This window comes from Sphingobacterium sp. UBA7038 (genome assembly GCF_002494055.1).
Lineage (GTDB): Bacteria > Bacteroidota > Bacteroidia > Sphingobacteriales > Sphingobacteriaceae > Sphingobacterium > Sphingobacterium multivorum.
In genome coordinates, this window is record NZ_DLAV01000011.1 from 1 (window position 1) to 57,671 (window position 57,671).

The following is a 57,671-nucleotide window of genomic DNA, read 5'->3' on the forward strand; positions in this document are numbered from 1 at the left end:
GATGATCCAGATCTGGACTTCCCTGATCGGTATATTACTGCTAAAATATCTGCAAAAGAAGGCCAGATATGATTGGAACCTCTCCAATCTGGTGGCATTTATCAGAATGAATATCTTCGTAAAAATTAATATCTGGCAATGGATAGATGATCCCTTTGTAAGGCCTCCGGTCAAAGGGAAAAATGGACAGCTGCACATCTTCCAGGAATGAAAAGTAGGGTCAAAATTCAAATGAGGAAAAAATCTATGTTGGGAACACAGAAACAGCTCCCTAAAATTTATTTAGGACACATGTGTGTTTTAATATACCAAAGACAAATTATTTGCTTTAAAAGTGGCTTTAAATGTTCTTAAGACTGATTTTATCGACAAATAATCGTACCTTTATATCAAAGGTACCAAATTAGATTTTGGTAACAAACGGGTAACTTACCCGTATTTTACGGACTTATTTTAATCAGGTAAATTATGAGTGTTGTATTTCAAGATGAAAGAAAAATTAAACAAGGTGAAGTCATAGCAAAGCTTCGTAGGATGCAAGGAATTAAGCAAGAGGCATTAGGTAAAATGTGTCCAAGCAATTTTTCTCAACAGAAAATATCAGAGATTGAAAGTCAAATCGTTATTGAAGAACCCACTCTTGAAGAATTAGCTATAGCTTTAGGTGTTACTGTCGAATTCATCAAAAATTTTAATGATGATAATGCAATATATAATATCCAACATAATCATGATTTTAAAGATCATGCTGTCGCACATCAAAATCACCAACCAATATTCAATGAAACTTCCAAATTAACTTCGCTCCTAGAAAAACTTGTCAAAGACGATACTGTTAAAACTCAAGCAATTTTGGATTTGACAAAAGTGGTTGCGGATTTAGCGGAGGAGGTGAAAAAACTGCGAGATAATTAGGAATGGCTGATTTAACCTTTGCTGAAAGAAATATTTTCGAGACCTTCATTACAGGTGAAAATGGTGCCGGTTATGTACTTGATTTTAATGATAGAACTTTTAAAGAGTTTGTTGGCGAAACGACGGGAATAGAAATTGATGAGGACAGATATCGAGTAAACGGTACGTCAAAAGCTAATAGATTAAGGACATTTTATAAAATCGAAAGCGACTATAATGTAGGCACGTTGTTTATAAAGCTACATGAGTATAAGCTGGCATATATCGCTAGAAAAGATAAGCCATATAATCAGTTGGAATTTGACCAATTCATTAAAATTTCCAATCGTCTTTTAAAAGGAAGAATTATTGAAAATATCGACGCTATAAAAGCTAATAACACTGATAAAGATTTTAATCAATTAGCTAGACTAATCAAAGAAAGTATTGAAAAAAATGAACCAGAGGCAGCATTAGATAGACTACATACATTTGTTATTAAATTTCTTAAGGAGCTCTGTAAAAGCCATGCGATAGATTTATCAAAAGATGATACCGTAAATGCCTTATTTGGAAAATATATAAAAGCAATTAAAACCAAAAATTTAATTCAATCCTCTATGGCTGAAAAGATTGTACAATTTAGCTTTCAGATAATGGATGCTTTTAATGATATTAGAAACAATAGAAGTTTTGCTCACGACAACCCTATTTTAGATTACGATGAAAGTGTTCTCATCTTTAGTAACGTGACTTCTATGGTTAAGTTCATCCAGTCTATGGAATCTAGACATAATAATAAAGTCATTGAGCAAGCTAAACCATCATGGAACGATTTTAAGTAATTATTTTAAAGTTTGCCGATAACTCATTATTTTTGCAAAAAACAATAACTTACAGATGTTATTATATAGCTAATGTGTTACCTATTATTGCATGATTAAATTTGCTCATCTCGAACACCTAGATGGTATTATAAAACTTTGGGAAAAAAACAGAAGTACCCTAGGGTTAATGCCGAAGGATGCCTTTCGAGATAACATCCAAAAAAAGTGGATTCTAGTAAGTTGTAATAAAGGCAACGAAGTAGAAGCTTATCTTCAATTCAGACATACAAATCGCACACAAACAATATCCATCGTACACTTATGTGTATCAGCTGATTATAGAGGTAAAAATTTAGCAAAAAAACTCTTGGATGAATTAGTAAGTTTATATCAAAATAAAGTTGTTGGTATAAAATTGAGCTGTAGGAGCGATTATAAAGATGCCATCAAATTTTGGCAGAAATATAATTTTCAACCAAAAGCTGAACGTCCTAGTAGAGGAAAGGATCCAAATGTTAAATTAGTTACTTGGTGGTTTAGTTTTGGCAAATCAGATTTATTTTCAGCAATTCCTAGTGATAAAGTATCCGCCATATTAGATTTTAATATCATATCGAAACTTCGAGACATCCACATAAACTCCCAAACATTCCCAGAGGTGGAAATATTAACATCAGATTGGATTGCAGATGAAATAGAGTTTGAAATCACTTCAGAAACTGTGGGCGAGATATTTAGGGATTCTAACAAGGTTAGAAGTTTACAAAGCAAACAATACATAAAGCACTTTAAAGAACTTAATCTCAATAAAAATGATATAAATAACATTGTTAATGAACTAATGGAAATATTCTCTGGAAAAACTGAAAATGATATTTCAGATCGGAGGCAACTTGCCGAAGCAATTCTTTCAAACACATCTTATTTCTTAACTCTAGACGATGAAATCCTTAAAAAAGGTAAATTATTAAATGACAAATACGGTTTAAAAGTTTCACTTCCAATCAACTTTATTTTAGAGCTAGATGAATTGAAAAACGCAAGTAATTATTATCCTGCACAATTATCAGCAGAGAATTTTTCTGTAAATAATCTATCCTCAAGAGATCACGAAAAACTAAACTGCTTTATCCTTACAAATGAAGAGAATAGAAAAGATTTAGATCGAAAAATTAATAAAATACAGAATAAAAATGGAGAAATATTAGTTGTTAAGAATAGTGAATTTTACATTTCCTTAATAGGACATTATATTGATAATCAATCGCTTATTGTCGAATTGTTACGTTTAACAAAACACCGTCTTTCTCAGACAGTTCTGTTTCAGAATATTTTTGATATCATAACCTATGCCTCTTTAAAAAATTTGTCCTTTATATCGATTAAGGATCTAGCAATTCACTCATTTGACCATAGAATGTTCGAACAGTTTGGTTTCTTTTTAAGAGAGGGAAATTTAATCAAGGCTCTTAGCAACAAAGTAGTAAAAGTTAATGAATTACCTTCTTTATTAACTCCAATTTATCATTCGATACCAGAATTAGAAAAAGTAATCCAAAATGATTCAAATAGTTCTATTGTTTTAGGCGATATATGGAGATATTATTTTCTTGAGAAAAAACTATGGCCATTAAAGATAGATTCTAATGATATTATGACGTTTATCATTCCTATTAAGCCGAGATATGCTCGTGAACTTTTTGACACCAAATCAGCAAAACAAACATTATTTGGGGCTTCACCAAAACTGATTTGGAACAATGAAAATGTCTACTATCGAAGCGTGAAACCGAATATCGAAACCCTACCAGCGAGAATATTATGGTACGCAAGTTCTGACAACCAATCTAATAGACAAAAATGTATTGTTGGCACATCTTATCTAGATGAAATTATAGTGGGACCAGCAAAAGAGCTTTTTAACAAATACAAAAAATATGGCATCTATGATTGGAACAAACATATAAAACCGGTGACCAATGGTGACGAAAACAAAGAGATTAAGATATTGAAATTTAGTCATTCAGAAGTATTTCAAAATACTATACCATATAAACAATTGTTGGAAATCTTAAAGGCGGCAAATCAAGCACATAACAATTTTGTTTCACCGGTAAAAATTAAATCACAAATTTTTGCGGATATTTACAGAATAGCTAAAGGGATAGAATGATGTCAAAATTATTACTAATTTCAATAAAGGAGAAGTTCGTAAACAAAATAATATGCGGCGAGAAAACAATTGAACTAAGAAAATCGAAACCAAAAGCGCAAATCGGAGACACTGTTGTTATATATACCACACAGCCTAAAAAGGCCGTTACTGCGCTTGCAATAATTAAAAATATAATTAGTCACACACCGAATGATATGTGGGAAAAATATGGTGATAGATTAGGCGTTTCAAAAGAAGAATTCGACAATTATTATAGCTTAAGTACTAAAGCTATAGGTATTGAACTTGAAAATGTTCATAAATTAAACGATGAAATTGTTCTGAGTGCAATAAAAGCTATCTACCCTAAATTTTCTCCTCCGCAGACATTTAAATATTTGAACAAATTTGAAAGTCTTAAAAAGTTTCACAAGAGACGTAATTAAGGGCGTGTAACTCAAATTATGGCTTTTGATTAATCCTCGAGCCTACCTGTTCCTAAAGTATTTTACTAATGATATTCGGCGTACACAATAATGAAAATTATACAGATCATCTAGGTTCTCCAATATTTATTATTAACTTTAAACAAAGCCTAAAATCGGCACCTATTTTGATTATATAACCTTATATTTGCAAAAATTTTGAGTACAGCATAATGGCAGCATTGGAACAAATAAAGAGCTTGATTCGTTCGTTTGGCGAAGGAGACGACAGTCGTTTCTATGCTACTGCTATGCAAATAGCTGCCGCTGAAGCGCGCCAAGGCCATACTGCCTTAGCCGAAGAGCTCAAAAAAATGATCGACAAAGCTAAACTCTCTAAAAGTAAAGAGTCTGTTCTGATCAAAAAGCTTCCTGTCAATAGTGCTCAAAAAGAATTAGAAGATTTACTGGAATTAGTTCGCCCTGAGGTAAAACTTATGGATATGGTACTTTCAAAAAATGTACGAAACTCTCTCCAGCGTGTACTCGATGAGCAACGTAAAATAGACATTCTCGAAAGTCATGGTCTGACTGCTCGTAGAAAGTTGCTTTTTACTGGCGCCCCAGGCTGTGGTAAAACCATGAGTGCTCACGTACTAGCAAGTGAACTGGGCATGCCCCTATTCATCATCAGGCTCGATGGATTGATTAGTCGATATATGGGTGAATCCATTGCCAAACTTCGTCTAGTATTTGACGCCATGCGAGATTTTAGAGCTGTATATCTTTTTGATGAGTTTGATAGTATTGGTACTTCACGCTCCGCTGGAAATGAAGTGGGCGAAATAAAACGCGTACTCAATAGCTTCTTGCTACAGATTGAAAAAGATGATTCGAGAAGTTTGATCATTGCAGCAACTAATCTACCTGAATCTCTAGATGTAGCGCTATTCAGACGCTTTGATGATATTATCCAATTTCCTCTCCCTACTGAGGAAGATATATACCAATTATTTGATTTAGAATTCACTGGGTTTGACCTCCCCTCTACTATAGATCTAAGAAAAGTTACTCATAAAGCCATCGGATTAAGCTTTGCAGACATTCACCGTATTGTAAGTGATGTATGGAAAGATTATCTCGTCTATGGCGATAAAAATGTGAGTGAAGAAAAAATACTACATTATGTAGAAGGAAGGAAAAGACCTTTTTAAGGGACTTATTCTTTTTTCCAATATGCCAGAAAATAACCTACCCCATCTAGTAATAGATGGAAATTTTTATGATGCCCAAAATTACACCTCTAATATTCAAGGTGGTCCTACTATATTAGCTCGTAGCGGTATTAATCGCCAGCAACAAGGAGATTTCGTCAAAGTCAGATTCGATGAAGCTTTAAATGACTTTTGGAATGGTAAACAGATTCAAGACTTTGTTTATATAGTTTTTAAATCCGCGCCGGATTTCCCACTTGATATTGATAAATTTGATGATAAATCTAGTTTCCGTATTGCGTATACAAGGATATGCCAAGACGTAGATGAAGAAGGCAGGACATTCAAGTATCAAGAAGCAGGCATATACTTAGACAAAACAGCAATCACTAACTTTCTAAATAAAGTAGATGAATTTCTTACTAAGAATACACCTCAAAGTGAAAAGGCAGGAAATCCTAAACCTAGAAATTATTCTTTAATAGCAAATATAGAGGATATTCGTGCTGCCACTCTAGCAGCATTTTGGCAGGAGCCTGAAAATGAATTTCCTAATGCGGACGAAAGTATTTGGTGGGAAGTATGGTTAGATTACGATAATAACAATGACTACATTAAACAGTGCAAAGATTTTCTACAGCAACAAGGAATCCAAATTGGCCAACAGTGGATCTGCTTTCCTGAGCATACCGTAGGATACATTAAAGGTACTCCGCGGCAAATGGAAAACTTACTCTATTTAGAATGTCTAAGTGAGTTACGTAAACCTCGTGATTTGACAGATTTTTTCACATACGCTACGCGTATCGAACAAGATAATTGGATTAATAATTTGTTACAACGAGTATCCAATAGCTCTGACCAAAATAAAATATCTGTATGTTTATTGGACACCGGAGTTAATCGTGGTAATCCATTATTAACTCCTCATATTGAGGAACACTATCTCTCTACAGTCTTTGCAGATGGCCATGTTGCCGACAAAACTGATATGCGTAGTGGCCATGGAACTCCCATGGCGGGATTAATTCTGTACGGAGATTTATCTGAAGTATTTGGCAACAACCACCCTGTAAACATTCCCTTTAAATTCGAGAGTGTAAGAGTTATAGATCACAACAAACCACATGACCTCCTGAATTATGGTTTCGTAACGATCGATGCTGTCTCTAATGCCGAAATCATGAATCCAGATCATAAACGCGCAATTTGTATCGCTGTAACATCTAATGATAATCAGCATTTGGGGAAACCGTCACTTTGGTCCGCTACTATTGATATGCTTTCTTTTGGAACAGAAGATATTAATGAAAGAAACTTGTTTATCATTTCTTCTGGAAATTTAGCAGACGAAATTCGTAATGAATATCCACTAATAAATGATGACCATAGTATTAATGATCCCGCACAAGCATTTAACGCTATAACGGTAGGAGCATATACATTGAAAGATCAGCTAGATTTTAATCTATTTCCCGAAGCTGAAATTCTAGCAAATAGAGGAGCTATGTCACCGTGTAATACGACATCTTCTATTTGGGCAAATGAATGGCCTAGAAAACCGGACATTGTAATGGAAGGTGGTAATCAAGCGATACAACAGGGCGCTGTATTGAGCCCGGATTCACTCCAATTATTAAGTACCTCCTGTGGAAAAACGTTAAACATGCTTACAGCATTTGGAGACACCAGTGCAGCCACGGCTCTCGCCAGCCGATTCGCCGCACAACTTTACATCCAATATCCACATTTTAGGCCAGAAACCATAAGAGCTTTGATGGTTCATTCCGCTAATTGGACCCCGGCAATGTTGGGCAACCGGAACTTAGGGGATTTATCTTTTGGACAAAAAGTCAAACTCATACAAACCGTAGGATATGGTGTTCCAAATCTTCAACGGGCCGTACATAGTGCATCAAATTCACTTACTTTAATATGTGAAGCTGAATTAAAACCATATAAATATGAAGAGTCGCGGGTTAAAACGGACCAATTTCATTTATACAACTTACCTTGGCCAGTGGAAGCTCTAGCAGAATTATATAATACACCGGTACAATTAACAGTTACCCTATCCTATTTTGTCGAACCGAATCCTGGAAATAAAAGATATGCAAAGGCAAACAACTATATGTCGCATGCATTAAGATTTAAAATGAACGATACAAATGAATCACCAGATGCATTTGCAGGAAGAATTAGTGCTGAAATGCGGGAAGATGATTATCAAAATGAGGGCCGCGAGCGAAACTGGAAATTGGGTGAAGACCTACGAAATAAAGGGTCTATCCATAAGGATATATGGGAAGGAAATGCAGCAGATCTGGCAACTCGTAACATTCTGGCAATATATCCGACAACAGGATGGTGGAAAACTCGGAGAAAATTAGAACGCTATAATAAGACTATCCGTTATAGTCTTATCATTAGTATTAGTTCACCTAATAGTGATATTGATATTTACACACCTGTCAAAAATTTGATTGAGACTAAAGTAGCTATCCCTGTTGAAATTAGAGTTTAAACGTATAGAATGTAAGTGAATGGTTAAAAACATCAGGATCTGAAACCCCATATACATAAATCAGGAGATTCGAAGTAAAAGAATCAAGAGCTCAATTATCAACATATAGATAAAGTATAATTAGATGATTTATATTAGCCAAATCCGAAATAAAAAACCTACAGAGGGCCGCGACCATTATCCGTATAATATCCCATCATTGTCAGCACTGGATGAACTAAAATTTCGGAGTCCTGTGACCTTCATCGTAGGAGAAAATGGTATAGGAAAATCAACACTAGTAGAAGCGATAGCCATCAATGCCGGCTTTAATCCTGAAGGTGGAAGCCGCAATTTTAATTTTAGCACCATGGATTCCCATTCCGCTTTATTTGAAGATATCCAAGTAATACGAACGGCATATCGCAACAGAGATGGTTATTTTCTCAGGGCTGAAAGTTTTTATAATGTTGCCACAGCAGTAGATCAATATGAAGCTCAGAAATCCTATGGTGGATCGTTACACGAACGCTCTCATGGTGAAAGCTTTCTCTCGTTATTACATCACCGCCTCAATGGAAACGGACTCTATATTTTTGATGAGCCAGAATCAGCACTGTCTATCATAAGCCAGTTAAATATGCTGAGCCGAATAAGAGAGCTTGTAGAACTTAGATCGCAATTTATTATTGCAACACACTCCCCCATCCTAATGGCCTATCCCGAAGCTGATATCTATCAGGTATCTGAAAATGGAATAAAGCTGATTGCATATCAGGATACCGAACAATATAAATTGATGAAGTATTTTATGAATAACCACGAACGGATGCTATCCGAATTGGGCTTCGATTTCTAAATTAAAAAAATGGAAGATATAAATAAATGCAAAGAACTCATTGGGAAAATAGTTGTGTTATATAATCGTTAATTTCATAATTGATACATAAAATATGGGGTATTTATTATAGTTTTATGGCTAGCTAGTTAATCTAAATTAAAGTCGGCAAGAAATATTTTTCAGCCAATATCAGCTTTAGAAATGAAACGTATAATAACAGTATTCTTAGTTTTTTTATCAATGCAGATTAATGCACAAGATCTTAAACACCTTAATGATGTCGCAAGTAACGACGGCATACCTCGTGGAAAAGCAATTATCTATGGTAATTTCATCCAACGATTAGGATTCAGCAGTGGAGGTTTTCCGCAGGACATACGTTTGATCAATACAGAAACAAAGGAGGTTTTTTCATTTAGAGTGAAGCCGACATTCAAATCATCAAAGGAAAATATCTTCATATATACCATTGAGCCGGGTAACTACGCTATTCTAAATTATTGGTGGACCAATAGTAAGTGGTATGGTGGCAAAATGTATACAGAGTATATTTTTAAGAATACGGATACAACAGATGGCTTTGAAGATAAAGTAAATGCTGGCCTGATAAATATAGATGAATTAGAACGCTTTACTTTTAAGATTACAGAAAACTCATTAAACTATCTGGGAACCTGGCATTTTAAAACGCCTCCTGTTTCATTCACGGATGACAAGGTCATACTCGACAAGAAAATGAAAGATAGGTACAAAGCCATTGACTTTTCACAAGCTAATCTAGTTATACCAAACTAATAAACTCAAATCAGGAATTGACAAAACATGTCATGTAAGAATCTCAAGCATTATAAAATATAACAACAAGACTCTTAGCGCATTGCAATATGAGAATCGAAAATAAAAGAGTTATTAATAGAAGACAAATTAATAAGGCTATTATAGAGGATGATAAAAAAGGTTTAATCTTGACAGATTCAAACCTAAATATTCTAAATAATCTTGGTTTTGAAGAATTCCGCCTCTTAGATTTTGCCCCTAATGGCCATATTATACTTTTGAATTCCAAAAATTGGCTAACAATACGAAATGCAAATAAAACGACAATTACAGCTTTTGACATTGAGACTAAACAACAACTCTTTTCTACAGAAAAGTTCCTGGGATATAGAAGCATAATAGATAAATCATCTAACTATTTTTTACTTGAATATTATCGTGGACTATGTTGTGTAAATATTAAAAACGGTGAGGTAGTTTTCAAAAAAGATAAAGTCGACAAAAGTCTGTACAATGCAGATTTACACCTTAAAAGCAATATTATTTATATTCCAACAGAGAAAAAATCTATTTTAAGGTATCACTTTGACAATCACTGTTTCGATGAAATAAAACTTGATAATGTAGGCGGTACGAGTTGGATCAAATTTGATAATACCCAAGCCTATTTATTGATAAGTGACAAAAAAAATTCATTGCACTGCTTTACACACGACAACATGGTGAAACCGATATGGTCAATAAATTTTTCCAAATTTAAAAAAGATAATAGAATTTGGTGTTACAATATCATAACAACTAAGAGCAATTTAGGTTGTATTCATGGATTTATGCCAGAAAGTGGCCAAAATGCGTACGCAGGAGGTACATTATATATTTTCGATATCCTCTCAGGCGAAATAATTGACTCCTTAGATTATGCAAACATTCAGGAAAAAATAATCACCGATTTTCAAATAGATGAAATCATTATTGATGACTTGACGTCACTATCATTGAAAACTAAAACATTTCGACAGACACTGATGGCGTCATATCTACAATAGCGCTGAATAAATATGGATCATTTAGAACCTATACCATTATGGACATTGGTAGCTAACATCAAACAGGAAATTAGCTATGGTCAAGGGAAAATAGAAACCCGCTATGGCACGAAACAGTTTAGCCCGGGCACCAAAGTGTATATTATTGATTGGTATGCTGGGATGTGCCAAGATATTACCGTAATCGGATTGTCCAGAGATACGAAAAAATTAATTACCATTGTTATACGGGCAGAATGGATCGAAAACTTCCGCGTCAAGTTATGCTACAACCCTAAAGTATGCTCAAAAATAAAGACCTACTTTGATAAGGAGGAAACTGGAATGCAGCGGTATACAGAAAAATTTGTAAATGATATGTTTATCGGTATACCTCAATGGAATGAACCGCTCAGTTAGTTGACGGTGGATCATTGAATAAAATATAACAGCATCAATTCCTGTCGCTCTATAATCCATAATTTAAGATTGTCTTCTCTATATGTTAGAAGTGTTAGTTACTTCATTGAGATCTTACTATCCTAACCTCAATCCCAAAAGATACAATTCTGAATTTCTCCTCCAACAGTATCATAAATAAAAACGTGATGTATGAATTTAGTAAATTGCATTATGGAAAAGAAAACATTTTGACATCATCTGTTAAATTATTCGCGCTATTTTATGAAAGTATACTTCTTAATACCCGTTTTATTTCTTGCTTTCGCTTGTCAAAGCACAACTAAAAAAACACCTAAAGCAAAAGCTCCAGAAGAAACTTTCAATTATTCCGCTTTTGAAAAAGACTATGCGGAAATACTGGAAGCGATATTTAACCATGACACTTACATCAATCGATTGATCATAACTGAAAAACCTGAGACTTATATTGAAAACAAATTTAAAAAAGATCTGATACATACGTCCTATAAGAGGGTTATCCTCTGGGGGATGCTATTGGAATCCGGGAATTGTTTGACCATCTTGGTTATAACATGCAGGATTCAATCGGTTTCCTAAATCAGACAAGAGCCAGGGATACAGTCTTCATTCCCCAATCGATCACTCACAAGTATATGGTTAAAGACAGCAATAGATTGACTGAGGAAGAACGTTTCTTAACGAAACTGGTCTTCCACTTACCTATCCTGACACGTGACGGTCAAAAAGCCTTTGTATCCGTGGATCATATCTGCGGTGGATTATGTGGCCAGGGGTGGTATTTTATTCTTGAAAAAATAAAAGGCAAATGGAAGGTTGTTAAATATGAGGATACTTGGATAGCTTAAGACCAATAGCAACATTGGATGATCACGAACGCGGCTTGAATAGATTATTGGATTATGAAACGAACAGTATTTTCAATGGCGTATTAAAAAATACTATATGCTATTTTTACAGCAAATTTGTATTTTGTAACCAATTGGTAAGAGCAATATGATGGCAGACGACGAACTAGAAAATGTAGATCCAGACGATATCAGCGATTTACTCGTTAAAGTTGAAAAGTCATTTGACATGAAGTTTGAGAGCACCGAACTGATGCACATTTTCACTTTTGGTGAACTATGTGATCACATTGCCAATAAAATTCAACTAGCACATTCGAAAGACTGCACAAGCCAACAGGCTTTTTATAAACTGCGTGATGCAATGGCATCAACATTTCAAATAGACCGGAAAACAATCGCAACCGGCACTACTCTCCTTGGTCTTCTGCCAAAACAAAGCAGACGTTCTATGGTAAAAAAATTGGAAGTGCACTTGGGATTTAAACTTCATATCCTACGACCGCCCTACTGGGCATCCGTTACACTTGCGATTTTACTGGTGACATCTTGCGCTGCACTATTCTTTAATTGGCAGATCGGACTTGCAGGACTTGTATTTTCAAATGCTGGACTTTGGTTTGCAAAAAAATTCGGCAACATACTTAAACTGCAAACAGTTGGGCAATTAGCAAAAAAAATGACACGTGAAAGTTATTTCAAATCTAGACGTAACCCGAACACTTTTAATAAAAGCGAAATTGAAAAAATACTAGTTGATTTATTCAGTAATGATTTAGGGATAGACAAAAGTAAACTAACAAGAGAGGCAAAACTCAGCTAAATCCCAAGGAGGGTACTATATTTGCCACGCAATTACTGAACAACAGACAAATTTAAATAAGGCTATTCTACATGCAAGACCACTAGTTGCATAAAATTTCTTTAAATTAGGTTTGTGGACAGAACAACAGATATAATTATTATTAAGTCAATTGACCAACTTCCATCAATAGATGAAATCAAATCCATTTCAAGAGAAAGAGCCCTAAAACTTGTTTTTAAAGGAAATATAAACAAGCAGCGCGAACAAATTGGCCAAAATCTCGAATATGAACTTTCTGGATTCCAGGTTTTGATCCATACAATAGACCCTGAACTTAACATTGTAAAACTAATTACAGATAAAGAAATTGAAGACCACCAATAATTTTTTGAGCAATGTGCAAAAGATTACAGGCAACTAGGCCAACAATTAGTGTTTATGCTGGTTGACAAACTTGATTTAAATTTAAACAAGGATTTTCCAATGGATACTTTTAATGAGTTAAAGTGGGATGAACGACAGATCGGGAAAGTTGCAGAATGGAAATATTTTGTCCATGGTTTTCATTGTGGTTTTCAAAATATAATAACCCGGCAGTATATTGAGGTTTCGCTTGTTTTCGGGCTTGAGTTTGGGGATTTAGATCCGTATTTTTTTGTGAAGTTTATCCTATCTTCACAAAACTATCACCCACTGCCAATTCCCCTCTTTGAAGAATATGCTGACGGGTCAAGAATAATAAAAAAAATGACCTCATTAGGAAAATTTGAAGAGATTCCTTCTAATGTCCCTGGGCACACTGGCATTGCCGTCACAGATAGAGAGAAAGTTGAGATTAAATCCGACTTGGATTTAGAAAAAATATTCGTAAAACATATTGAGGAAATTAAAAAGAAACCTAAATTCAACCTTTGGAAATTTCTTAGCCTAAAAAGATGAGCCTAGCGATAATGGTGTTTCATATGCGTGATTTACAAAAATTAGGACAGAATTGCTCCCGTTGGAATAAGGAACATCCCTATACTAGTAATAATTAAACAAATTATTACTAGTATACTTAGCAACACGTAGCTAATCCCTCCATTTTTATAAGTAAATGCCAAAGTCTGAAAAGCAGCAATAGCTAAACTTAAAAGCATAAACCAATTCCATATGATTGTAATAGTATCTGCTAAACCAACATTATCAACAGCACTATAGATTATGCTCGTTCTAACCGTAACTGTTATAAGAAACGAAGATATCCCGATAATTAAGTTACACTTGTAAAATGTATTTGGCTCTTCAATCATGTTTGGCGTTGCATTAAGCACTGAATTTATTATTATACATCAGGGTATGATTGTAAATAATGAATCGTAATCACTAATATTTAATTTCAAATTTTAAATCCTAATAATCTTACCACCGTTTATCCATACGGAATTATAGAAGCAATTGATTAGTAAAAACTATATATTGCCTTTAAAGTACGATCTTCAAAATAATGAGCTTTTGCAGCATCCGACTTTCGCTGTATGGAGATCAAAAAACCTTTTTCATCGTAACGCATTTCCAGCTCGCTTACTTTTCGTCCATTCCAGATATCTTCCATCAGTTTCAGGTTTCGGTTTTGATCATAGACATACTTTTCGGTTTTGGAATCAAGGGAAGAAGGTACATCGGTAAGTTGTAGTAAAAGCCCATCCTTGAATTGGTACAATTCTGATGGTGTTTTCTCAACAGCACAGCCATTATGTAAAAACAACACTGCCGGATATCCTTTTACATAGTAATATGTCTTTTTTTGATAACAAGTATCTAGATTACCACTATTCTTGCTAAAATTGAAATATTCGGTACGTTCTTCTGCCTCGAATTCGTTTTCAGTATAGTAACGATATTGCAAAGAAGAAAAATCATTATTTGCCGTCATTCTCTTCCAAATGCTTTCGTCTGGTAAAACACCCTCTAAAATCATTCTGTCCACTCCTCGAACTTGCTCTCCCTGCCAATCATTGTTTTGCGGCCTATTTGGCATCTGGGCGTTCAAAGTGAAAGTTCGGATGATATCAACTTTGTTATTCTTATTGTATTGATAGCTGCTGACTTTTACGATGCCATTGGAATAATCTATCCTTGCTTTTTTATCGATGAAACCATCTGAATTATAGGAGTATCTAGTATAAAAAGCGGTATCAGGTTTTTCGTTATTATATCGTATGCTCCTCATACTTACGATCGTACCGTCGGGGTTAAAATCGTAAATATATTTCATCCCAATCTTCTCTTCACCCTGAAGCAGAATACGTTTTACTTTATTGCTTTTTATAAAATTAGAATTGAATGAAAAAACGGTTTTTGTAAAATAATCATCGTCCTCTAAGGGGTTAACATTATAGAATGGTAGTACCTGAGCTTTTCCCACAGCCACAAAACCAATAAACAACATAAGGGTCAAGAAGTAGCAAATATTATGTTTAGTGTATATCATACTTTCAATTAAGAGGAATTTTGGTCCCATCAAAGTCTACACTCAAAGATAGTCACTTCCCATTAAGACCTGCACCTTAAAACAAAAAGTCGGAATAAAAACTTCAGCTCACCTTATCAATAGGGTATTTTCCAATATTTTCCATTTTTGCATCCGCTGTTGTCTGATTCGTATCTCAGCTTTTATGATTTATTGAAATCGAAAATTGACAAAATTTTGGTTACCCATCCTTTAACATTTTTATGACTGGTTAAATGGAAATAATTCTTAACTACAAAAGGAATCATTTTTAAGTTAGGAAAGCTCTGAATATATACCAATAAATCAGATTCTGTATTTATCCTTTCTAAAACCGACAGTACTCGCCCCTCGATAAGGCTCCTTAATTGACTAACTCTTTCTTGCTCAAGCATAGAACTGTCTAAACTTAATATTCTGTTAATAAGAAGTAACTCATCGTAATCTGACGCCCCTAGACGTTTAAAAACATGCATTTTAAGGTCGTTCAATTCAAGATTGTTAATAATAAATCCATAATCAATATAATAGCTATCAGAATAATATGATTTGTATACTGAAATTACTTTATTTATTCCAGGGCTTTTCAATATCCAAGTGTTTTTATTTCTAACAAACTTGTGTGGTGATAGAATTTGATCTACTGCTTGCTTAAATTTTATCTTATCCATAATTAATAAAACTCTAAAACCGTATTAAAACTTATCCTAAAATAGTTTTTCCAAAACAGTCTCATATCTTTCTAATTGACTAATTCCTTGTCCCGCAACTGCTTCCAATATCTTATAGCCTTTATGTAGAAGATTCCCTTGCTTCAGGTTCGATTTAGTAAAACTTTCACCTGCCCCAGACTATAACATTAGAGGATAATTTCTATTTGATGGGATTGGTCTAATTGAAAAAACTAATCAAATTTATGTGTTTTTAAATGGATTAAATTCGTTGGGAATTCCTTCAGAAATGATGGAATATAATTTCCAAAAATCCGAACTGTACACATTAGTATCATAACACAAAGAGTCACCTAAAATATTTGAGTTCGGCGATAACCGTTCCCTGTTTCAATCACAGGTTTATTAAATTCTTTCAATCTATTTATAAGTTCACAACCAGCTTTAACGGTAAACTTTGTACTATCTGAAATACGAGCTATGACAAAGCTATTATCGTCCCTTTCAGTCAACTGTCCAGACTTAGCAATAGCATGGTTTATTTTTTTGTAACATCTCCATCTTTCAAATGCGTAATTCAAATATTGACCTATATCAAGAATATCAAAATTTATTCAAGAAGGTCTTTACCTCATCACTAACTGGAGAATTATTATAATTTTCTATATCAGTATAGGCTTTACCTAAATCCTGTCCCAACCGTTTTTTTAAATTGGGGGTTTCGGAAAAATCCAATTTACCCAAAAAACTTAGATAAATGGCATTTTGAACTCGCTTATCAACTAAAGGCAAATTTTTCGTTAAAAAATTTACCATAGCATCAAACTTATCTCCATCATTTTCAGCTATCGCTTCCTGCATAAATCGCTTGAAACAACCCATTTGAAAGGTAATAGACGCCCTGTAATCTTCATCTGAAAGCTCCTCTTCCAAACTCGGAAACAAATCGATCAATTCCTTAATAAATAAATCTTGGTCTTTCATCATTATTATATTGGAACAACTTCCTTACTTTCCTCCCACTTTAATCAATAGAACTTGAATACGAAGATAAAATTAACGTTTAATATAATCCCTATATTCTTCCTGAACATGGCCTAGCCACTGCTCTACAGATTTTCCCAGTTTCAGCCTTGTTCTGATTTGATCGTCTGTTAAATACTGTATCATAAATAAAAACCTGATGTATGAATTTAGTAAATTGTACTATGGAAAGGAAATCATTTTGGCATCATGTTTTAAACCATTCGATAGATTTATGAAAGTATGCTTTTTAATACCATTTTTATTTTTCATCATAGCATGCCAAAGCAATGATCAAAAACAGGTACCAGTCAAAATCCAAAAACAAGCATTTGATTATGCAATTGTTGAAGATGATTATGCTGAAATTTTGGATGCTATAATTGCCTATAACTCCATTTCAAATGAAGTAGCTAAAACTAATAAACCCATGGCCTATATTCACCAATGGTTCATCAAGGACTCGCTATATAATGCCTACGACAAAAACTTTATGCCTGACGGTCTGAGGATCCAAAAATTGCTGGGCTTAGTAGGCCATAGCCAGCAAGACTCTACAGGCTATCTCTATCAGGTCAAAGGAAGGGATACTGTATTTATTCCATTACAAATCAAAAAGAAATATAACGTTGCATACCATAAAAAAACAGAAACGAAGGAGCAATTTCTATCAAGCTATACATTTCACTTGCCTATCATGTCGCATGATCACAATAAAGCATTTGTATCATTAGACTATGTATGCGGAGCACTTTGCGGTCAGGGTTATGATTTTATCCTGGAAAAAATTAATGGAAAGTGGAAGGTGATAAAACGTGACTTTACCTGGATAGCTTAAAAAGATAGTGTTCATTGAGTTTCTCTCCTATTTTATCAACTAAAAGCTGTTTGCTTTTCCTTCTTACTATATTTACTTAAAAAGGATCGCAACCTTGGCTAGGTTTCGGTCGGGTTATAATACAACATCCAATAGACACAAAATGACACTCGAATTAATACCTGTAATAGAAATTGGATATAACAATCAGGGCATTCCAACACCAGACAAATATCCTTATTGGGAATACCCTATATTATGGGATAAATATAATGCTGAAAGCTACAAAAAAGCAGGTTTTAAAGACGATTTAACTCCATATTTAGCCGGTTCATCATTTTACGGTCTTTCTGAAATCAATAACAAAAAGCAAATAAGAAAAACAGGTCGAAGACCTAAAAAAGATCCTGCTAAAAACAGATACACGATCTCCTTCAATGAAGAAGAACATGCTCGTTTTTTGGCTCTTTTTGACCAATCTGGTATGCAGGTGAAGGCACATTTTATCACCTCCTGTATCTTTGAAAAGACCGTAAAAACAATTCAAATTGATAAAGGAACAGTTGATTTCTATATGCGACTGACTTCTTTTCACAGTCAATTCCGCTCTGTAGGAGTCAATTACAACCAAATTGTAAAGCTGTTATACAAGAATTTTTCTGAGAAAAAGGCTGCTGCTTTCCTCTACAAACTGGAAAAACAGACCTTAGAAATGGTCATTTTATGCCAAAAGATTATAAAAATCACTGAAGAATTTGAAGAAAAGCACCTAAAAAAGCAGTCTTAAAATGATAGCAAAAATTGGAAGAAGTGGAAATTTATATGGTACATTAGCATACAATCAGCTCAAAGTAGAGCATGAAAACGGACAGATTTTGTTTGCTAATAAGATGATTGAAACAGCAAGCGGACAATATTCTGTTACACAATTAGCCAAATCTTTTGCTCCATATCTTATTGCTAACCGCAATACAGAAAAACATACCTTACATATTTCGCTCAATCCAGATCCGAAAGATGAAGTCAATGACGATAAATTCAGGGAAATGACAGAACAGTATATGCGTGAAATGGGGTACGGTGAACAGCCTTTTATTGTTTTCAAACATACCGATATTGATCGTAGCCATATCTATATTGTGTCGGTTTGTGTAGATGAAGAGGGTAAAAAGATTTCGGACAAATTCGAGAAAATGCGGTCTATGAAAGTATGTCGTGAACTAGAAAAACAACACAGATTAATACCTGCAACGGAGAAAGAGCCTAACCAGAATGACAAGATTTTTCGCCCAGTTGATTACAAATCTGGAGATGTAAAAAGTCAAATAGCATCAGTAGTTCGTCATCTACCTACCTATTATAAATACCAAACGTTAGGAGAATACAACGCTTTACTTTCCTTGTTCAATATTACTACAGAAAAAATTGAGGGAGAATTACACGGAAAACCACAGCAAGGTTTGTTATATATTCCATTAAACGAACAAGGTGAACGAGCAGGTAATCCTTTTAAGGCTTCACTCTTTGGAAAGAATGCTGGACTTGCTTATTTAGAACTACATTTTGAGAAGTGTAAAACTGATATCAAAAATCACCCAAATAGGAAAACTATACAATCTGCTATTACTATTGCCTTACAATCTACAAATAATGAAATGGATTTTAAGAAACAGCTAGCTGAACAAAATATTAATGTGATCGTTCGTAGAAATGATGTAGGTCGTATTTACGGGATGACTTTTATTGACCACAATTCTAAAACGGTTTGGAATGGTTCTCGTTTAAGTAAGGAACTTTCTGCCAATACTTTTAATGATTATTGGAACAATAATATAAAACCTGAGATAAAAGAGATTGTGCAACCTCAATCTAAAATATCAAAATCCAACGATGCGGAAGATTTACCCGATGAAAAACCTCATCAGTTATTTGATTTCCTAAACTCGACTAAACAAGAAGACGATTTGATTGAAGGATTAGGCGGCTTGCTTATTCCCGAAACACAAGGCGAGGATTATGAGGAACTGAATTTTGCTAATCGGATTAAGAGAAAAAGAAAACGCAAGAAACAGTAGTAAGTAGCCAAATATAACCATTCAAAGCCAATGCCTACTAGGTAATAACACCTATGGCATAGAGCCTTTAAATTCACGCCCGAACATTAAAACTTTAAATAATGCAGGGAGAAGACGATTTAAGAGGGCTTGCCAAGATAATGGCTTTTATGCGGGCAGTCAGTATTCTTTTGGTGCTGATGCACCTTTATTGGTTCTGCTACGGTTTCTTTTTAGAACGTGGTTGGACGTTGGAAGTAATCAATAAGATATTAGGCAATTTCGACCGAACAGCGGGCTTGTTTTCACACACCCTTTACACCAAAGCATTTGCTTTGGTTTTGCTGGCTTTAAGCTGCTTAGGAACAAAAGGCGTGAAGAATGAGAAGATAACCTTGTCTAAAATCTATGTGGCGTTGAGCGTTGGGTTTGTGCTGTTCTTCCTAAACACACCGTTGCTAAAACTACCTCCGGCAACAGGCACATTTCTTTATATACTTACTATCTCCTTAGGTTATATCGCTTTGCTGATGGCAGGCGTATGGATGAGCAGATTACTGAAAAACAATTTAATGGACGATGTTTTCAATAACGAGAACGAGAGTTTCCAACAGGAAACAAAACTGATGGAAAACGAGTATTCCGTCAATCTGCCCACTAAATTTTACTACAAAGACAAATGGAACAACGGTTGGATAAACATTGTCAATCCTTTCAGGGCATCAATCGTATTGGGTACTCCGGGTTCCGGTAAATCTTATGCTATCGTAAACAACTACATCAAACAGCAGATAGAAAAAGGCTTTAGTATGTACATCTACGATTTTAAATTCGACGACCTTTCAACCATTGCCTACAATCATCTGCTGAAGCATCGGGACAAGTACAAAGTTCAGCCGAAATTTTATGTGATAAACTTCGACGACCCACGCAAGAGCCACCGTTGCAATCCACTCAATCCCGAATTTATGACGGATATATCTGATGCCTACGAAGCGGCTTATACCATAATGCTGAACCTTAACAAGTCGTGGATTTTGAAGCAAGGGGATTTTTTTGTGGAAAGCCCAATTATCCTTTTAGCTGCCATTATTTGGTATCTGAAAATCTATGAAGATTGTAAGTATTGCACGTTCCCACACGCCATAGAATTACTTAACAAAAAGTATTCGGACGTATTCACAATTTTGACTTCATACCCTGAATTGGAAAATTATTTGTCGCCCTTTATGGATGCCTGGCAAGGCGGAGCGCAAGACCGATTGCAGGGGCAAATCGCATCGGCAAAAATTCCTTTATCAAGAATGATTAGCCCTCAGTTGTATTGGGTTATGACAGGCGATGACTTCACGCTCGACATCAACAACCCGATAGAACCAAAAATTTTATGCGTTGGTAATAATCCCGACCGTCAAAATATCTATTCCGCAGCTTTAGGTTTATACAATTCAAGAATTGTAAAACTCATCAATAAAAAAGGGCAATTAAAGAGTTCCGTTATCATAGATGAGCTGCCCACGATTTACTTCAGGGGCTTGGACAATCTTATCGCCACTGCGAGAAGTAATAAGGTAGCGGTGTGCTTGGGCTTCCAGGACTTTTCGCAATTAACGAGGGATTACGGCGACAAAGAAAGCAAGGTTATCCAAAATACGGTAGGTAATATTTTCAGTGGTCAGGTGGTTGGCGAAACGGCAAAGAGCCTGTCAGAACGTTTCGGTAAAGTATTGCAGAAACGCCAGAGTATGACGATTAACCGCAACGATAAATCTACATCTATTTCCACACAGTTAGACAGCCTTATTCCTGCTTCCAAAATTTCAACCTTAACACAAGGTATGTTTGTAGGTTCGGTATCGGATAACTTTGACGAACGTATCGAGCAGAAGATTTTCCACGCCGAAATCGTGGTGGATAATGAAAAGGTGGCTTCCGAAACCAAAGCCTATCAAAAGATACCCCAGATTTTATCTTTTGTAGATGAGCAGGGCGAGGATACGATGAAGCAGGAAATTGAAAGCAATTACAAGCAGATAAAATCAGATATTATACACATCGTCGGGAAAGAAATGGAGCGAATTAAGAATGACCCGAACTTGCTGCATTTGGTACAACAAGAGTAATTCTAATCATTAGTATTTGTCATAAATAATCAATCATTGTAAATGAATTAAACGATGAGCAAAGCGTAGTTCAACTTAAATTGTAAATTTGTTTATTGCTTATGTATTAAATACTAAACGTAGTCAGTAAATAAATATGAATACAATCTTTATTAAAAATATGGTTTGCGACCGTTGCATTATGGTGGTACAAAACGAATTGGAAAAACTGGGATTAGATTCTAAAAATATAAAACTGGGCGAAGTTATTCTTTCCAAAGAAATAACATCTCTGGAAAAAGAGAATTTGTCCAAAACTTTAGAGCCATTAGGATTTGAAGTAATTGACGATAAAAAAGGCAGGATAATAGAAAAGATAAAGAACATTATCATTGACCTGGTACACCATCAGGATAGTGATGTAAAAACCAACCTTTCCGATGTATTGAGTGACAAATTGCATCACGATTACAATTACCTGTCCAATCTGTTTTCAGAGGTAGAGGGTACAACCATTGAAAAATACTTTATCGCCCAAAAGGTGGAGAAAGTCAAAGAATTGTTGGTGTATGATGAGTTGTCATTAAGTGAGATTGCGAACCGCCTAAATTATTCGAGCGTGGCATATTTGAGTAACCAGTTTAAAAAAGTTACCGGGCTAACACCAAGCCATTTCAAACAGATTAAAGAGGATAAAAGAAAACCGTTGGATAAAGTGTAAGTAAATCTTACAAATCAAATCCAAAATTTCACAACAGTACCCATAAATATAATAGCCAATTTTGTATTGTAAATTAAAGCAGGCAAATATGGCGACAAACAGAGAAAATATATACATTCCATTGGAGGATGTAGAAAGCGAACACTGTGCATTAATCGTTGAAAAGGGATTGGCACAGGTAAAAGGCGTAGAAACCCATAAAGTAGAGCTGAACAACCGAAGGGCAGCGATTACAGTAGATAGCAATGAAACCGTAGGCGAGGCTGTTAAGGCAATTAAAGATTTAGGTTACGGAGTTCCTACGGTTAAAAGTGCTTTTCCGGTATTGGGCATGACCTGTGCATCCTGTGCGGGCAGTGCCGAAAGCATTGTGAAATACCAACCGGGAGTAGTTAATGCTTCCGTGAACTTTGCAACGGGCAATCTTACCGTAGAATATTTGCCCAATATGACCGATGCCTCCACCCTGCAAAAAGCGGTTCAGGGAGTAGGTTACGACCTATTGATTGAAGACGAAACCAAGCAGCAGGAAACGCTCGAAGCCATCCACGAAAAGAAATTCCGAACCTTGAAAAACAAGACCATTTGGGCAATTATCCTTTCCCTGCCCGTGGTAATCATAGGAATGTTCTTTATGGATATGCCCTATGCAGACCCGATAATGTGGCTCTTTTCCACGCCCGTTGTAATATGGTTGGGCAGGGATTTTTTTGTAAACGCTTGGAAGCAGGCAAAGCACCGTTCCGCCAATATGGATACGCTGGTGGCATTGAGTACAGGTATTGCCTACCTGTTCAGTGTTTTCAATATGCTGTTTGCCGACTTTTGGCATCAACGGGGACTGCATGCTCACGTATATTTTGAAGCGGCTGCCGTTATTATCGCATTCATCCTCTTGGGAAAACTGCTGGAAGAAAGAGCCAAAGGCAACACCTCTTCAGCCATTAAGAAGCTGATGGGCTTGCAGCCAAAAACGGTCATCGTGGTACAGGCGGACGGAACGGAAAAGCAGACCGCTATCGAAGACGTAAGCGCAGGCGATGTGATACTCGTAAAGCCCGGTGAAAAGATTGCGGTAGACGGCATGGTCATATCGGGCAATTCGTATGTGGACGAAAGCATGTTAAGCGGTGAGCCTGTACCTGTATTGAAAAAAGAAAAAGAAAAAGTATTTGCAGGAACGATTAACCAAAAAGGCAGCTTCCGGTTCAGGGCGGTAAAAGTGGGCAAAGAAACCATGCTTGCCCACATCATCAAAATGGTGCAGGATGCACAGGGAAGCAAAGCACCCGTACAGAAACTGGTCGATAGGATTGCGGGCATCTTTGTTCCCACAGTGATAGGTATTGCCATCCTGACATTTACGCTATGGTTGATTTTGGGAGGCGAAAACGGGGTTGTTCAAGGTCTGTTGGCAGCCGTTACGGTATTGGTCATTGCCTGCCCCTGTGCTTTAGGCTTAGCGACACCCACCGCTATTATGGTAGGCGTTGGTAAAGGTGCTGAAAATGGCATTTTGATAAAGGATGCCGAAAGTTTGGAACTGGCCAAAAAAGTAAATGCCATCGTTTTGGACAAAACCGGAACCATCACCGAGGGAAGACCACAGGTAACGGGCATTAAATGGCTGAACAATGAGGACACTGCAAAAGAAATCCTTTTGAGCATCGAAAAGCAATCCGAGCATCCATTGGCAGAAGCCGTAGTGAAGCATCTTGGCGATGTAGCGGCCACCTCTTTATCCATGTTCGACAGCATTACGGGCAAAGGCGCAAAAGCAGACCATGACAACGAAACCTATTATGTAGGCAACAAAAAGCTATTGGCAGAAAACAACATTGCCATTGCCGGAGAATTACAAGACCAGGCCGAAGAATGGGGCAAACAGTCTAAAACCGTTATCTGGTTTGCAAACAGCAAAAAGGCTCTTGCTGTAATCGCTATCGCCGATAAGATTAAGGAAACATCGGTGCAGGCTATCCGGGAAATGCAGGAAATGGGCATTGACCTGTATATGCTGACCGGAGATAATGAAGCTACCGCTAAAGCCATTGCGGAGCAGACAGGCATCAAGCATTACAAAGCCGAAGTTTTGCCACAGCATAAAGCCGACTTTGTGAAAGAACTGCAAAGTAAAGGAAAGGTAGTGGCAATGGTGGGCGATGGTATCAACGACAGCACCGCATTGGCAACAGCCGATGTAAGTATCGCAATGGGCAAAGGCAGCGACATCGCAATGGACGTAGCCAAGATGACCATCATTTCGTCCGACCTGACCAAGATACCGCAGGCAATACGCTTGTCCAAACAGACCGTAGCCACCATCAAGCAAAACCTGTTCTGGGCGTTTATCTACAACGTAATCGGCATTCCGGTAGCGGCAGGCATCCTTTACCCTGTTAACGGCTTCCTGCTCAACCCGATGATTGCGGGTGCGGCAATGGCATTGAGCAGCGTGAGCGTGGTCAGTAACAGCCTGCGGTTGAAGTGGAAGAAATAAAACAGTAAATCTCACAAATCAAACAAGAAATTACACAACAATAACTAACTGAATAGTACGGAAATTTGCATTATCAGATAACTCTAAAATTTGTAAACAATGGAAAATAAACAATTTCAATTCAAGACGAACATCAATTGCGGCGGCTGTATCGCATCTGTAAAGCCGCACTTGGACAAGGCAGAGGGCATCTGCCATTGGGAAGTGGACACGGCCAACAAGGACAAGGTACTTACCGTGAAGTCCGAGGGCATTACCGAGCAGGAAGTAATATCGACCGTGCAAAAGGCAGGCTTCAAAATAGAACCTTTGGATGCCTAAGCCAGCAACTTTTTGAAATGCCCTTTTTCCGACCGAATTTCCATGAGGTTGGGTTGATGAAAAAGGGCATTTTATCAATTCTGAAAAAAGGCGATAGGTTATTGCGTATATGGCATTATTTTTCCATATAGCAAAAAAAACGTAAAACGATATAAAAAAAACCAATCTAATTTGTAACTTTGTTGCGTTGAAAAATTATAGAATACATATAGGCATTTTGACATTGTTCTGTTTGGTTTTCTTTATGATGCCAAGTCAGAGCTATGCCTGTTCCAAAAATTCAACAAAGACCGAGCAGTCTTTCTGCTCAAAGGAGAAATCCAAAAAATCAGAACATAAAAAAGGTTGCAAGAGCAAATCCTGTAAAAAATGCAAAAGTGACAAATGCGGGGGCGGTTGTTCCCACAGCTCTTGCAGGTGCGGTGCTTCAACCACTTCCCTAAATGTCCCAACCGTAATCGAATTAAAGGCAAAAAATCACTTAGCAGCAGCTAAAAAGCAAAAATTCGGTTTCAAAGAAGCCTACTATTCTTCGGGCTTTTTCTCCATTTGGCTACCGCCTAAAATAAGCTAAAACTATGGCCTGATAGCCATAGGTATGTCCTGTCAGAAGCTGTTCCGGCTTTTGCAAATCCCCTATTTGTATCATTTATTTAAAATTTAAAACAGAAATGGGTTTATCAATCCCCCGTTTCTCAAAATGTAATTATTATGAAATCATTATCAAAAATAGTGATGGTAATCGCCGTATTACTATCATCAATAAACGGCTTCGCACAAATCAAGAATGCGAAAACAGAAACCGTAAAGATTTACGGCAATTGTGGTATATGCAAAACCACCATCGAAAAGGCAGGTAACGTAAAAAAGGTAGCCAGTGTGGACTGGAACAAAGATACCAAGATGGCTACGCTCACCTATGACGGCGACAAAACAAATCAGGATGAAATCCTGAAACGTATCGCTTTGGCTGGTTATGACAGTGAGAAGTTCCGTGCGCCGGATGACGTATATGCTAAACTGGCTGGTTGCTGCCAGTATGATAGACCAGTGAAGACGGTTGCCAAAAACAAGGAGGCGGGAATGGACATGAATGCCGGACATGGCAATCACGACCATAGTCAAATGGCAGCTAACAAAGATGCAGCCCAAAACCAATCACAGCTAAAGGCTGTATTTGACAACTACTTTTCAGTGAAAGATGCTTTGATAAAAACCGATGCGGCGACCGCATCTGCCAAAGCCGCTGAATTGGCTGCATCCCTTAAAGCAGTCGATATGAATAAGCTATCGGCAGAGGAACATACGGCTTGGATGAAAGTGATGCAGGACTTGACGGCCAATGCGGAAACCATTTCAAAATCAAAAGATGTTGCAAAACAAAGAAGTGCTTTTGCGGCACTTTCGGGAAGCATCTACACACTGGCCAAAGTGTCTAAACAGGATACTCCCGTTTATTACCAGCACTGCCCTATGTACAATGGAGGTAAGGGAGCCAATTGGCTAAGTAAAGAGAATGCTGTTAAAAACCCATATTACGGCTCACAGATGCTTACCTGCGGCAGTACGGTCGAAACCATTAAATAACAGGTCTGAAAGCTATGGTACAGTACAATGACATGGTGCAGGCGCTTAAAGACCTAAGACAGCGTGGATACAGTATGGACTTTAGTCTGTTGCCGGACTGCCTGTACTGTGCGTCAAGGAGCCTGAAACTAAAACCGGAGGATTTTACGGTTACGGAAACCCATAGGTTTGAAAGCCTCGACAGCAGTCCTGATAACAATGCCGTGATTTATGCCATATCGTCCAATGATGGTAAGAATAAAGGCGTACTTGTGGATGCCTATGGTGCTTATGCCGAAGAAATGACCCATGAGATGGCAAAAAAATTAAGTGCAACATAACTTTTAAAACCCCTTATTATGAAAAAATACACGTGTCCCATGCACCCGCAGGTGCTAAAAGACGAACCAGGCAAATGCCCGCTTTGTGGCATGGCACTGGTTCCCGTTGGCGGTAGCTCAGTTTCTCATGTACAAAAATCAGGACATGGGCATTCCGGGCATTCTCATCATAACCAAGCCAGAGATAGCTTTAACAAACATGAGGGGCATCATACAGGCGATTTTCTCGCTCGTTTTTGGATAAGCCTCGTCATTACAATCCCTATCCTGCTCCTGTCACACATGATACAGCAATGGTTGGGTTTCAGCCTTGCTTTCAATGGAGATAAATATGTGCTGCTGGCATTGGGTACAGTGATTTATAGCTATGGAGGCTTGCCGTTCCTAAAGGGAATGATTGGCGAGGTGAACGCCAAAGCCATAGGGATGATGACACTTGTTGCTATCGCTATATCCGTAGCCTATGTCTATTCCGTAGCCGTTGTATTTGGCTTGCAGGGCATGGACTTCTTTTGGGAACTGGCTACGCTTATCGACATCATGCTGTTAGGGCATTGGCTGGAAATGCGTTCCCAAATGGCTGCTTCACGGGCTTTGCAATCATTGGTTGCTTTGCTGCCTAACGATGTCACGGTGGAGCGAAACGGAGAAGCGGTAAAAATAAAGCTTGAAGACCTGCAAAGCGGTGAAACGGCTATCATAAAACCGGGTGAAAAAATTCCAGCCGATGGATTGGTACTGGAGGGGCTTTCGTATATCAACGAGAGCATGCTTACCGGAGAAAGTATTCCCGTGAAAAAGGAAAAGGACGGAAAGGTCATCGCAGGCTCTATCAATGGCGATGGTGCGCTGAAAGTTAAGGTAACAGCCGTTGGAAAAGACAGCTACCTGAACAGGGTTATCAATCTTGTGCAGGAGGCACAAGCTACTAAGTCCAATACGCAAAACCTTGCGGACAAAGTTGCCAAATGGCTCACCTTTATTGCCATTGCCGTTGGCATAGGCACATTTGCCTATTGGTATGCAAGCAGTGGAGATATTGCCTTTGCGCTTGAAAGAATGGTGACGGTAATGGTAACGGCCTGCCCGCACGCATTGGGCGTGGCTATCCCGTTGGTGGTCGCCATTTCCACAACGCTATCGGCGACCAATGGTCTGCTCATCCGCAACCGCACAGCATTTGAAACCACCCGAAAACTTTCCACTGTCATTTTTGATAAGACCGGAACGCTCACCAAAGGTTCCCATGCCGTAGAAAAGGTTATACCGTTAACAGACGAATATAATGCCGATGAGGTTATCCAGTATGCTGCCGCAGTACAGCAAAATTCGGAACACCATATCGCCAAAGGCATTATGGCTACATTGAAAGAAAAGAGCCTTGCCTTATGGAAGTCTGAAAACTTCAGCTATATGCAGGGCATAGGTGTTAAAGGTGTTGTGAACGGGAAAAATGTCGTAGCTGGCGGCCCGAATTATTTCACCGAAAACCACCTTTCCCTGCCTGAAATTCCAAACGAAATCAATCAAGAGGCCGAAACGGTCAACTTTGTCCTCATTGATGACCGGGTAATCGGCATCATTACTTTGGCAGACAGCATCCGTGAGGGTTCGGCACAGGCGATTGAGGAACTCAAAAAAATGGGCATCAAGTCCTTTCTGCTCACCGGGGACAACGACAGGATTGCTGCTGCCGTGGCCGGAAAATTGGGTATGGACGGGTATTTGGCTAATGTGCTTCCGCACAACAAGCAGGAGAAAGTAAAGGAGTTTCAGGCAAAAGGCGAAATCGTAGCAATGACTGGTGATGGTGTAAATGATGCACCTGCACTGGCACAGGCAGATGTGGGCATTGCCGTGGGTTCCGGTACGGACGTGGCTGCCGAAACAGCGGATATCATATTGGTAGACAGCGACCCGAGGGATGTGGTCAAACTGATTGACTTCGGCAAACTTACCTACAAAAAGATGGTACAGAACCTGATATGGGCGGTTGGCTACAACGTGGTGGCAATACCGCTTGCGGCAGGCGTACTCTATCCGAATTTTGTTTTAAGTCCCGCTATGGGTGCTGTGCTGATGAGTGTAAGCACCATTGTAGTGGCTATTAACGCAAGTTTTTTAAAAATCAAAAAATAAATAAAAATGAAAAATCTAACATTATCAATCATTGCTGTTATCATGGCATTTGTAACAGTATCATGCAATCAGGCATCCAACAAAAACGAGCAGTCTTCAAGTGATACTGCTGTTGTATCACAAGAACAGTCAGCTTCCCAACCAAAAGAGGATGATACGGTAGCTGCGCCCGTTGTGAGTGAAACTCCGAGCGGTCAGGAAGCAAAAGCAACAGGAAAAGAAGAAGCAAAAAACTTTTCTATTGCGCCCATAGTTACCGATTATCTGTCCTTAAAGAACGCCCTTGTTTCGGACGATGACAAAGCTGCCGCCAGTTCAGGGAAAAAGCTGTTAGCTACCCTGAATAAAGTGGACATGAAAGCCGTTCCTGCCGATAAGCACAAAAAGTACATGGACATAGCGGACGATGCTAAAGAACATGCAGAACATATCGGGGAAAATGTCGGCAACATCCACCACCAGCGGGAACATTTGGCCTCGCTTGGCGAAGATTTGAAAGACCTGATTGATTTGTTCGGCACATCACAAACATTGTATCAAGACCATTGCCCGATGTTCAATGACGGGAAAGGAGCTGTTTGGTTCAGCGAAAGCAAAGAAATCAAAAACCCTTACTACGGTTCTAAAATGCTGACCTGCGGTAAGGTGGAAAAAACAATTAACAGCAAATAAAATTTAGGGTTATGGAAAATATGCAGAACAACCACCATACAGGTCATGCTTCAGGGCATGGTGCGCACAATTCAAGCCATGCTTCAGCCATGTACAAACGCTTTGCGATTATGGCTGTCGTAATGTTCGGTGCAATGTATTTTATTATGTACGCTATGATAGACGGGTTGCGCAACCTCATACCCAATATCAACAATTTGTATATGACCCTGCTGATGACTTCGGCAATGTTGCTTATCGAATTAGTGGTAATGAAAGTAATGTACCCCAACAGGAAGATGAATTGGGCGATAGCCATCATCTCGGTTGCTGTTGGCATCTTTTCATGGTTTGGTATCAGGGAACAAATCAATGTCGGGGACAAGCAGTTTGCAAAGGGTATGATACCCCATCACGCAGCAGCCATATTGATGTCCGAAAAGGCACACCTGACCGACCCGGAACTGATAGAGCTGCAAAAAAACATACTTAAAACCCAAGCGGAAGAAATTGAACTGATGAAGCGCAAGCTAAAAGAGTTTGAAGAAAGTAAATAATAAAATTTAAAAAACAGTTTCGACATGAGCAAAATAATAATCGGCTTTATTTCCTTATCAGCCCTGCTATTCACCGCTTGCGGACAGGTAGGGTCAAATAAGGATGAAGCGACACAGCATTCGCAGGCAACTCCGGAAAGCCACGGGCATAGTAACCAAATAGGTGAATTGGTTCCATCGGATGAAGTCTGCATGGTCAACGATGCCTATATGGGCAAAAGGCAGTTTGACGTAAAATTTGATGGTAAAACCTATTACGGATGTTGCGAAATGTGTAAGGAACGTATTCCAAAAGATGCGACCGTGCGGATGGCGATAGACCCCTATTCCCATAAGCAGGTAGACAAAGCTAATGCGGTGATTGCTGTGACAGGAAATAACGGTGAAGTTTCTTATTTTGAAAACAAGGAGAATTATGCCAAGTATGTGAAAAAACAGTAGACACAAAAAGATGAAGCCACAATAAAATAATTATGACCATAAAGAAGAAAATCATATTGGGGCTGGCTGTCGTCCTCATCGGCATACAGTTCTTTCAGCCGTTACGGAACCAGGCGGATGAAGTGCCAGCCACCCATATCGAAAGGGTGTACGCCGTACCCCAAAATGTAAAGGCTATCCTTGTCCAGTCCTGTTATGACTGCCATAGCAACAATACCCGCTATCCGTGGTACAGTCGTATCCAGCCCGGAGCATGGTACATGGCAGAGCATATAAAAAAGGGGAAAGAGGAACTCAACTTTAGCGAATTTGGCGAATATTCTGCCCGCAGGCAGCGTAACAAGTTCAGGGCTATGGCGGGGCAGGTCAAGGACGGGGAAATGCCTTTGTCGTCATACACACTCATCCATCGCAATGCAGTATTATCACCGGAGGATAAGCAGGTTTTGATGGCGTGGTTTGGCACAATGGAAGACAGCATTAAATAAAATTTTTCAACGAATGAACAGATATAAAAAAATACCCATAAGAATACTGCAAACAGTGCTGATACTGCTTTGCACCCAAACGTTGTTTGCACAGAAAGTAGTGCATTACGACCTGTATGTAAAAGATACCCTTGTCAACTATGCAGGTAAGCAAAAGCGGGCGATTGCCGTAAACGGGCAAATCCCCATGCCCACCCTTACCTTTACCGAGGGCGACACTGCCGAAATAGTGGTGCACAACCAATTGAAAGAAAGCACATCACTTCACTGGCATGGTGTGTTCCTGCCCAATAAAGAAGACGGTGTGCCCTGGCTTACACAAAAACCCATCGCACCGGGCACAACCTACACCTACCGTTTTCCGATTATCCAGCATGGTACGCACTGGTACCATTCCCACTCAGGATTGCAGGAGCAGATTGGCATGTACGGAAGTTTTATCATGAAGAAAAGAAGCGATGATAAGACATTCAGAAAAGGAATTGACGATTTGCCGACCGTTCCAATTATATTAAGTGAGTGGACAAATCTTAACCCCGATAATATCAACCGTATGCTACACAATGCAAATGATTGGGCGGCCATTAAGAAAGGCGCAACACAATCATATGTTGAAGCTATTAAGGAGGGAAAATTAGGGGTAAAGGTAAAAAACGAGTGGAAGCGGATGCTGGCGATGGATGTCAGTGACATTTACTATGATAAAATCCTAATAAATGGTAGCCATAGCACCGATTTGAAAACAATTGATGGTAAAAAGCTAAAAGCAGGCGACAAAGTCAGATTGCGTGTTTCCAATGGAGGGGCGTCTTCATATTTCTGGCTACGGTATGCTGGAGGAAAAATTACAGTAGTAGCGAATGATGGGAATGATGTTGAGCCTGTAGAGGTGGACAGGTTAATCATTGCCGTTTCTGAAACTTACGATATTGTAGTGACTATCCCTCAAGATGGTTTGGCTTACGAGTTCTTAGCAACAACCGAAGACAGGACACAATCTGCGAGTTACTTTATAGGTGATGGGGTCAAACAGCTTATTTCTCCACTCCCACGATTGAAGTATTTCGAGGGGATGAAGATGATGAACGATATGATGAAAATGAATGGCGATTTGAACGATATGGGCATGAAGATGAGCCTTAACCAAATGGACATGAATGTAGTGATGTATCCCGAAATTACCGGAGATGCAACAAAAAAAGCAGACCACAGTAAGCATGAGGGTATGGATATGGATAACGACGCTAACCGTTACAACGCTAATGCCTTGGGAGACATCAAAACATTAAATTATGCTATGTTGCAATCACCTTATAACACCTCTCTTCCAAATGATGCGCCTGTAAAAGAGTTGAAATTCACACTTACTGGCAACATGAACCGCTATGTATGGAGCATGGATAATAAAATACTTTCGGAAACTGACAAAATACCTGTAAAAAAAGGAGAAATTCTACGGATTACCATTTATAATAATTCAATGATGCGGCATCCAATGCATCTTCACGGATTTGATTTCAGGGTGATAAACGGAAAAGGCGAAAAATCGCCGCTTAAAAATGTGTTGGATATCATGCCTATGGAAACAGATACCATTGAGTTTTTAGCAAATGAGGAAGGTGATTGGTTCTTTCATTGCCATATATTATATCACATGATGGCGGGAATGAACAGGGTCTTTGAAGTTGGAGACTACAATAACCCCTATCTACCCGACAAGGCAAAAGCCTATAAAGAATTGCAAAGAGAAAGTAATATGCCTCATTTTATGGCACAAAACGATTTTGCAACCAATGGTAATGATGGAGAAGCTATGCTAATGAATGCACGCTACCAATTAGGAACAGAATGGCGTTTAGGCTATAATAGTATGCACGGTTATGAAGTAGAAACCCATTTAGGTAGATACATTGGAAAGATGCAATGGTTCATGCCCTTTGTAGGTTTTGATTACCGCTACCGTAAAATGGGAGAAGATGAACACGAAAAGAACATATTTGGACAAACCAACAAGAAAGACACCCGCAGGGCGTTCAGTTTAGGGTTTATGTATACGTTACCTATGCTGGTCAATTTTCAGGCAGAAGTATATCATGATGGAATTGTGAGATTGCAGTTAATGCGTGAAGATATACCAATTTCAAAAAGACTAAGAGGTGGTTTTATGGTGAATACCGACTTAGAGTATATGGGAGAACTTAGGTATATCATTAATAAGAATATAGGTATACGTACCCACTATGATAGCGATATGGGCTTTGGTGTGGGGCTGGCATTGACTTATTAAAATTAAATAACTAAGGGTTGTAAACTGCATAACCGTAAAAAAATATCGGTAAAAAAAAGGAGGTGATGCAGGTGTAATTCGCAAAGACTAACCTGCATCATACTACAACCCTTTAAAGTATGCAACAAAAATCTATCTATCGTTCCATCATCAATACGGTAGAGGTTGAATTTTTTTAAGCAGTAATTGCATCATAAGCTAATACGAACAGTGTTAGCTTTTCTGTATTAACCAATAATATATTACATCAAAATGAAGCGAATGGATAAATTTTACAATGAAACATATCTTAAATTGGAAACTGCAATCCAGGAACTGGAGATTGAAACCGACTGCCCCATAAAAAGAATTGAAGCCGTTATACACCATATCATACAAAGCCTTGCCGACTTAAAGGACTTTGTACTGAAAAATGACTTTAAGAATATGGAAGAAGAAATCCATTTTTTCAAGTATCAGAAACCTGTTATTGTTTCAAAGCTCATCTACTACAATGCCATCTATAAAATCGAAACAAGAAGACCCTACGGGAACAAGCGTACCAAGAAATATTTTACCAAAGAACTGAAAAAGCTAAAAAGGTTCTTTGAAAACAACCTTGATTTTTACAAGTATTACCGCAGCAATAATTCTTTCGTTGACGAAAAATTCTTTGTGCGTGGCAAGCACGATATAAGGCTGTGGTTAGACACATTTTATTTTGAAGCAGACCATCGTTTTTCTACTTCACACGATTATAAGGTTGCCAAGATTTTTGCCAATGACCTGATACAAGTTTATTTGGAAGACAGGCTCAATAACATCAATGTGAAAAGGGGTTCGGACAATTCATTGAAATGGACGGCAAGCAAAACGGCACTGACTGAACTCATATATGCACTGTACTCCCACGGTGTATTTAACAATGGGAATACAGATATAAAATTGATTGCTAAAGCATTTGAAGATGCCTTTAATATTGAATTGGGCGATTTTTACCATACGTTTATGGAACTGAAAGCCCGTAAGATAAACCGAACCAAATTCCTTGACAGCCTGTGTGAAGCCCTAATAAAAAAAAATGGACGAAAAGGACGAAAAGTAACGACTATTATAATACGCCACGAGGTGAATGAACGCCTTTTGTCCGTATAATGCTTTCCTGCACCTTTGGGGCTTCATTCTGCTTTTCTGCCTGCTCCGAAGCATCTTGTTTGGTTTCCGGCGTAATAGATAGCTGTATCTTTCTTTCTACGGCAGCCAGTTCCGTTTTAAGATCACTCAATCGACTTTCCTTAGCCCAAGTACCGTTAACCACTTCCTGAAGTATCGGTAGGTCTTTTGGTATTTCAGCGATTTTCTCCTGCTCCTGCTTCACAAAGCCCGGCAGTTTTTCCAAAGCCCTTAAAAAATTCATTGCGGCGGTTTCGGGGTCTTTTGCCATCAGACCGTTATTGTAGGTGTACTTGATATTGCCCTCGCCAGTTATAAAAAATCTATTGACCCTTTCGAGTGTTGAATTATCCTTTGGAAGTTCTGTTTTAACCAATAATTGAAACCCGTAGAGGTTGCCTATTTCACGATAGTCGCCTGCCGTGCGGGCTTTGTTCGCAATCTCGTTCAGTTTTGCGCCTATTTGTTTCGGATTTGCATTGGGCGGCAAGCCATCTAACAGCACAGGGTTTTCGATTGTAAATATAAAATATTTAAAAGATGATAAAGATCTTGAAGGAATAATATCACTTCAGGGAGAGGTGCGCATGGGAGGAAGTAATAAAATAGTACCAAATGCAGAAATTGAAATTCGGGATACAAATAATAAATTAATTGCTAAAAAAACAGCTGATAGTAAAGGAAGATTTAAGTTTACCATAAAAACTGAACCTACTGTCGGGAATATTAATATAAATGGATCCGATGGAAATTCATTAGGTGAACTTGAAATCGCAAAAGTTGATATGGGTCGATTTTATTCACAAATAGAAATAGCTGTGAAACTGTTTATTATAAATGGAGTTATGAAAAGCACAGTACCCCTTTCGAAAAAAGAGATTAAAGAAATCAAGAATCAAAATAATAAATAGATATAAATGAGAATCAACTCAGAAAAATTATTAATATTGAAATGAGTTAGATTTTAGAGGTAGGTACAAGCAAGTTAAAAAAAAGCTTTTGATGGTGCTAAAAATTTCATCTTGTTTACAACGGAATCTATTCATATAAAGAATTTTTGTTTATTATTTGAAATATAAAAAAGGTCCAAATTTATAATGGCATTACGCATAAAGTTAAACCTTTGTGGTTTTAAACTTCTTCTTTTGCTAACACTCTTTAGCTGTTCCACAAAGAAGAATTATAACGACTGGGTTGATATAGACCAAAACAACTGCAGCAGCTATAGCCAACGAGGTAAAGGTTATACAGATGATGAGATATCGCCTTTAATAAAAGGCAAAGTGAGAATGTGCCATAATAATGAAAATGTTCCTTCTGCTAGAGTTTTCTTTCTTAGTTCAGAGAGTGATACAATTGGTACAGCCATCACCGATAAAAATGGAGAATTTTCGCTAACGATCCCATCCGAGGGATTGCTCCATGGAAAAATTATTGTAGATACATTTGGAACGGGGATGACTATCGAACATGTTTACATTGCGACAAATTTTAAAACCTACGCCTTAGACATAAAATTACCAAGGCAGCCCATGTATATTAATGAAATAGGTTCAAAAAAGGACCAGAAAAAGTTGAGGAAAGAAGTTGAAAAAGCAAATAGAAAACATAGATAGGTGTTATAAGTTGATCTGGGCTATTAAAATTTTAGTCTTTTTTTTGATCTTTTGTTTCTCATCATGTTCTGTCATCAGACCTAAAACAATAAACAATAAAGTATTGGGCGGGTACGAATCTTCAAGCTATTTAGACGAGAACGATTCGGAAGATTCTGTGACGATTTCAGGCATTATCACTGAAGCTAAGAAAAAAAGGAAGGTACCCAATGCAGAGATACGATTTTTAGACTCGGAAGGAAATACGCTCAAAAAAGTATCTTCAGACACAGATGGATCATTCAGTACAAGACTGGCAAAACTCACAAAATTTGGAAGTATCGAAATTGATGGAAATAGTGCTGGTTTTCTCACTATAGCAAACATAGACTTTGGTATTTTTGTCAATAATACCAGAATAAAAGCGAGATTATTCAAGTACGATTATTCTGCAACGGAGTTAGAATTTTACAAGAAAGAAGATCGAGACCAGCTAAAGCGAGAGATAGAAGAAATGAAAAAACAAAAGAGGTAACAGCATCGTACCACAAAGTGTATTAATTATAGAAATGGAGACTGTAACATGAACTGTGTCAGAGGAATAATTCAATAAGATTATGTATATTCAATTATTCAAACGACACGGTCATGAAAGAAAAAGACCCATTCGACTTTGAACGCTTCAAGGCAGAAGCCATGCAAGGTCTTTACGAAGGTAAAAGTTTGTCTCCCAATGATGGCGTCCTAGCGCCGTTAATGAAGCATCTGTTGGAATCAATGATGGATGGAGAACTGGAAAACCACTTGAACGAAGAGAAAGCTTCGGGCAATAGCAATCGTCGAAATGGCAAGACAAAAAAGACAGTCCGAGGTCTCAATTGTTAATTCGCATATAGATACCCCCAGCAATTCGCATTAAAATGCCACCACCTTAAACAATTAAGGTTTTACTTGTTGAGAGTATAATAAAATCTCAGCGTTATGTATAAAGTGGCTATGTACAATACGATAAAAACACTTTTGGAACACGGCAAATCTTTGCGGGAGATCTCAAGGGAACTTGGGATGTGCCGCAAGACCGTTTCGCGTATCCACATTTAACATGTATTGTTTTGATAGAGGACTGCGTAAGCTGGTAACCGCTGAACTCGAAAAGATAGAAGTCGCAATCAGAGCAAAAATGATTTATATATTGTCTCATCAATATGGTCCTTTTTGGTATAGTGCCCCTAACCTGTTCGAATCTCTCCAGCTCCACTTAAGGGGACACTTAATAGAAAGCACCCCCTTTCTTTATACCCATAAAGAACTATGAGTCAAAATGTTAAAACACCTACACATAGAGTTAGAAAATTTCAACAAAATGTTTAGTCTTAGGTTATCAATTATTAGCAGACGTGGTCATTAAACCGAAGCATTTCTAAACACATCCGGCCGTTATGATAAGGACATTTCCAGAAACCCGCCTTATCATCGTTACGATTCATTTGTCCATCGGGCAATACACTCCAGTACCATTCTCCAAATTGAACATCAATAAGTTTTGTCTGAATAAATTTCCAGACATTTTCTGCTAAATCTAAAAACTTGGAATCAGGTACAATTTTGGACAGATAGCTATAACCAACTACTGCCTCGGCCTGTACCCACCAATGTCTTTCGTCATCTAAATGACCATCTCTAAATTCGTAAGCCATACTTCCGTCAGGAAGGATCCCCTCCACGGCGGCGAGGCCAATGCTGGTCACAATATCTTTGATGGATTGGGAGAGTGCGGGAATATTCAATACGGTAGTAGCTTCCCACAAAAGCCATGCTGCTTCAATATCATGACCATATGATATGGTATCAGTTGTTGAGTTCCACTCCCGATCAAAAAAAAGATTGAGATGCCCTGTACGCGAATCATAGATTTTGCTAACGAAAAGATCGACCAGATCCTTTTGGGCTGAAATTAATTGATCATCTGGCCACACCTGTAGCAGATTGGTATAGGGCTCAAGAATATGTAAATGAGTATTCATGGTCTTGACCTGATTCTCGTCTTTTTCACTCAGCCGCATATCGGCTATCGGTGACCAGTCGCGCGAAAATGCTTCCAAATATCCGCCAGACTCATCATCAAAAGTATGCTCAATCAACTTAAAAAGATCTATTGATAACTCCAAAGCTTCGGATATTCCCGTAGCTCTGTAAAACTCCGAGAAACCATACAGTGCAAAGCCCTGTGCATAGGTCTGTTTTTTTGTATTGAGGGGCTTGCCCTGATAATCAAGCTCCCAATAAACTCCCCCATATTCTTTATCGATAAAATTATCGCGTAGGTAGTGGTAAGCCCGTTCAGCCATTCGTAAATAGGATATATCGTTAAATTGGCGATAGGCAGCTGAGAACGTCCAGAGGATCCTCGCGTGCATAACAGCTCCTTTGCTAGCATAGGGCACCAAATGATTATGCCCATCCATCTTTCCGTAAAAACCGCCAAATTCCAGATCGACCATTTTTTCACTCCAAAATGGAAGTATGTTGTTTTCAAGTATTTCTCTAAAACGATTCATTTAATTCAAGCTAAATGTATTGATTCATCTATTTTTTTTCAAGATCAGCCTCTCTTTTATTCTTTAGATCATTAAGGATCAGATCCATCCGTTTTTCGCTCAAAGGGTAAAAACTTATGAACAACACGGATAATACAGTACCGATTGCAGGGAAAAAACTCAAGAACATCCGAATACCATGAAGTGCTTCGTCACTCTGCTGCTGATTGGCCTGAAAACCATAATAGGCCAATAGCCAACCTGTCAGAGCCGTCCCAAATGCCCAGCCGAGCTTCTGACTCATCGATGAAGAACTAAAGATCAAACCTGTTGCCCTATTGCCTGTGCGTAGTTCGGAATAATCTGCACAGTCGGCATACATCGACCAAAGCAAGGGAAATACGCTCCCGGCGCAAATACTGATGAGTACCTGAAGAGAAAATATAAGAATTAGATCTTCTTTGCCCAACCAGTAAAAGGCAATACTTCCCACCGTAGCAATAAGCATGGCAATCATATAGGTGCTTTTTTTTCCGATACGATTACTGACAGGAGCTGCTAATACAACACCTAATATATTAGCAGCTTGCCCAAGGGCCAAATAAAGTCCACTTAATACAAATGGTACCTCAAAAATCATGATTCGGTCGATTTGATGCTCCTCAACATAATACTTGAAGTAGTATAGCGTTGCTCCATCCCGAATGGAATTAAAAACAAGAGCCGCCACCCCGGCTCCCAGCAGTATCCACCAAGGACCATTTTTTAGCAAGTCTCCGATATCTTGCTTTAATGTCGAGTGATGCGCCGTCACCTCTACAACCCTTTCCTTTGTCCAATAAAAACATAGCAAAAAAAGTATCGTTGAAAATGCAGCAATAACTAGTGCAGCCATAAACCAACCATGCTGAAGTGACGTAAGATCTGCTCCCGCCTTACTGAAAAAATCTATTAATGGGTTGAATAAAAGCAGGGTAACAAAACTCCCGATATAGGCGAATGTCATCCGAAAGGTAGCCAGTACATTACGCACTTTGGGAAAGGGACTCATTACACCCAATAATGATGCATATGGTACGTTGATCGCCGAATACACCATCATCATCAAGGAATAAGTCAGGTAGGCATAGATAATTTTTCCGGTATGCGAAAAATCAGGCGTATAAAATGTTGCTGCACCGATCAAACCAAAGGGTATGGCAACATAAAGGATGAATGGTCTGAACTTGCCCCAACGGCTCCGTGTACGGTCTGCAAGTGCACCTATAATGGGATCGAACAACGAGTCCCAAACTCTGGTGATCAAAAACATGGTACCAACAGCTTTCGCCTCCATACCAAAAATATCGGTATAAAAAAACATCAGGTACATACCAAACAGCTTCCAGAACATGGACGACGCTGCATCTCCCAGGCCATATCCGATTTTCTCTCTCAACGAGATTTTTTCATTTTCAATTCTCATAAGTAGGTATTCTGGATACAAATCTAACTATTCAGATTTTTTGAAGCGATCGTATGTACGACCTTGACTGATGCTGCTGACCGAAATCCATCCTGGGCTGTATTAAAACAATAATCAAGCAATCTGTCTATCGATGATAAGGCGACATGCATCCGTGTATCGCTCGAAGCATAATAGATATAAACGGTACCATCGGGGTCTGCGATCCAGCCATTTGAAAAGAGTACGTTGGAGACATCTCCTACTCTTTCTATACCCTTGGGTGCCATAAAATGTCCCGCGGGTTCAGCAATTATTTGGTCGGGATGTGCCAGATCTGTTACAAAAAGATAGAGTACATACCTAAGGCCTGCAGCACACATCCGTACGCCATGTGCCAGGTGTAGCCAGCCACGCTCGGTTTTAATGGGCGCTGGCCCTTGCCCATTCTTAAGCTCTTTAATGGTATGATAGTGTCGGTGATTTATAATTTTCTCTTCGGAAACAACCGCATTTTCCATACTGTCTACCAGCCCCCAACCTATTCCACCACCTTTGCCTGCATCAATAAAACTATCCTGTGGACGTGTGTAAAGTGCATACTTACCATCGACAAACTCGGGGTGGAGGACCACATTGCGCTGCTGACTGCTGGATTGTAAATCTGGCAAGCGTTCCCATGTGACCAAGTCGCGAGTACGTACAATGCCGGCAGCTGCAACTGCCGAAGATAGATCACCAGCAGGAGCTGCGGGATCTTTGCGTTCGGTACAGAAAATACCATAGATCCATCCGTCCGCGTGTAGCGTGAGACGCATATCATAGATATTGGTATCTGGAATTTCGGTCTCGGGAATATCTATCGGATAATCCCAAAAATGGAAACCATCTATGCCATTTTCACTTTCAGCAATAGCAAAAAATGACTTGCGATCATTACCCTCTACACGCACAACCATAATATATTTGTCCTGCCACTTGATTGCCCCAGCATTGAATGTCCCATTGATGCCGAAACGCTCCATCAGAAAGGGATTTCTCTCCTCATCAAAATCATAACGCCAATGAAGTGGTGTATGATCAGCAGTCAGAACTGGATAGGTATACCGCTCGTATATCCCATTTCCTGGCAATAATGGCGTATTTTTTCGAGAAATTAGTTCCTGATGTGCTTGTTCGATAGCTTGTCTACGATTTTCAAATATTAAATTCATCTTCTATAAGTATAGTTTTGTTTCTCTTGTATATTTTCTATTTCTTGTGCTCTTTAAAGATCTGTTGGACAAATTTTTCCAATTGTCCCCTCCAGAATGACCATTCATGGCCAGCATCTGCCTGGTCATAGACATAATCAACCCCATAGCTTTTCAACTTCTGGAGAAAAGCTAAATGTCCGTTGTACCGAGGATCTTTGGTACCACAGCTGGACCAGATATAGACAGCTTGACTATTGGAAGAAGATTTTAAAGCTGACATATTGGGGATATAGCGATCAAAATCAAATGCTGGATCACTCAAAAGTCCCGAGCTAAATTGACCTATATATTGGAAAGTATCTTTATTTCGCATACCGATCACGAAAGCCTGCCCTCCTCCCATAGATAAACCAGCTATGGCCCGAGATAACTTATCCTTACCCACATTAAATCGTTGCTCGACAAGCGGCTTCACGTCGTTTAGCAACTCATCTTCAAGAAGATCCATCCCTTCAACTGAACTACCCCCGGCCCATGATCCATCCGTTAGACCATTGGTCATAACCACCAACATGGGTTTTATTTTTTTTTCGGCAATCAAATTATCCATGATATACGCAACACGCCCATCACGAAACCAACTCCCCTCATCATCTCCCCCACCGTGCCTGAGATATAAAACTGGCAGCGGTTTAGTTGACTGGACAGCTTGGGGTGGCACATAGACATAAAGGTTGCGCTGCTTATTTAATTTGCTAGCGGTATAGGTTAAGATGCGGAGTTCTCCGTGGTTGACGGCTCTTAACTGATCAACGGCAGGCTGACGTGCTATAATTTCCAATACACTGCCATACACTTCTGTGCCGTATTTGACTTTAGGATTGGCTAAATCTATAGAACGTTTTCCATCTACCACAAATACATACTGATAAATACCTGGCAATAGGGAGCTCGTAGATGCCGTCCAAACACCGCTTGTATCCTGTTCCATCGCCAATCTCATAATGTCCCAGTCGCCAATCTCGACCTGCACTTTGCTGGCTTGGGGAGCCTTCACACGGAAGGTAACCCGTCCACTGGAATCAATCGCAGGTGAAAATTTGCCTGTCGATGCCTGCCACCATCCGGCTGTGCTAAATGAGGATCCGTCCTGCTGTGCTTTAACAGGCAAATAGAGACCTAACAACGCTGTGCCCAATAAAATTAGTTTTTTCATCTGTATATCATTTGTTTTCAATGGTAATGAGGCCGCCAGATCTATTCTTCCCACTGTGTGGTTTGAATATTCATGGTGGTTTCATAATTTTTTATTCTGATTTCCAGCAATAGGTGCCTACTGCTCCAGCAGCTAACTTGATCATGCTGAATTTACCCTTATACTGAACTTTTACCTCCCGATCATAGAATGAACTGTTTGCAACAATCAGGACAATCTCTTTTTTGGGAGTAAGAAACGCAACATTGGGCAATACTCCACTATTCTGTACTGTAGTAACGCGTTTGATATCCGCGTTTTCCTCGTCCGTGGTAATGTCAATACCTTGATCATAAGGAGCATTGGAGGAAACACGTACCGATCCCGGCGGAACGAATTTTGAAATATGTGCAACAACGTAATAGGCCACATTTCTTGATACCTGATCTCCATCAATGGTAAGTGCGCCCTGACATATGGCACATCCACCATTATCTGTATGGGGATCATTATTGGGATCTGCGGCCAAATTCCACAATATCATATTCCGGCTCCAATTGCGCATGGTTCCGATAACAAGGCGTTCGGTCTGGTAGGCAAGGTTGCTGATTTTACTTTGGCTAGATTGAATGACCATCTGTTCTGTAAAATAGATATTTTTGTCAGGTCTAGCTTGATGCACCAATGACATCGTACCAATGTCACCTCCATAGTGGTGGAAACCGGATCCATCTACATATGGACCAATAGCAGGGTCATTCAACAGGGTCAATGGATAATCTGGTCTATCACAATTATGATCAAAAAGAATAATTTTTGTATCCGGCTTCAATTTGTTAAAGACGGGCAGTAAGTGGTCTCTTAGAAAATTGCGCATCTGCGATACAGAAAATGGCATACTGGGAGTATTCCTCGAATTGAGTGGTTCATTTTGCACGGTGATCATATGAATAGGGATCCCATTTTTTTCCATTTCCTGTACATAACGTAAAAGATAACGGGCATATACAGGATAACAGTCCGTCCTTAATGAGCCGCCTTGAAACAGCTGTCCCACTTTCATCCACACAGGAGCAGTCCAGGGCGAAGCCATAATCTGAATTTTGGGGTTGATGGCCAAAATTTCTTTGAGTACAGGAATGACATGTTCGTAATCATGCCCCAGGCTGAAATTCAAAAGATCCGGATCTGCCTGGCCACCACTGAGATCATTATAGGTATAAACAAAGCTATTTAGATCGGATGCACCAATACTTAAACGGATAGCACTAATGGCGATTCCATCTCCGGCACTGAAAAGTTCGTGTAGAAGCTTAGACCTTTTATCGGGTACCATCTGATGTATCAGTTGGGCACTACCACCCGTCAGCGCAAACCCAAATCCATCAATAGTCTGGAATGCCTGTCTTTCGTCAATAACGATAGGTAGTTGACGCCCCCGTGATGTCGGCTCGAATACTGCCGGCGGCCCTGCGGAAAGCTGCGAAAGAGGCTGATCGTGGGTCACCCACTGGTTTAATTTGTGTTCTTGCGCCTTCAATTGAAAAACAGATAGGATCGCAAATAATAAGGCATATAATAATTTTGGATTTGGTCGTCGAATAATCATAATTTGTGAGCCTAGTCTGAATATTACAATTGGTTATCTTTTAACATCTCTACAGCAAATTTACTTGGTAAAGCTTACCTCGACTAATACTATTTTAGCAGTAGGTAATTCAATTCGAACTAAAAATCATCAAAACAACACGTAAACATCACTTACGGCGTATACTATTTTATCTCCAAATTGGCCAAACTAGTAAAAAAAGCAGTAAACTGCTCCTCTAACACCAATTACCAATCACTAGAATACAACACTGTTAGGGATAAACTAGACTCGGATAATTGACATAAAAATCATTTGTAGCCACTTTAATGGCATTGAAATTACCGTAGTTATCATTTTCCCATGGATTTTTCCATGCACATACGCCTGCGTACCCGTTCCAATAGCTTTGTTTGTAATAATTGGCCAGAGTAATATTCCAATTGCCGGAATTATTATAGGATGAGCTGTTGACATCATACCCCGGTGTTTCTCCGATCAAGACAGGTTTATCACCATTATCTAACCAATAGCCGATGGTCGTGGTAAATGGCGCCCCGGAGGATTGCCACTGGTACCAATGGGGTGAATAAAAATCTAAATAGGCGTTGGAATTGTTGTACTGCGCCTGCAATTTTGCATTGCTATAATTATTGCCCCCATAGGTATCCCATGATGTGTACCTATCGCTGTTAAAAATAATCCACATTGAACCTACCGTCACCGGCTTGGTAGAAAATTGGTTTGTCTTGGCCGCACACCATGCAATGAAACGCACGACATTGTTCTTATTTAAATTGCCACAGTTTGCATCACGCCACATATGCTCTGGCTCATTGCAGATATCATATCCCATAATGGTGGGTTCATTTTCATAACGCTGCAGAAAGGGGACAAGAAAATATTCGGTATACCACTGGGTTTTGTTGACGTCATTGATGATCTGCCTAAATTGATTGTACTTGCTGCTGGTATTCTTTACCATATCAAATGACCAAAATGTAACCAGCAGATACACTCCCTTTGATTTAGCGATCTGAACGAGTTGGTCCATATCTGTCCAGAACTGACTACTGGCACCTGTGACAAGACCGTCACCGTTTAAAGACGGACTATGGCTCCCCGACCCATGCACCCAGATTCTAGCAAGGTTAATTTTATTATCCTTATAACGCTGAAACTCATTGCTCCACCAGGTGTAATCAAAATTTCTACCTAAAAAATCTAAAGTATAATCGCTTTGCTTTTGCCAGGCTGTGTTGATACCATTGAAAAAAATCTGCTTTGAGGCAACATAAAATTTATTGCCCGAAATAGTCACGGCATCAGTGATTGAAGCCGGAGCAACACCATTGTTCAAAGCCATCTTTTTCTGCTTGGGCAGAGATTCTGCAGCCTGATCAAAAGCTTTTTTTTGGCAGCTGTATGACAATATGATCAAGCAGATACACCATAATTTACATAAAGATCTCATAATTGTTTATTTTGGTTATTCTAAGATAGTGAGCTAACGATATTGCTGGCTAATACTTTATTAACAAATAGTTGTACAAGGGTGTAATTATTCTACTCACCCAGCATAATTACCTGATCGGAACCGTATAATGCTTTGATCTTAGCCTCACTGTTCTTTTCAAAGACCAATTCTGACCAGCCCATAAAAAACACCCAATTGGGCTGGTCTTTAAGTACCTCAAGTGACGGTAATACCTGGCACTCTCCGATCGCCATTGGCCTTCCTGCTGCTACACGAACGATCGCATCATACTTTTCATTACTAAACCCCGTGTGATCATCGTATACATCAAGCGAAACAATATCCCAATAGGATCTTCCGGGATTATACAGCTCGACGTCAGTATCCAGGCTTTGAAAATCTTGAACATTCCAAACCCAAATTAGATTATCGAGCTCTTTTTTCTTAACCATAAAGTCATGTACATACCGGTAGAGTCTAGCGGTGCCTTTTTCTCCCGGGCGTCCCCCCCACCAAAATTTCCCCTGATTCATCTCATGAAAGGGCCTGAACAGAGCGATGACCTTGTTGTCTTTCAATCGCTTTAGATAAACTGCAATTTCTTCCATCATCGAGACTAATTTACCATGCTCTAAGGTCCCTTCTATAAAAAGGTTTTCCCACTGGCTGTCTGTCAAATGACTTAAAACGCCACGTCCGTCATCCCAGCTACAAGGTTGTCCATTGACAGGGTTGCAGGCGTGCCACATGATATTAACAATTGCACCCTGATGGAATTGGCTGATAGCCTCATCAATCATAGTGCTCCTGTGATCAATATTTTCCTGCTGAAATAAAAAATCACCGCTCCACAGCTTCGGATATCTACCTACTAGTTTGTTTATGGCATTGGTCCAGCGGGCAGGCTCACTATTGGGTTCGCGATTGTGTATACCACCAATAACACGCTTTCCCTTAATCCGGGATAGGTAATCCATTATCTTTTGCTTTTCTTTTTTAGCCGACCACGAAACAGAATCATTGACCTGCGTATTTGCCGCCAGCGATTGGCTAGTCAATGTTTTACAGCCGATCCCGGTGATCACGATTAATGAACTACATAGTAGCGCTAGTGACTTGAATATATTTTTTTCCATAATAGGTGATTTGTTACTGTCATTACTTAATAATATAAAGCTTCTCTTTTTTAGATCCCACAAAAAGATCTTTCAATAATATTTTTCCATCCTGATGATCTTTCAGCTCTTCTGCCTGATATTTTAATGTAAGCGGGTCAAATGATTGGATCTCCTTTTTGTTTCCGATGATGTCCAAAATCTCTACGCTACTACTAAAAACCTCATTCGTGGGATTGTAAAGATAGATATAGAGTTCCTCGCCACATTTTACGCCATAGGCTTCAAGCCTACCGGCTTTTAATGCCAATGGCTTGAATTCTCCTTTTCCATTCAGCAACATACGGTCGCTCAATTGCCGTACCCCACGATAATAAGGTAGCATATCCCTATTCTGAAAGTATTCCCACCACCAGCTCATCGGTAGGATCGGTGTTGATGAGAAAAGCCCATACCAGAGACCCCGTTTGAAATCTAATTCCATCTCATATGCAAAATCATCAAAATTTTGCTGCCAATCCCATTCATAGCCAAACTCGCCAATGACATAAGGCTTTTTATGTTTTGTGGAGTATGCATTGATTTCTGAGGGTATCAGATCAGTATGTTTGTAAATGTGTTTTTGATTGATATCTATTGCCTCGATATCATTGAGCCCCGGGATATCTCTATGGGATATGCTGGTAGTAACAATGTGTTTATATGGATCTATCTTTTTTAAATAGGTAGCCATTTCAGTATGCCATTCTACAATAGCTTTAGAAGAAATCGGCTTTTCCCGACCATTAAACTGTATATTATCTACTTCATTCAGAAACTCCCACATAGCAATATGCGGTGAATACCCCCAGCGTGACACAATGTAGCGCAAACGATTTTTATAAAGCGTTTTAGCCTCTTCGGCTGCAAAAAACTCGTCCGTCGTCTTTACCCCTCCGATATTATCGGATCTGAAATTACCCATTCCCAAAGTAAGCATAACATATAAATCGAGTGAATCGGCAAGATCGACGAGATGATCGAGCCGGCGTACTGCGCTGGGGTTAAAATGAGCTGGATCTGACTGGTAGCGATCATTGTTGAATCCGTCCTGAAAATCTATGGGCAAATTCCAGGGACAGATCCAGGTCCTAAAGAAATTGCCGCCATTTTCAGCAAATTCGGCAAGCATACGGTCATAATTATAAACGGAAGCATTTTGGTGCAGTGCTGCATAATATTTTGAATCGTCTTTACGCCTTGATTCCCAACAGATGTTTTCGGCTATCCCACGAAAGGATGTACCGTTATCAAATTGTAAGGACCAGTTATTTTTAACACTTAGAAATCCTTTTTCTGCCGTTTCCCGCACCCGCGCATCGAATTTCCTAGATGTGGCGACTATTTTTCCATTTTTGCTCAATACGAACTTAAAATGATAATCGCCATGCTGTCTGGGTGAGAACCGGGCATTCCATTCTGAAATATCCCCAGATTGCCCCTTTACATAAAAGCACGGCTGAAGCAGTACCTCACCTGATGCTGTATATATCTCCATGTCAAGCTTAATGTCTTCCTGCAAATAAGGGTTTGTCCAGGTCGATTTAAGTTTTATAACGAAATCCATCCGTCTTCCTTGAAGTGCTGCTGACTCCTTAAAATCGACAGAAATAATCTGGGAAAATGTAGTTACTGGAAATATGAAAAAAAAGATTATTCCAATTAAAAAGCGCATACCTGATTAATTGACGGTTACACCATCGGCCAATACATACATATTGGGGAGGTCCTTTGAAAATAAACTTATACTGCTCCTAAATAGCGTTTTGAAATCATCGGCTGAGGGATGCCCTTTCCATGGTCCATAGAAATGTATCCCTTGCTTTAATGGATCGTATTCATTTCGCCACATAACGACCATACTGATTTTTTTACCAACGAGTGGAGTGAGGATCTGCTCGGTCCAATAACTGACATAGGGTACATTACCATTTCTGATCCCTTCAATTCCTGTTTCGGTAACACCAGCAGGCTTTTTCTTTTCTAAAGAAAGCTCTTGCAACGCGTTTAAATTGGAAAGAAACGCTTGGGTATTTGTACCATGATAACAGTCCATACCGATAAAATCGACTAATTCATCCCCCGGCCAGCGGAATAGCAGATCTTCTTTCCGTCCATTATTGTCCCGTTGTGGCGATATCGCAAAAATAAAATTATGTACCCCTTTCGCTACTGTCAAATAAGATAACGTAAACTTCCAAAGCGCTATAAACTCTTCACTAGTCGTACAAGAACTTCCCCACCAGGACCAGCTTTGGGTATGTTCATGAAAAGGTCTAAAGATAACAGGAATCAATTTGCCATTGCCATCCTTCAATGAAAGTGCAAACGTGGCGAGATTATCCAACCAACTTTTAAATTTTAAATTTGTTGCACTTCCATCGGTCAAAATTTCTTTAACAACTGTTTTTGATGAATTGTCCCATGAATCCCCGCCCGTCAAGGGATTGTTTAGGTGGCACATAGCGGTAATAACTTCACCACGGGAACGCGCTTCAAGGATAGCCTTTTTACGGGCCTCGTTTAAAGTCGCTCTGGTACGGCGGTCATCCATCAATTCAGCAAAATCAACACTAAAAACTGCGGGGTAGTCGCCTACAATTTCGTAAACGTCAGATCTACCGGCAACTTCCTTCCATTCTCTGCCGTAGATCAGATCATCATGATGGCCAAACATAAAGCCTTTGTCTTTTATCTTCCATAATTGGGAGTAGAGCGCTTTAGTTTCTGCCGTCGCCTGCTTGTCAAATAATCGGAGTTCGATTTGTGAGGGTTTTTCTCCGGGCTTTTGATCTGTGGCCGGATCAGCCTTGGTACATGCCGTTCCACCTATTAAGATGGACACGGCATACATAAATAACTTCTTCATGATTTGGATCAATTACGCTTTTTCACTTCCACCCAATATCTTCTGGGCTTTTTCACAAACTTATCATAGTCTGTATAGATTGCAGACCAGTCGTCATTACCGTTCAATGAAAAAGCAAAAGCATTGTTAACAATTGTTTTAGCCTGTTTATTGCCAAGATCCTCGGTACCAGGACCAAGAAAACTACAATTTACGCTGCTTCCATCTGCGGCAATTAGCGTCAAGATATCGGTTGTGTAGTCCCGCTCCCATTTCCCTTCACCCTTCGGTATTTTACGATAAAATTTATTGACATCTGTTTTGGGGTCTGGTGTATAAATGAAATTGGCATATTTTCCGTCAGCGCCGGCATCATTTACAAATGTACCCGTAGTTTTACCTGTCGGTGTTACTCCTGTCAGTTTAAAGGTTATGCTATTATCCAATTCCACTTGAGGACCATCAGATACAGGCCATATCCATGGTTTACTCGTTAAGGATAAAACCGCGCCACCACCATATTCAGGCCCTGTACCACCATAAAGTACAAGTCCGGTAATATCGTAGGTACCGAGGATCGTTTCGGTAAAAGGCTCGACGATGACCTCCCATTCTCGAGATTCACCTGTCTCTGCTGTCACGGTATAATTATACTTATAGTTGCCGGCAAGAAAATTGACTTCAGAACCAGAGGCAGGCGAAACAGTAGCGCGATAAGATTGTTGGATCACAGGTTTCACTTTGGAAAAGTCAGTATTGTCCTCCACCAATACTTTTACTTTCACTGTCCCAGCGGCCCTGTCTACAACTGCTGCTCCTATCTGCGTAAAGCCTGTCCCCATGGAAAAGTTTTCAATGGATTTCTCATTGCTCTCGACTCCCTTATAGGGATCCTTTTTACAACCAAAGACTGTAAAAACCAATATCAAATATGCTGCAAAACCAGCTTTATATGTTTTCAGATTCATAATAAAATAGTTATGGTTTCAATAATGGGTTTGTATCAATTTCACGCTGTGGAATTGGAAAAAAGTATGCTCCTGAAGTGATGGATTTACCATACTTTTCTACCAAAACTTTTTCCATCAGATGATTGCGTCGTAAATCAAACAGCCTATTCCCTTCAAATGCAAGCTCTAGTGCACGTTCTTCAACTACTGCCTCACGAAATGCAGCGACCGATAGATTTGCTGTAAGCGGGCCTAGGCCTGCCCGGCTACGGATTTTATTCACCGCAGCATATCCCTCAGCTGTAGGACCAGCAGACTCTGCATAAACCAGAAGAATATCCGAATAACGTATCACCGGCGAATTGGTACTCATTTTATCTGCATCCCGAAGTGGATCAATGTACTTTCGGGTAAAAGGTCGCGAGAAATCCGCAATACCAAGTTTAATGGTTTTGCCATCGGGATTGACAACTTCTGAAACAATAAGGTCTGTTTTCCTCTTATCACTTGAGTTGTAGCTGTTGTAGTGCGCGGCCTCCATCTGAAAATGGTTCCACCCTTTACCAATATTGATTATTGTAGTCTCAGGATCGCTTGGATTGTATGGAATACGCATTGCAAAACCGGGATCAGGCAAAAACATGTTCGGTAATTTGGAATAATTCCCCTCGCGCTCACCTGAGCGATCTACAGCAGCGTCAAATATGTGTTCGGAAACGGCAGCTTTTTTATAAATTTCAGTATTCCAGATATCAGGTAACACACTTGTAAAATTAAAAATTTGCTGATCGTTGATCACTTTTGCGGCATATGTATTCGCTTCAAGATAGAGCTTTGTCGCATCAGTTACAAATTCGTAGCCTGGCGAAGTTGAAGCTTTTGAAGACGCCATATGGAGGTATACCTTTGCGAGTAATGACTGGGCAGCACACCGATTTGCCCTTCCCTCAAAATTTTTAGAAATTGACATCAATTGTTCCCCTTGCTTTAGATCAGCAATGATAACATCGTAAACCTGCTGGATACTTGACTTGGCTACAGGGATCTGCTCGGCCTCAACAAGGGGTTCTAAACGAAGCGGAACTTCACCGAATAGACGCACTAGATTAAAATTGTGAAGTGCACGCAAAAAATAAGCCTCGCCGATAATTTGATTGCGGTCAGCTTCCGCCATATTAGGAACGTTAGGAACATTGGCTATTACGGCGTTAGCACGTGAAATACCACGATAAAGATATGTCCATAGATTATCAAGATCTGAATTTGTCGAGGTAGTCCGTAATTGATCCAGTTCAAAATTTGACTGCCCTGCATCTGCTTTCGCTGTCAGATTCTCAGTCGGCAATTCAGTAATAATGTAATAACCCCTAGAATAATATCCGACTTCAGGCAAAATGGCGTAAGCATAGATCAAGCCTGAAAGCGCATCTTGCCCCGTCTTGTAAAAAGACTTTGAATTAACTATTCCATAAGGCTCTTCTGTTAGTTTAGAACAGGATATAAAAGTACTGCTGATTAGTCCTAAAAGACAAATAGGTATAAAAAGTTTATTGATTTTCATGGCTGTTTAATTTAAAATCCAACGGATAATCCAAGGGAATAAGTTCGAGGTCGTGGGTAATTACCCCAGTTGATTCCATCCAATCCCATCTCGGGATCAAAACCCTTGTTAAATTTGGTAAAAGTCAGTAAGTTATTGCCGGCGGCAAACAACCTTAATGTGCTGATGCCAGCAATCAGGCCCGGCTTAAAATTATAGCCAATGGTAACATTTTGCAGTCTAAGAAAGGAACCGTCTTCAACGAAAAAATCCGAAGCTTTATAGCCTCGCGTATTATTGGCTCTAGGATATAACTGACTTGGGTTATCGGGCGTCCAGCGCTGCACTTGCCTGCTCGGTGTCATCTTTTGAAGATCGAAAACATCATTCCCATATACGCCGTAAAACTGGGCACTTAGGTCAAAACGCTTGTACGAAGCACTGGTATTAAAGCTATAAATGAATTTAGGTGTAGGGTCGCCAATTACTGTACGGTCATATGTAGGATCTATGGTCCCATCAGACTCGCCCTTAGGGCCGCTGATATCGACGTATTTAATCTCACCTGGTAATGCCTCCCGCCCAGTAAGTCCGGCACCTATCCCTTCCTCCAATGTTTGAATTATTCCATTTGCACGATAACCATAGAACGTATACATTGGTTGGCCAACGATAAAATGGTTGACATTCTGACGTACCATTTCAATCAATGATCCTGTGACAACACGGTCACTCTCGCCCATTCTAACCACTTTGTTACGGTTGAGAGCGAAATTGCCACCAACAGACCACTGTAAACCGTCGGTTTGAATTACTTTAGCATTGAGTCCCAATTCGAAACCACGGTTACTTATTTCACCATCGTTTACCCATTGTTGATCAAAGCCTGAGGATGGTGAAATTGTACGCGTACGGAGTAAATCTTTCGTCTGCTTGTCGTAATAATCTGCCGTCAGGGTAAAGCGCTGGTTCATAAACCCGATATCCAAACCAATATCGAAAGATGTTGTCGTCTCCCACTTTAGGCTTTTGTTCCCTAAGCCACCAACGACAGTAAGCCCCTGCTCATTATTGGCTCCGGCCAAGCCCGGACCAAAGCCCGTCATAAAACCATTTTGTGATCCTACAAAATAGCGCTCAGAGCCATAGCGGTCCATGGTCTGATAAGGAGATATCCCCTGATTACCTGTCAATCCATAACTTGCTCTAAATTTCAGCTCGGAAAATGCGCCCAGGTGTTTAATGAATTCTTCTTCACTTATTTTCCAGGCGAATGCTGCTGACGGGAAAAAGGCCCACTTATTATTGTCCCCAAATTTAGTAGAGCCATCTGCGCGACCGGTCAGGGTAAAAAGATACTTATCTGCTAAAGCATAATTTACCCGTCCAAACCAAGAATTCAATGTAGATGAAGAGAGTCCATTACTGAGTGTCTTTGTCTTTGCACTGTTGAGATTTTCATTTTGAAGGTTATCGTTGACAAAATTCATCCCTATCAAATTACTCGTTCTGGTTGTTGATGTCTGTAAAGAGAAACCTCCTACAATATTAAAGCGATGTATATCGTTAAATGTCTTGTTGATGGTGAGATAGTTTTCATTGACTAGCTCATTATTGTTATAGTTGCTAATAGAGCCATAACCTGTATTTTCATAACCTCGAAATGTCACAGTGGCTGGCTCGTAGATATCACCAACAGAATTACCAAACTTAGTACTTAACTGTGTCCTAAACTGAAGCCAATCCGTAAATTTTATATTAGCAAATACTGTAGCCAAGACGTCTATAGTCTTTGACTTGTTGAGCACTTCATTAGCAATCGCTATCGGATTACCAAAATCCGTAGCCGATGTACGAAAATAGTTTCCATTTTTGTCATAAACAGGGAATATACGCGTACGGCCGGCACTCAAATTTTGCCCTTGATTGTTCGTATGTGTCAATATCACATTTGTACCAGCGGAGATAGCCTCAGTTAATTTTTGGTCTAAATTCAATCTGCCGGTATATTTGTCATACGCATTTTTTATCGCGAGTCCCTCTTCCTTATAATAATTACCGGACATGGAGTATTTTGTATTATCTGAACCTCCATCTACACCAAGCGTATAGTTTTGGGAAAAAGGGTTTCGATAGACTAAATCTGCCCAGTCGGTATTGGTGGTCCACTGTGGTTTATTGGGGTCCAACCCGCGCAATTCAGCTATAGACGGAAAGTAAACCCCACTCCTAACTTCGCCTAGATAAGGTAATTGACTTAAAGGAGTCCCCCCATTTAATGCCGCCTCATTTGCATAAACAGCTTCTTCGATGCCATCACGCCAAAGATCAGGTTTGACAGCTAGTGTCGAAATAGAATTTAAAGTGTTTAAAGATATTCTTGGTTTACCGGCTCTTGCCTTTTTGGTGGTAACCATAATAACTCCATTGGCCCCACGCGAACCATATATTGCTGCTGATGAGGCGTCCTTAAGTACTTCGATGGACTCAATATCTTCAGGATTTATCTGTTTTAGATCTCCTGCATCACCCCAGGGAAATCCATCAACAACAACAAGTGGCGCATTGGATCCATTGAGAGAGCTATTACCACGGATACGTACTGTAGCGCCAGCTCCAGGCTTACCGCTTGAAATTGCCACTTGGACTCCAGGGATCTTTCCTTGCAATAATTGATCCACTGATGAAGCCGGAGTCTTGTTTAGGTCCCCACCTTTGAGTGTGGCCACAGCGCCTGTAAGATCACTCTTTTTAACTCCGCCGTAACCGATAACAACCACATCCTCGAGATCGACTGTGGCGGTTGCCAAAACTGCATTTACAACTGTTTGATTATTTAATTGGACGTTTTCGGTCTTGAGTCCGAGCGAAGTGAAGGTCAAAACTCCTGTTCCGCCTGGCACAGAAATCTGATAATTCCCTTTTTCATTTGTGGTGACTGCCTGATTTCCATATTTTACTGTTACTCCAGCTAAAGGCTGACCCTGATTGTCCCGAACGGTTCCGGAAACTAATCGACTCTGAGCAACACTTAATTGAACGGCAAATAGCGCACTGCAAAAAAGAGTATAAGTCGTCAATAAACTTCTTCTCATAATATATAACATTTAGATTTATAAATTGCTTACTATGGGTAACTTCTATTAAGCATACGTACTGTATATCCCTTTCTTAATTGGTTAGCCTCAAGTATTAGACAAATATATTCCAATACCCCACTTAAAGATCAATACTATTTTAACCAAATGTTATACTCAAATTAAAATATACCCCATCTTACAATCAAAACCACAAAATACTATATATATTATTTTAACTCTTAAATGAAAACACGGCTGCCACTGAAGTTGAGTCTATAGGCAGATGGGGTACAATTTTTTTTACGTTTGAATGCCCGGTTAAAGTTGGAAATATTATTAAAACCACATAGGTAACAAATCTCAGCGACTGTATTGCTCGTCTCTATTAACATTCTGGTAGCGTGGCCAAGTCTTATTTCATTGAGATTGTCAATAAATGTTTTTCCTGTACGTTTCTTTATAAACCGGGAGAAAGAAACTTCGGACATATTGACCAGTTCGGCGACGTCATTAAGGGAGATCAATTTGCTGAAGTTTTTATTCATATAATCAAATGCTACATCTAAACGACGGCTTCGAAAATTCAGTGATTTGTCCAAAAGCATATCTCCCTCAACCAGTAGTTCAGTGTCTTTGCTTACCGATAAATCCCGCAAAATTAGCATTAATTTTATCACTGAATCAAACCCCACCGTTTTATGCAAATTCAATATTTCGGGTGCGATTGACTTAATAGTGCTTTTCGAGAATTTTATACCAAAGCTGCTTACTTGCAACATTCTTTTAATAAAATTCAGTTGATTTTTATTTAAAAATTGATCGCTAAATAGATCTTTATTCCATTGCACTGTCACTTCAACAATATTCTTTGATCTACAATTATTATTGAACCAGCCATGTGGCAAATTAGGGCCTGTCAAAACGAGCTCATAATCTCCAATTTCTTCAATCCTGTCTCCGACAACTCGCTGAGCACCGGAAGCATTCAAAATCATATTTAATTCGTACTCCTCATGGTAATGATATGGAAAATCAAATTTATCTTTAATGCGATGAAACACAGTGAAGCATTCTGTTTCTCTTAATGGAGTGACTTCTTTGATCGGATGGTGGCTCATAATTGTTAAAATACTATTATCTAAAATAACACTATAGTTATTAATAAACAATAACAGAACAATCAAATAGTATGAATCAAGCTATTATCAGTTAAAATAGTATTATATTTATGATACTCCCCAAATACTGGATAACTGTTTAAATGTTTAAATTAGCAGTTAATAGATGAAAAAACACGAAGAAAGTTTAGTGCAAGCTTCAAAGCTAAAGTAGCTATCGAAGCTATTAAGGAACAGCAAACGATTCATGAGCTTGCCTCTAAATATGAAGTTCAAGCTACGCAGATCAATACCTGGAAGCGGGAATTCTTAGATAATGCTGAAGCAGCATTTACGACGGATAAGCCTATGGTTAATGATGATTCGAAAGAGAAAGAGCTCTATTCGAAGATCGGCGAACTCCAGATGCAGGTTGATTTCTTAAAAAAAATCTTGGGCAAATGAGCACAGAAGATAAACGTAAGCTTATTTGCCCGTCCCACCACCATCTGAGCATTCATAAACAGTGTAAAATCATAGAACTCCCTCATAGCAGTTACTATTTCAAATCTAAGGGAGTATCTACGCTGAAGCAACAGCTGATGAATGCGATAGATCGCAAATTTCTAGATTGTCCATTTTATGGTGTTAAACGTATGACTGTTCACCTGTGTAAAGACCTGGGGTATTTTGTAGGTGAGAAACGTATTCGGAGGCTTTATAAGCTCATGAACCTTAGGACGATATATCCGAAGAAGAATTTGAGTAGATCAAACAAAGCTGATTATAAGTTCCCCTATCTTCTGAGGAATCTCAAGATAGAACGAATAAATCAGGTGTGGCAGGCTGATATAACCTACATCCCCATGTTCCGGGGTTTTATGTACATGTTT

The 57,671-nt window shown here is 39.0% G+C and carries 51 protein-coding genes and 5 pseudogenes (1 of these 56 running past the window's edge); 39 read left to right on the plus strand and 17 right to left on the minus strand.

What is annotated here, in order from left to right; translation table 11 throughout:
* The 15 genes and pseudogenes from B3H30_RS04440 to B3H30_RS04510 all read left to right on the plus strand — a co-directional run.
* Positions 1-211 (plus strand): annotated as a pseudogene (locus B3H30_RS04440) (hypothetical protein); the annotation flags it as partial.
* Between the two features lie 257 nt (positions 212-468).
* Positions 469-915, plus strand: a complete 447-nt coding sequence (locus B3H30_RS04445) for a helix-turn-helix domain-containing protein (protein WP_286710030.1) — start codon at positions 469-471, stop codon at positions 913-915.
* Positions 916-917: 2 nt separating this feature from the next.
* The gene (locus tag B3H30_RS04450) at positions 918-1,739 is read left to right on the plus strand and encodes an abortive infection family protein (protein WP_286710029.1); all 822 of its coding nucleotides are present in this window, start codon (positions 918-920) and stop codon (positions 1,737-1,739) included.
* 91 nt (positions 1,740-1,830) lie between these two features.
* Positions 1,831-3,894, plus strand: coding sequence for a GNAT family N-acetyltransferase (locus B3H30_RS04455; protein ID WP_286833480.1), 2,064 nt, complete (start codon positions 1,831-1,833; stop codon positions 3,892-3,894).
* On the plus strand, positions 3,891-4,322 hold the full coding sequence (locus tag B3H30_RS04460; protein WP_286710027.1) for an ASCH domain-containing protein: 432 nt from the start codon (positions 3,891-3,893) through the stop codon (positions 4,320-4,322). Before B3H30_RS04455 ends, B3H30_RS04460 begins: the two co-directional genes overlap by 4 nt.
* Before the next feature lie 212 nt (positions 4,323-4,534).
* Complete coding sequence (locus B3H30_RS04465) at positions 4,535-5,515, plus strand: AAA family ATPase (protein ID WP_286833482.1); 981 nt, start codon at positions 4,535-4,537, stop codon at positions 5,513-5,515.
* Between the two features lie 22 nt (positions 5,516-5,537).
* On the plus strand, positions 5,538-8,039 hold the full coding sequence (locus B3H30_RS04470; RefSeq protein WP_286710025.1) for a S8 family peptidase: 2,502 nt from the start codon (positions 5,538-5,540) through the stop codon (positions 8,037-8,039).
* Between the two features lie 124 nt (positions 8,040-8,163).
* Complete coding sequence (locus tag B3H30_RS04475) at positions 8,164-8,877, plus strand: AAA family ATPase (protein ID WP_286710024.1); 714 nt, start codon at positions 8,164-8,166, stop codon at positions 8,875-8,877.
* 183 nt (positions 8,878-9,060) lie between these two features.
* The gene (locus tag B3H30_RS04480; RefSeq protein WP_286710023.1) at positions 9,061-9,654 is read left to right on the plus strand and encodes a hypothetical protein; all 594 of its coding nucleotides are present in this window, start codon (positions 9,061-9,063) and stop codon (positions 9,652-9,654) included.
* 89 nt (positions 9,655-9,743) lie between these two features.
* Positions 9,744-10,682 carry a hypothetical protein gene (locus B3H30_RS04485; protein WP_286710022.1) on the plus strand — a complete coding sequence of 313 codons (939 nt, stop codon included), beginning with the start codon at positions 9,744-9,746 and terminating at the stop codon, positions 10,680-10,682.
* A gap of 12 nt (positions 10,683-10,694) precedes the next feature.
* Positions 10,695-11,081 (plus strand): hypothetical protein, encoded by a 387-nt coding sequence (locus tag B3H30_RS04490; RefSeq protein WP_286710021.1) that lies wholly within the window; start codon positions 10,695-10,697, stop codon positions 11,079-11,081.
* Between the two features lie 575 nt (positions 11,082-11,656).
* Positions 11,657-11,950 carry a hypothetical protein gene (locus tag B3H30_RS04495; protein ID WP_286726925.1) on the plus strand — a complete coding sequence of 98 codons (294 nt, stop codon included), beginning with the start codon at positions 11,657-11,659 and terminating at the stop codon, positions 11,948-11,950.
* Between the two features lie 148 nt (positions 11,951-12,098).
* Positions 12,099-12,773, plus strand: a complete 675-nt coding sequence (locus B3H30_RS04500; protein ID WP_286710019.1) for a hypothetical protein — start codon at positions 12,099-12,101, stop codon at positions 12,771-12,773.
* A gap of 114 nt (positions 12,774-12,887) precedes the next feature.
* Positions 12,888-13,139 (plus strand): hypothetical protein, encoded by a 252-nt coding sequence (locus B3H30_RS04505; protein WP_286710018.1) that lies wholly within the window; start codon positions 12,888-12,890, stop codon positions 13,137-13,139.
* A 15-nt stretch (positions 13,140-13,154) separates the two neighbouring features.
* A pseudogene (locus B3H30_RS04510) lies at positions 13,155-13,694 on the plus strand (DUF6896 domain-containing protein); the annotation flags it as partial.
* Between the two features lie 502 nt (positions 13,695-14,196).
* On the opposite strand, the gene B3H30_RS04515 reads toward B3H30_RS04510, so the two are convergent.
* The 3 genes from B3H30_RS04515 to B3H30_RS04525 form a co-directional block, all read right to left on the minus strand.
* The gene (locus B3H30_RS04515) at positions 14,197-15,228 is read right to left on the minus strand and encodes a hypothetical protein (RefSeq protein ID WP_286710016.1); all 1,032 of its coding nucleotides are present in this window, start codon (positions 15,226-15,228) and stop codon (positions 14,197-14,199) included.
* A 182-nt stretch (positions 15,229-15,410) separates the two neighbouring features.
* A complete protein-coding gene (locus B3H30_RS04520; protein WP_286710015.1) occupies positions 15,411-15,917 on the minus strand; it encodes a DUF4304 domain-containing protein in 507 nt (168 codons plus the stop codon).
* Positions 15,918-16,520: 603 nt separating this feature from the next.
* The gene (locus B3H30_RS04525; protein ID WP_286726930.1) at positions 16,521-16,901 is read right to left on the minus strand and encodes a DUF7674 family protein; all 381 of its coding nucleotides are present in this window, start codon (positions 16,899-16,901) and stop codon (positions 16,521-16,523) included.
* A 199-nt stretch (positions 16,902-17,100) separates the two neighbouring features.
* Here B3H30_RS04525 and B3H30_RS04530 point away from each other — a divergent pair, with 199 nt between their 5' ends.
* The 16 genes and pseudogenes from B3H30_RS04530 to B3H30_RS04605 all read left to right on the plus strand — a co-directional run bounded on the left by B3H30_RS04530 (position 17,101) and on the right by B3H30_RS04605 (position 35,009).
* Entirely contained in the window at positions 17,101-17,778 is a 678-nt protein-coding gene (locus B3H30_RS04530; protein ID WP_286710013.1) for a hypothetical protein, read from the plus strand.
* A 334-nt stretch (positions 17,779-18,112) separates the two neighbouring features.
* A complete protein-coding gene (gene mobA, locus B3H30_RS04535; RefSeq protein ID WP_286710080.1) occupies positions 18,113-18,544 on the plus strand; it encodes a conjugal transfer protein MobA in 432 nt (143 codons plus the stop codon).
* A 1-nt stretch (position 18,545) separates the two neighbouring features.
* Positions 18,546-19,832, plus strand: coding sequence for a conjugal transfer protein MobB (mobB, locus tag B3H30_RS04540; protein ID WP_286833486.1), 1,287 nt, complete (start codon positions 18,546-18,548; stop codon positions 19,830-19,832).
* A 98-nt stretch (positions 19,833-19,930) separates the two neighbouring features.
* Complete coding sequence (gene mobC, locus B3H30_RS04545; RefSeq protein WP_286710079.1) at positions 19,931-21,934, plus strand: conjugal transfer protein MobC; 2,004 nt, start codon at positions 19,931-19,933, stop codon at positions 21,932-21,934.
* Positions 21,935-22,070: 136 nt separating this feature from the next.
* A complete protein-coding gene (locus B3H30_RS04550) occupies positions 22,071-22,634 on the plus strand; it encodes a helix-turn-helix domain-containing protein (protein ID WP_286710011.1) in 564 nt (187 codons plus the stop codon).
* 88 nt (positions 22,635-22,722) lie between these two features.
* Positions 22,723-25,134 carry a heavy metal translocating P-type ATPase gene (locus B3H30_RS04555; protein WP_286710010.1) on the plus strand — a complete coding sequence of 804 codons (2,412 nt, stop codon included), beginning with the start codon at positions 22,723-22,725 and terminating at the stop codon, positions 25,132-25,134.
* A gap of 99 nt (positions 25,135-25,233) precedes the next feature.
* The gene (locus B3H30_RS04560) at positions 25,234-25,455 is read left to right on the plus strand and encodes a heavy-metal-associated domain-containing protein (protein ID WP_002981097.1); all 222 of its coding nucleotides are present in this window, start codon (positions 25,234-25,236) and stop codon (positions 25,453-25,455) included.
* Positions 25,456-26,166: 711 nt separating this feature from the next.
* Positions 26,167-27,042 (plus strand): DUF3347 domain-containing protein, encoded by an 876-nt coding sequence (locus tag B3H30_RS04565; protein ID WP_286833491.1) that lies wholly within the window; start codon positions 26,167-26,169, stop codon positions 27,040-27,042.
* Between the two features lie 14 nt (positions 27,043-27,056).
* Positions 27,057-27,362, plus strand: a complete 306-nt coding sequence (locus tag B3H30_RS04570) for a hypothetical protein (protein WP_002981094.1) — start codon at positions 27,057-27,059, stop codon at positions 27,360-27,362.
* A gap of 18 nt (positions 27,363-27,380) precedes the next feature.
* Positions 27,381-29,501, plus strand: a complete 2,121-nt coding sequence (locus B3H30_RS04575) for a heavy metal translocating P-type ATPase (protein ID WP_034735068.1) — start codon at positions 27,381-27,383, stop codon at positions 29,499-29,501.
* A gap of 6 nt (positions 29,502-29,507) precedes the next feature.
* Positions 29,508-30,173: a DUF3347 domain-containing protein gene (locus tag B3H30_RS04580; protein WP_286833496.1), complete on the plus strand. Its 666-nt coding sequence runs from the start codon at positions 29,508-29,510 to the stop codon at positions 30,171-30,173.
* A gap of 11 nt (positions 30,174-30,184) precedes the next feature.
* Positions 30,185-30,709, plus strand: a complete 525-nt coding sequence (locus B3H30_RS04585) for a DUF305 domain-containing protein (protein ID WP_286801645.1) — start codon at positions 30,185-30,187, stop codon at positions 30,707-30,709.
* Between the two features lie 24 nt (positions 30,710-30,733).
* On the plus strand, positions 30,734-31,150 hold the full coding sequence (locus B3H30_RS04590; RefSeq protein WP_078797523.1) for a hypothetical protein: 417 nt from the start codon (positions 30,734-30,736) through the stop codon (positions 31,148-31,150).
* 32 nt (positions 31,151-31,182) lie between these two features.
* Positions 31,183-31,638 carry a heme-binding domain-containing protein gene (locus tag B3H30_RS04595; protein WP_286833499.1) on the plus strand — a complete coding sequence of 152 codons (456 nt, stop codon included), beginning with the start codon at positions 31,183-31,185 and terminating at the stop codon, positions 31,636-31,638.
* Between the two features lie 13 nt (positions 31,639-31,651).
* Positions 31,652-33,925, plus strand: a complete 2,274-nt coding sequence (locus B3H30_RS04600; protein ID WP_286833502.1) for a multicopper oxidase family protein — start codon at positions 31,652-31,654, stop codon at positions 33,923-33,925.
* A 261-nt stretch (positions 33,926-34,186) separates the two neighbouring features.
* A pseudogene (locus B3H30_RS04605) lies at positions 34,187-35,009 on the plus strand (RteC domain-containing protein).
* Between the two features lie 6 nt (positions 35,010-35,015).
* Here the strand turns inward: B3H30_RS04605 and B3H30_RS04610 are convergent.
* A complete protein-coding gene (locus tag B3H30_RS04610) occupies positions 35,016-35,582 on the minus strand; it encodes a hypothetical protein (RefSeq protein WP_070566713.1) in 567 nt (188 codons plus the stop codon).
* Between B3H30_RS04610 and B3H30_RS04615 the strand changes: the two genes are divergently transcribed.
* From B3H30_RS04615 to B3H30_RS04635, 6 genes and pseudogenes are all read left to right on the plus strand, one after another.
* Positions 35,557-35,988: a hypothetical protein gene (locus B3H30_RS04615; protein WP_139145004.1), complete on the plus strand. Its 432-nt coding sequence runs from the start codon at positions 35,557-35,559 to the stop codon at positions 35,986-35,988. The genes B3H30_RS04610 and B3H30_RS04615 overlap by 26 nt on opposite strands.
* Positions 35,989-36,174: 186 nt before the next feature.
* Positions 36,175-36,693, plus strand: a complete 519-nt coding sequence (locus B3H30_RS04620; RefSeq protein WP_070566717.1) for a hypothetical protein — start codon at positions 36,175-36,177, stop codon at positions 36,691-36,693.
* 103 nt (positions 36,694-36,796) lie between these two features.
* Entirely contained in the window at positions 36,797-37,207 is a 411-nt protein-coding gene (locus tag B3H30_RS04625) for a carboxypeptidase regulatory-like domain-containing protein (protein WP_139145005.1), read from the plus strand.
* A 113-nt stretch (positions 37,208-37,320) separates the two neighbouring features.
* Positions 37,321-37,551 (plus strand): annotated as a pseudogene (locus B3H30_RS04630) (IS256 family transposase); the annotation flags it as partial.
* Between the two features lie 117 nt (positions 37,552-37,668).
* Complete coding sequence (locus B3H30_RS24835) at positions 37,669-37,773, plus strand: helix-turn-helix domain-containing protein (protein ID WP_368072492.1); 105 nt, start codon at positions 37,669-37,671, stop codon at positions 37,771-37,773.
* A 1-nt stretch (position 37,774) separates the two neighbouring features.
* The gene (locus B3H30_RS04635) at positions 37,775-37,987 is read left to right on the plus strand and encodes an Abi family protein (protein ID WP_088162435.1); all 213 of its coding nucleotides are present in this window, start codon (positions 37,775-37,777) and stop codon (positions 37,985-37,987) included.
* Positions 37,988-38,060: 73 nt separating this feature from the next.
* On the opposite strand, the gene B3H30_RS04640 is transcribed toward B3H30_RS04635, so the two are convergent.
* The 13 genes from B3H30_RS04640 to B3H30_RS04700 form a co-directional block, all read right to left on the minus strand.
* On the minus strand, positions 38,061-39,230 hold the full coding sequence (locus B3H30_RS04640) for an AGE family epimerase/isomerase (RefSeq protein WP_070566725.1): 1,170 nt from the start codon (positions 39,228-39,230) through the stop codon (positions 38,061-38,063).
* Positions 39,231-39,258: 28 nt separating this feature from the next.
* Positions 39,259-40,674, minus strand: coding sequence for an MFS transporter (locus tag B3H30_RS04645; RefSeq protein WP_070566727.1), 1,416 nt, complete (start codon positions 40,672-40,674; stop codon positions 39,259-39,261).
* Between the two features lie 23 nt (positions 40,675-40,697).
* The gene (locus B3H30_RS04650; RefSeq protein WP_286709314.1) at positions 40,698-41,867 is read right to left on the minus strand and encodes a glycosidase; all 1,170 of its coding nucleotides are present in this window, start codon (positions 41,865-41,867) and stop codon (positions 40,698-40,700) included.
* 37 nt (positions 41,868-41,904) lie between these two features.
* Complete coding sequence (locus tag B3H30_RS04655; RefSeq protein WP_286833506.1) at positions 41,905-43,065, minus strand: alpha/beta hydrolase; 1,161 nt, start codon at positions 43,063-43,065, stop codon at positions 41,905-41,907.
* A 91-nt stretch (positions 43,066-43,156) separates the two neighbouring features.
* Positions 43,157-44,653: a glycoside hydrolase family 30 protein gene (locus B3H30_RS04660; protein WP_070566733.1), complete on the minus strand. Its 1,497-nt coding sequence runs from the start codon at positions 44,651-44,653 to the stop codon at positions 43,157-43,159.
* A gap of 253 nt (positions 44,654-44,906) precedes the next feature.
* Positions 44,907-46,106, minus strand: a complete 1,200-nt coding sequence (locus B3H30_RS04665; RefSeq protein WP_139145006.1) for a hypothetical protein — start codon at positions 46,104-46,106, stop codon at positions 44,907-44,909.
* A gap of 92 nt (positions 46,107-46,198) precedes the next feature.
* On the minus strand, positions 46,199-47,245 hold the full coding sequence (locus B3H30_RS04670; protein WP_083295979.1) for a glycosyl hydrolase: 1,047 nt from the start codon (positions 47,243-47,245) through the stop codon (positions 46,199-46,201).
* 22 nt (positions 47,246-47,267) lie between these two features.
* Positions 47,268-48,938: a cellulase family glycosylhydrolase gene (locus tag B3H30_RS04675; RefSeq protein ID WP_070566737.1), complete on the minus strand. Its 1,671-nt coding sequence runs from the start codon at positions 48,936-48,938 to the stop codon at positions 47,268-47,270.
* 6 nt (positions 48,939-48,944) lie between these two features.
* Entirely contained in the window at positions 48,945-50,132 is a 1,188-nt protein-coding gene (locus B3H30_RS04680) for a glycoside hydrolase family 26 protein (RefSeq protein WP_088162439.1), read from the minus strand.
* 8 nt (positions 50,133-50,140) lie between these two features.
* Positions 50,141-51,079 carry a hypothetical protein gene (locus tag B3H30_RS04685; RefSeq protein WP_201303565.1) on the minus strand — a complete coding sequence of 313 codons (939 nt, stop codon included), beginning with the start codon at positions 51,077-51,079 and terminating at the stop codon, positions 50,141-50,143.
* Positions 51,080-51,089: 10 nt separating this feature from the next.
* The gene (locus B3H30_RS04690) at positions 51,090-52,622 is read right to left on the minus strand and encodes a RagB/SusD family nutrient uptake outer membrane protein (protein WP_070566742.1); all 1,533 of its coding nucleotides are present in this window, start codon (positions 52,620-52,622) and stop codon (positions 51,090-51,092) included.
* Between the two features lie 11 nt (positions 52,623-52,633).
* Positions 52,634-55,696: a SusC/RagA family TonB-linked outer membrane protein gene (locus B3H30_RS04695; RefSeq protein ID WP_157698540.1), complete on the minus strand. Its 3,063-nt coding sequence runs from the start codon at positions 55,694-55,696 to the stop codon at positions 52,634-52,636.
* Positions 55,697-55,920: 224 nt separating this feature from the next.
* Positions 55,921-56,799 (minus strand): AraC family transcriptional regulator, encoded by an 879-nt coding sequence (locus B3H30_RS04700; protein ID WP_070566744.1) that lies wholly within the window; start codon positions 56,797-56,799, stop codon positions 55,921-55,923.
* 162 nt (positions 56,800-56,961) lie between these two features.
* On the opposite strand from B3H30_RS04700, the gene B3H30_RS24840 reads away from it, so the two are divergent.
* Positions 56,962-57,243 (plus strand): transposase, encoded by a 282-nt coding sequence (locus B3H30_RS24840; RefSeq protein ID WP_070566746.1) that lies wholly within the window; start codon positions 56,962-56,964, stop codon positions 57,241-57,243.
* A pseudogene (locus B3H30_RS04705) lies at positions 57,231-57,671 on the plus strand (IS3 family transposase) (its annotated part continues 414 nt past the right edge of the window); the annotation flags it as partial. The gene B3H30_RS24840 and the pseudogene B3H30_RS04705, both read left to right, overlap by 13 nt.

Coding starts and splice junctions, on each gene's coding strand:
- mobB (WP_286833486.1), top strand. CDS start 18,546: ATGATAGCAAAAATTGGAAGAAGTGGAAATTTATATGGTACATTAGCA.
- B3H30_RS04670 (WP_083295979.1), bottom strand. CDS start 47,245: ATGGAAAAAAATATATTCAAGTCACTAGCGCTACTATGTAGTTCATTA.
- B3H30_RS04590 (WP_078797523.1), top strand. CDS start 30,734: ATGAGCAAAATAATAATCGGCTTTATTTCCTTATCAGCCCTGCTATTC.
- B3H30_RS04585 (WP_286801645.1), top strand. CDS start 30,185: ATGGAAAATATGCAGAACAACCACCATACAGGTCATGCTTCAGGGCAT.
- B3H30_RS04695 (WP_157698540.1), bottom strand. CDS start 55,696: ATGAGAAGAAGTTTATTGACGACTTATACTCTTTTTTGCAGTGCGCTA.
- B3H30_RS04640 (WP_070566725.1), bottom strand. CDS start 39,230: ATGAATCGTTTTAGAGAAATACTTGAAAACAACATACTTCCATTTTGG.
- B3H30_RS04445 (WP_286710030.1), top strand. CDS start 469: ATGAGTGTTGTATTTCAAGATGAAAGAAAAATTAAACAAGGTGAAGTC.
- B3H30_RS04520 (WP_286710015.1), bottom strand. CDS start 15,917: ATGGATAAGATAAAATTTAAGCAAGCAGTAGATCAAATTCTATCACCA.
- B3H30_RS04600 (WP_286833502.1), top strand. CDS start 31,652: ATGAACAGATATAAAAAAATACCCATAAGAATACTGCAAACAGTGCTG.
- B3H30_RS04675 (WP_070566737.1), bottom strand. CDS start 48,938: ATGCGCTTTTTAATTGGAATAATCTTTTTTTTCATATTTCCAGTAACT.
- B3H30_RS04680 (WP_088162439.1), bottom strand. CDS start 50,132: ATGAAGAAGTTATTTATGTATGCCGTGTCCATCTTAATAGGTGGAACG.
- B3H30_RS04635 (WP_088162435.1), top strand. CDS start 37,775: ATGTATTGTTTTGATAGAGGACTGCGTAAGCTGGTAACCGCTGAACTC.
- B3H30_RS04620 (WP_070566717.1), top strand. CDS start 36,175: ATGGCATTACGCATAAAGTTAAACCTTTGTGGTTTTAAACTTCTTCTT.
- B3H30_RS04665 (WP_139145006.1), bottom strand. CDS start 46,106: ATGAGATCTTTATGTAAATTATGGTGTATCTGCTTGATCATATTGTCA.
- B3H30_RS04450 (WP_286710029.1), top strand. CDS start 918: ATGGCTGATTTAACCTTTGCTGAAAGAAATATTTTCGAGACCTTCATT.
- B3H30_RS04460 (WP_286710027.1), top strand. CDS start 3,891: ATGATGTCAAAATTATTACTAATTTCAATAAAGGAGAAGTTCGTAAAC.
- B3H30_RS04700 (WP_070566744.1), bottom strand. CDS start 56,799: ATGAGCCACCATCCGATCAAAGAAGTCACTCCATTAAGAGAAACAGAA.
- B3H30_RS04595 (WP_286833499.1), top strand. CDS start 31,183: ATGACCATAAAGAAGAAAATCATATTGGGGCTGGCTGTCGTCCTCATC.
- B3H30_RS04690 (WP_070566742.1), bottom strand. CDS start 52,622: ATGAAAATCAATAAACTTTTTATACCTATTTGTCTTTTAGGACTAATC.
- B3H30_RS04580 (WP_286833496.1), top strand. CDS start 29,508: ATGAAAAATCTAACATTATCAATCATTGCTGTTATCATGGCATTTGTA.
- B3H30_RS04650 (WP_286709314.1), bottom strand. CDS start 41,867: ATGAATTTAATATTTGAAAATCGTAGACAAGCTATCGAACAAGCACAT.
- B3H30_RS04500 (WP_286710019.1), top strand. CDS start 12,099: ATGATGGCAGACGACGAACTAGAAAATGTAGATCCAGACGATATCAGC.
- B3H30_RS04575 (WP_034735068.1), top strand. CDS start 27,381: ATGAAAAAATACACGTGTCCCATGCACCCGCAGGTGCTAAAAGACGAA.
- B3H30_RS04555 (WP_286710010.1), top strand. CDS start 22,723: ATGGCGACAAACAGAGAAAATATATACATTCCATTGGAGGATGTAGAA.
- B3H30_RS04515 (WP_286710016.1), bottom strand. CDS start 15,228: ATGATATACACTAAACATAATATTTGCTACTTCTTGACCCTTATGTTG.
- B3H30_RS04530 (WP_286710013.1), top strand. CDS start 17,101: ATGTATGAATTTAGTAAATTGTACTATGGAAAGGAAATCATTTTGGCA.
- B3H30_RS04455 (WP_286833480.1), top strand. CDS start 1,831: ATGATTAAATTTGCTCATCTCGAACACCTAGATGGTATTATAAAACTT.
- B3H30_RS04550 (WP_286710011.1), top strand. CDS start 22,071: ATGAATACAATCTTTATTAAAAATATGGTTTGCGACCGTTGCATTATG.
- B3H30_RS04465 (WP_286833482.1), top strand. CDS start 4,535: ATGGCAGCATTGGAACAAATAAAGAGCTTGATTCGTTCGTTTGGCGAA.
- B3H30_RS04655 (WP_286833506.1), bottom strand. CDS start 43,065: ATGAAAAAACTAATTTTATTGGGCACAGCGTTGTTAGGTCTCTATTTG.
- B3H30_RS04560 (WP_002981097.1), top strand. CDS start 25,234: ATGGAAAATAAACAATTTCAATTCAAGACGAACATCAATTGCGGCGGC.
- B3H30_RS04490 (WP_286710021.1), top strand. CDS start 10,695: ATGGATCATTTAGAACCTATACCATTATGGACATTGGTAGCTAACATC.
- B3H30_RS04495 (WP_286726925.1), top strand. CDS start 11,657: ATGCAGGATTCAATCGGTTTCCTAAATCAGACAAGAGCCAGGGATACA.
- B3H30_RS04480 (WP_286710023.1), top strand. CDS start 9,061: ATGAAACGTATAATAACAGTATTCTTAGTTTTTTTATCAATGCAGATT.
- B3H30_RS04565 (WP_286833491.1), top strand. CDS start 26,167: ATGAAATCATTATCAAAAATAGTGATGGTAATCGCCGTATTACTATCA.
- B3H30_RS04645 (WP_070566727.1), bottom strand. CDS start 40,674: ATGAGAATTGAAAATGAAAAAATCTCGTTGAGAGAGAAAATCGGATAT.
- B3H30_RS04685 (WP_201303565.1), bottom strand. CDS start 51,079: ATGAATCTGAAAACATATAAAGCTGGTTTTGCAGCATATTTGATATTG.
- B3H30_RS04470 (WP_286710025.1), top strand. CDS start 5,538: ATGCCAGAAAATAACCTACCCCATCTAGTAATAGATGGAAATTTTTAT.
- B3H30_RS04485 (WP_286710022.1), top strand. CDS start 9,744: ATGAGAATCGAAAATAAAAGAGTTATTAATAGAAGACAAATTAATAAG.
- B3H30_RS04660 (WP_070566733.1), bottom strand. CDS start 44,653: ATGATTATTCGACGACCAAATCCAAAATTATTATATGCCTTATTATTT.
- B3H30_RS24835 (WP_368072492.1), top strand. CDS start 37,669: ATGTACAATACGATAAAAACACTTTTGGAACACGGCAAATCTTTGCGG.
- B3H30_RS04525 (WP_286726930.1), bottom strand. CDS start 16,901: ATGAAAGACCAAGATTTATTTATTAAGGAATTGATCGATTTGTTTCCG.
- B3H30_RS04570 (WP_002981094.1), top strand. CDS start 27,057: ATGGTACAGTACAATGACATGGTGCAGGCGCTTAAAGACCTAAGACAG.
- B3H30_RS04475 (WP_286710024.1), top strand. CDS start 8,164: ATGATTTATATTAGCCAAATCCGAAATAAAAAACCTACAGAGGGCCGC.